The sequence below is a fragment of the Bacillus sp. B1-WWTP-T-0.5-Post-4 genome, from assembly GCF_009183795.1.
GTDB lineage: Bacteria > Bacillota > Bacilli > Bacillales > Bacillaceae_G > Bacillus_A > Bacillus_A cereus.
The window spans coordinates 575,539-633,209 of record NZ_WEIJ01000001.1; the positions used below are offsets into that span (position 1 = coordinate 575,539).

Here is a 57,671-nt window from a genome sequence, read left to right on the forward strand (position 1 = left end):
CAAAAAAACAACAAGCAATCGAAGAAGATTACGCGATGCTTGTTCGAATTATGGATCGTGCTCGAAAACTTGTTTCAGTCGAAGAGCAAGAAGAGCAAATTGCCCCAATTTTCAAAACCGATCAAAATGGGAATTTAGATATTATTTATTCTGCAGAGAATTAAAAACAGGGATGTCACTTTTTTAACCGAGTGACATCCCTGTTTGTTTTCGGTGAACCATATATAGATATCGGTAAATGAAATTATATTAACGGTTTTTCGAATATATCTATCACAACTTGCAATATATCAACGATTTTTCAAATTTATCTATCACAACTTGCAATATATCAACGATTTTTCAAATTTATCTATCACAACTTGCAATATATCAACGATTCAATAAAGGATATCGATTTAACGACAAAGATTGACAATAACATTCCTCCTTGTCATACAAGGAAACTCCTACAACAGATTAGATATTTTTTACTAAAATGTTATTATAAACATATACCTTTAAAGGGAGATGGTTGCTATTTCATTAATAATCTTCAAAATAACTCTTGGCCTTCTCGTCCTAACTTTAGCTCTTTTCACCATTAACAGTCTAAAAAAGACATCCGCCTATAAATCAGATAAATATGATTATTGCTTACTAACCTTACTTACATTTGAACTAGTATTAAAGAAATATTCATATTTCTTTAATACATATAAAAAAAGCATATATCCAAAATGGATATATGCTTTTCTTTTATTCTTGCCCTACACGTTTCACTTCTACGTTTTTAATGCGTTCACGTACAACGTGACTTGCCATAATTAAGCCTGCCACAGATGGTACGAATGCATTTGATGAAGGCGGTAGTTTCGCCTTACGAATTTTTGCATTCTCGTCTGGTACAATTTCTTTACGTACTTCTTCACGAATTACGATTGGGTTTTCGTCAGAGAAGACAACTTTTACACCTTTTTTAATACCCTCTTTACGAAGCTTCGTACGAATGACTTTCGCAATTGGATCTGTATGTGTTTTAGAGATGTCCGCAATACGGAAACGAGTTGGGTCCATTTTATTTGCTGCACCCATACTTGAGATAATTTTAATTTTACGACGTAAACATTGTTTAATTAAATGAATTTTGAACGTAATCGTATCAGATGCATCCACTACGAAGTCTAAACCGTACTTAAAGAACTCTTCATATGTTTCATCTGTATAAAACATTTCTAGTCCAATTACTTCACACTCTGGGTTAATGTCCGCGATACGCTCTTTCATTAATTCTACTTTTGAACGTCCTACAGTAGATACTAAAGCGTGAATTTGACGGTTTACGTTTGTAATATCTACAACGTCTTTATCAACTAATACGAGACGTCCTACGCCAGAACGTGCTAACGCTTCAGCTGCAAAAGAACCTACGCCGCCAATTCCTAAAATACCGACTGTACTATTTTTTAATATTTCAAGTCCTTCTTTACCAAAGGCTAATTCATTACGTGAAAATTGATGTAACATTCAGCTCTACACTCCTATTACAAAAATGGTCTACCATGTATTCTAGCGTTTTTCCGACTATTTGTATAGAAAAAGTTATAGAATTCCTAAAAATACATATTTCGAGAATGAAAACATAGACCAGAATTTTATTTCTTCCTAAATACACGTTTAAAAAGGAGGATTTAGAGAACCGAGCAGATTGAGGCGCTGAAGCCAGGAGGAGCGCAGTTTAGAAATACTACTCGAGCACCGGACTGGCGAAGCAACGATGAGATGCGACAGTTATCTAAACCGGACTTTTTAAACAACCTCCCAAAAAAAGTCTAGACGGTTATAGTATAACCATCTAGACCCTATTCTTACTTCTCTTCTTTCAAGCTTAATTTTAAGTTCAGTTCTTCAAGCTGCGCTTCTGCAACTGGGCTTGGAGCTTCTGTTAATAAGCAGCTTGCGCTTGCTGTTTTCGGGAATGCAATTGTATCACGAAGGTTCGTACGGCCTGCAAGTAACATAACAAGACGATCTAAACCTAATGCGATTCCGCCGTGTGGTGGTGTACCGTATTCGAATGCTTCTAATAAGAATCCGAATTGCTCTTGCGCTTCTTCTTGTGAGAATCCAAGTGCTTTGAACATTTTTTCTTGTACGTCACGCTCGTAAATACGAAGTGATCCACCACCAAGCTCATAACCGTTTAATACAAGGTCATATGCTTGTGCACGTGCTTTTTCTGGTGCTGTTTCTAGTAACTCAACGTCTTCACGGAATGGCATTGTGAATGGGTGGTGAGCTGCGAAGTAACGATCTGCATCTTCATCGTACTCAAGAAGTGGCCAATCAGTTACCCATAGGAAGTTAAATTTACTTTCATCAATTAACTCAAGCTCTTTACCTAGACGTAAACGAAGTGCGCCTAAGCTATCTGCAACAACGCTCTTCTTATCTGCTACGAATAGTAATAAGTCGCCAGCAGTAGCTTCTAATGTGCTCATTAACACATTTGCATCTTCTTCACCGAAGAATTTCGCAATCGGTCCTTTTAGTCCGTCTTCTTCAACTTTAAGCCAAGCTAGACCTTTTGCACCGTATACTTTCACGAATTCAGTTAATGCATCGATGTCTTTACGAGAATATTTACTTGCAGCACCTTTTGCATTAATTGCTTTTACTTGTCCGCCGCTTTCTACAGCACTTGTAAATACTTTAAAGCCACAACCTGCAGCAAACTCAGATAAGTCTGTTAGTTCCATTTCAAAGCGTGTATCTGGCTTATCAGAACCGTAGCGAGCCATTGCATCAGCATATTTCATACGAGGGAATGGTGCACTCACTTCTACACCTTTTGCATCCTTCATAACTTTCGTCATCATACGCTCCATCATATCTAAAATTTCATCTTGTGTTAAGAATGAAGCTTCGATATCGATTTGCGTGAATTCTGGTTGACGATCCGCACGTAAATCTTCATCACGGAAACAACGTGCTACTTGATAGTAACGCTCAAATCCGCCGACCATAAGAAGCTGTTTAAATAACTGTGGTGACTGTGGTAATGCATAGAATTCACCATCATGTACACGACTTGGCACTAAATAGTCACGAGCTCCTTCTGGCGTGCTTTTCGTTAAAATTGGTGTTTCTACTTCTAAGAACTCTTCTGTATCTAAGAAGTTACGAATTGTTTTTGTTACGTCGTGACGCATTTTGAATGTGTTGAACATTACAGGACGACGTAAGTCTAAATAACGATATTTTAAACGCACATCTTCTGATGCATCTGTATCATCAGCAATGATAATTGGCGTTGTTTTCGCTGCATTTAGTACATTTACTTTTGTTGCTTGTACTTCAATACGACCAGTTGCCATATTGTCATTAATTGCGCCTTCACCACGTTCAACAACTGTACCTTCTACGTGTAATACGTATTCGCTACGAATTGTTTCTGCTACTTCTAACGCTTCTTTTGATGTTTCTGGGTTAAATACAACTTGTACGATACCTGTACGGTCACGTAAATCGATAAAGATTAATCCACCTAAGTCACGGCGTTTTTGTACCCAACCTTTTAATTGAACTGTTTGTCCAACAGCTTCTACTGTTACTTTTCCACATGCATGTGTTCTTTCAGCCACTGTAAGTTCCCCCTATATTAATTTCTCTGCTACGTATGAAGCAAATACATCTAACGCTACTTCTTCTTGTTCACCTGTTGCCATATCTTTTAAGTTAATGATGCCTTTATCTAGCTCATCTTCTCCTAATACAGCTACAAATTTCGCCTTTAGACGATCTGCTGATTTAAATTGTGCTTTCATTTTGCGATCTAAATAATCTTTTTCAACTGACAATCCAGCTTTACGAAGATCGAACGCAACTTTTGCAGCATGGTCTTTCGCTTTTTCGCCAAGCGCTACAACGTAACAATCAATGCTATGTTCAAGTGGTAATTCAATGTTTTCAGCTTTTAGCGCCATAATTAAACGTTCAATACTCATTGCAAAACCGATACCTGGCATTTCTGGTCCACCGATTTCTTGTACAAGTCCGTTATAACGGCCACCACCGCTTAATGTAGTGATCGCACCGAAACCTTCTGCCTCACTCATAATTTCAAAAACAGTGTGTTGATAGTAGTCTAAACCACGCACTAAGTTCGGATCTTTTTCAAATGGAACATCCATCATCGTTAATAGTTCTTGAACTTTGTCATAGTATACTGCTGAATCTTCGTTTAAGTATTCTGTAATAGATGGTGCTGTTCCCATTAATTCATGGTTACGGTCCTTCTTACAGTCTAAAATTCGAAGTGGGTTCTTTTCTAAGCGAGATTGACAGTCAGAACAGAATTCGCCGATACGTGGCTCAAAGTGTGCGATTAATGCATCACGGTGTGCTTGACGGCTCGCTGCGTCACCTAAACTGTTTAATACAACTTTAATATTTTTTAAGCCCATGCCGCGGTAAAATTCAACAGCAAGTGCAATTACTTCTGCATCAATTGCAGGGTCATTACTGCCGATTGCTTCGATACCGAATTGTACGAATTGACGATAGCGACCTGCTTGTGGTCTTTCATAACGGAACATTTGACCGATATAGTATAATTTCGTTGGTTGTGTCGCATCACCAAACATTTTATTTTCAACGTAAGAACGTACAACAGGTGCAGTACCTTCTGGACGTAATGTTAAGCTACGCTCTCCACGATCTTGGAATGAGTACATTTCTTTTTGTACGATATCTGTCGTATCACCAACACCGCGTAAAAATAGCTCAGTGTGTTCAAAGATTGGTGTACGAATTTCTTTATAATTGTAACGACGGCAAATTTCGCGTGCTTGCCCTTCGATATACTGCCATAACTCAACAGTGCCTGGAAGAATATCTTGCGTTCCGCGTGGGATTTGAATAGACATATTCAGTTCCTCCTCAAATTGTTTTAATCTTAATAAAAATAAAAAAACTCCCGCCTCTACTGTTTAAACAGTAGGGACGAGAGTATTATACCCGTGGTGCCACCCTAATTGAAGCACGTATGCTTCCACTTTTTTAATAACGCTTAAATATGCGTTCATCCCTACTAAGCATATATGCCGTTCAAGTTGAAACCTCTAGAGTGTCATTCAATCAGTCATCATGCAGAAATGTTTTCAGCCTAAGACATTCCTTCTCTTTCCATGTGTGTCTCATTTACTCTTCTCTATCAACGGTTATATTCATATGTAAATATAAAATTACTATACGTTTGTTAAGTAGGATTGTCAAGTGCTCTAAGAACGTTCAATCTGCTTCTTTAAACGCTTTACATCTTGAAGAGAAATCCCAAACTCCGAAGCAAGCTCCATTGAAGTATTGTTTTGCTCTTTTGAAATAAAATCATGAAAATTCACGTTAAACAGTTGATTTGCACCATTTGTAACAGAATGCCCTTTTTCATTCATACGCATACGTATATCCCTCACATTCAATATGGATGTTTTACTTTTTATTGTTCCATATTGATGAGAGAGTTATACATAACCGAAACTGCTATTGATTCCAAATAAATGAACAAAACATACAACAATGTATAAAAAAGAGAGGATTATATAACCCTCTCTTTTTTATGAACACTATTTACTTTCTACAATTAAGGTCACCGGACCATCATTGATTAAAGAAACGTCCATCATTGCTCCAAACTTCCCTGTTTCCACATGTAATCCTTGTTTACGAACTTCTTCATTAAAGAAATCGTATAAACGCTCTGCATAATCAGGTTTCGCAGCATCCATAAAGTTTGGACGTCTGCCCTTGCGGCAATCTCCGTATAATGTGAATTGCGAAATAGATAGAACTTGTCCTTCTACATCAAGTACAGAATGATTCATCTTTCCGCTCTCATCTTCAAAAATACGTAAGTTTGCAATTTTTTCCGCAATGTAAGTTGCATCTTTTTCTGTATCTTCGTGCGTAATGCCAACTAGTAATGTTAAACCGAACGGAATTTGTCCTACGATCTCACCGTCTACTGTGACAGACGCTTTCTTTGATCGTTGTAAAACAACTCTCATCTTTCTACACTCCCTATTAATGCATCATGCGTCGTACTGCATAAATTTCTGGAACGCGTTTAATGCGTTCTACTACTTTTTTCAAGTGTTGTAAGTTACGAATCGAGATTGACATATTAATTGTTGCCATCTTATTACGGTCACTTCTACCAGAAACAGCTGAAATGTATGTTTTCGTCTCTGTAACAGCTTGCAGTACTTCATTTAATAAACCGCGGCGATCGTAACCTGAAATTTCAATATCAACGTTATACTCAATTTCTTTTTCAGGGCTACCTTCCCACTCTACCTCTAATAATCGTTCTACAGCTTCTTCTGTATGAACATTTACACAATCACGGCGGTGAATTGATACACCTCGGCCTTTCGTAATATACCCAACGATATCATCGCCCGGAACTGGGTTACAGCATTTCGATAAACGGATTAATAAATTATCAGCACCGCTTACCTTTACACCAGAATCCCATTTTCGAATTTTCATCGGTTTACGGACTTCTTTAACTTCAACAATTTCTTCTTCTTCGCGTTGTTTGCGGAACTTGTCCGTTAGTCGCGTAACAATTTGCGAAGCTGTAATTCCGCTATATCCAACTGCTGCAAACATATCTTCTTCATTTGCAAAGTTAAATTTCTCAGCGACGCGTTTTAAGTTATCCGGCGCCAATACTTCTTTCATCTCATACTCTAGACCACGTACTTCCTTTTCAACAAGTTCACGGCCTTTTTCAATATTTTCGTCTCTACGTTGTTTCTTAAAGAATTGACGAATTTTATTTTTCGCATGAGATGTTTGAGCAAGTTTTACCCAATCCTGGCTTGGGCCATATGAATGTTTCGACGTTAAAATTTCAATGATGTCGCCTGTTTTTAATTTATAATCCAGCGTCACCATTTTCCCATTTACTTTTGCACCAATTGTTTTATTCCCAATTTCCGAATGGACACGATACGCGAAATCAATTGGAACAGATCCAAGTGGTAATTCCATTACATCGCCTTTCGGTGTAAAGACGAATACCATGTCAGAGAATAAATCAATTTTTAATGACTCCATAAATTCTTCTGCATTAGAAGCTTCATTTTGCCATTCTAATATTTGACGGAACCATGTGAGTTTCTTCTCTAATGTACCTGTTGTTTCTGCTGTTTTTCCTTCTTTGTATGCCCAGTGTGCCGCGATCCCAAATTCTGCAATTTCATGCATTTCTTTCGTACGAATTTGCACTTCAAGTGGATCACCTTTCGGTCCAATTACAGTCGTATGAAGAGATTGATATAGATTTGCTTTTGGCATTGCAATATAATCTTTAAAACGACCTGGCATCGGCTTCCAGCACGTATGAATAATTCCAAGCACCGCATAACAATCTTTAATACTATTTACAACGACACGTACAGCTAATAAATCGTAAATTTCATTGAACTGCTTATTTTGCAGTGCCATTTTACGATAAATACTGTAAATATGTTTCGGTCTTCCAGAAATCTCAGGTTGAATTGCAACTTCTTTTAATTTCTCACGAATACCAGTCATTACTTCGTCTAAATATTCTTCACGTTCTGCACGTTTACGCTTCATTAAATTTACAATACGATAATATTGTTGTGGATTTAAATAGCGAAGTGACGTATCCTCTAGCTCCCATTTAATAGTACTAATTCCGAGTCTATGTGCCAAAGGTGCAAAGATTTCTAACGTTTCATTCGCTATGCGACGCTGCTTCTCTTGAGGCAAATGTTTCAATGTACGCATATTATGAAGACGATCAGCTAGTTTAATTAAAATAACTCGAATATCTTGAGCCATTGCAATAAACATTTTGCGATGGTTTTCTGCTTGTTGTTGTTCGTGAGATTTATATTTAATCTTCCCAAGCTTTGTAACGCCATCAACAAGCATAGCAATTTCTTTGTTAAATTCCCGTTCAATATCTTCTAACGTAATCTCTGTATCTTCCACTACATCATGTAAGAAACCTGCTGATACCGTAGCTGGATCCATGTGTAAATCAACTAAAATACCTGCAACTTGAATCGGATGAATAATATACGGTTCACCCGATTTTCTATATTGTTCGCTATGCGCATCACGTGCATATTCATAGGCACGTGCCACTAGCTCAATATCTTCATCCGCTAAATATTGACTTGCTTTCTCGAGTACCTGTTCAGCTGTTAGTACCTGCTCATTTGCCATCGAATCACCTTTTATTGAAAATTGACTTTATCTTTATTTAATAGAATAAATTATATTCTATCATTATAACCCAATGATTGTGAATTGTGAAAAGGAAAAGATTTTACTGACATTTCACCATAATTTTTTGTTCAATTATACAAAAGTACCCGCTCCTCTCCAAGAGATTCACGGGTACTTTTTATCACCGTAGTTTTACCTATATAGTGATTAGTATTTTTCTAATACTAATACATCGTAACCATCTAACATTTTACGACCATCTAAGTAAGTAAGTTCTACTAAGAATGCAATTCCTGCTACAACTCCGCCTAGCTCTTCAACTAACTTAATTGTCGCTTCGATTGTTCCACCTGTAGCTAATAGATCATCTGTAATTAATACGCGCTGACCTGGCTTAATTGCATCTTTATGGATTGTTAAAACATCTTTACCATATTCTTTACCGTAGTCAACAGTAATTACTTCACGTGGTAATTTTCCTAATTTACGAACTGGTGCAAATCCTACTTCTAACGCATAAGAAACTGGGCAACCGATAATGAAACCACGAGCTTCTGGTCCTACTACAACATCGATATCTCTTTCTTTTGCGTATTCAACGATTGCATCTGTTGCTGCTTTGTATGCTTTACCGTCATTCATTAAAGGTGTAATGTCTTTAAACACAATACCTTCTTTCGGATAATCCGGTACAATTGCGATATGTTGCTTGAAATCCATATTTCTGAATCCTCCTCAGATCTAAAAGGTTTGTAAATACAAATCCTTTACCCTAACTGTTCTACTTCTTTATGATTACGAATCGTTTCAAACCATGTATATAGTTGCTGATATGTGCTATAAACCAATTCTTTTTCTAATTGTAAGTGGTTCATTTTCTCACGATATGTGTTCGATTCAATTAAATCACGCTTTTGTTTTTTGTCTGCCATAAAAATGACGCCATCTTTTATTGTAACAAATTCTAACTCAAAAAACACCTGTGTCATGAAATTTACTGTATCTTTTGACCAACCTTTATGACGACATAGTTGTTCTCCATATTGTCTTAAAGAAAATGGTGTTTTTTGGCTTAAGAAAGAATAGTACCATTTAAAGTGTTCTCTCGTCGGAACTGTACTAAATAAGTGGTTATTCTCTTGATAAAATAGCGTATAAATTCGCGCTGGGAATCCTACCTTAAATAGCTCACGTAATTCATCTGTTCCTTTTGGTAAATCAAGTAACACGATATATTGATCATCTAAATGCGTTACTTCTGAAGCATGCATGAGCTTTTCTTTATAGCTCTCTAAAGAAAATTTATTCAATACCTCTTCAGAAAAATACACCATTGTTATTTTTTCTTTCGGAAGTTCTGCTAAATTTGCTTCTGCATTACGCATACTACGCCAATCAAATAATTGCCACGCCTCTACAGCAATATCTTGTACCATTAGTTGTGGCTTCTTAAAGTTATTCCATTCATTGATGGATGCTTCTCCTATTACAGATACTTTTGCAACTGGAGAGATTTCTTTCGCATATGCACCAAAACCAAATCCAATTGTATCCAGTGTTGCTTGTCCATCACGAAGAGCCATTTTTAAATGAGAGCCATCTGATCCGATCGCGCGAATACTTTCTAACTCTGCATCTTTCACTGCAATACGTGGTTTCGGATTTCCAACACCAAACGGGGCTAGTTTTTGCATATCTTCAATTGCCGCTAGTGTTACATCCTCTACTTTACAAAAAACATCAACTGCTGTAATTGGAATAAAATCTTCTTCTGTTAAAATTGCATCTGCTTGTTCATTTAAGCGGCGACGTAATTCATCTACATCATTCATATGTAGCGTCATTCCCGCTGCCATCGGATGCCCTCCGAAGTGTGGTAATAACTCTCTACAATCTGATAAATTTGCAAACAAATCAAATCCTGCAATACTACGTGCTGAGCCTTTTGCTGTTTCTTTTATAGGATCAATACTTAATACAATCGTCGGACGATAAAAACGTTCAACTAATTTCGAAGCAACAATTCCAATTACCCCTGGGTTCCAGCCTTCTTTCGCAAGTACTAATACTTTATTTTCTTCTGGTGGGAAGTTATTTTCCACTTCAGCGATAGCCTCTTCTGTAATTTGCTTTACAATATCTTTTCGCAGTTTGTTCAGCTCATCAATTTCTTCGGCCAACTCTTTCGCTTCCTCAGGATCATCTGATAATAAAAGGTGTACAGCCGGCGTTGCATCTTCTAAACGCCCGACCGCATTAATACGCGGTGCAATTGAGAAGCCAATACTCTCTTCTGTAATTTCACTTTGCGAAACGTTAGCAACTTTAAACAATGCCTTTAAACCAATATTTTTCGTCATACGCATATGTTTTAAACCGCGTTTCACTAGCAACCTATTTTCACCATGAAGTGACACTAAATCAGCTACTGTACCGATTACTGCAATCTCTAATAAATGTTCTGGTACACGGCCTAATAGTGCATGCGCAACTTTAAACGCAACACCTACACCAGCTAAATAGTGAAACGGATATACACCGCCATCTAATTTCGGATGTATAATCGCAAGTGCTTCTGGCAATTCTGGCGGTGGCTCATGGTGATCTGTAATAATTAGATCTATTCCAAGCTCTTTCGCTACATTCGCTTCATGTACTGCTGCGATGCCAGTGTCGACAGTAATAATCAGTGAGAACCCTGCGCTATGCGCCCAACGAAACGCTTCTTCGTTCGGCCCATACCCTTCTGTAAAACGATTTGGAATATAAAATTCTACTTCTGCACCTAATTCTTGAAGAGCAAGATATAACACAGTTGTACTACTTACTCCGTCTGCATCGTAATCACCAAATATTAATATTTGTTCTCCATTTTGAATCGCCTTATTTACACGTTCTACCGTTCTATCCATTCCTTCTAATAAAAATGGATCATGAAATTCTTGATTTTCTGTATTTAAAAAATCTAAAATCTTATCTTCTGTATCTAGTCCTCTACCGAGGAATAATGAAACGACAAGTGGCGATAACTGTAATTTACTTGCTAATTCACTCACTCGTTCGTCATTATATTCTTTTTCTTTCCAACGCGTCTTCGGTTGTAACACGAAATCACCCCTTAACCTGTTCATTATACAAGACAGATTAAGGGGTGACAATATAATGCAAACTACGATGCAATATCTATATACTAAAATGTTAATGATGTTTAATTTGGAGAATACGGATTTATATGTACGAATACATTTTGTACATTATCTTGTTTCATAAGTATTTCTTTCACATGTTTTCCAATACGGTGTCCTTCTTCTACAGTAATGTATGGATCTACAGACACTTTAATATCGACAATAACATAATGACCATGCTCCCGTGCATATAAAGAACCAATTTTTTTCACACCATCTACTTGAAGGACTGCTTCTCTAAGCGGAATAACATCCTCCTCATGAAGAACATGGTCAAGCGTTGCATGAATTGCTTCCGCTCCAATGCTCCATGCCATTTTTACAACAAGAAGCGAAACAACTAATCCTGCAATCGGATCAGCATATACAAGCCAGTCTATACCAAGCTTACCACCGAGTATAGCTGCACAAATACCGATTAAAGCTGCAATTGAAGAAAATACATCCGAACGGTGCTCATATGCATTTGCAATAATTGCATCACTATTTACCCTTTTCCCTAATCGGAATTTATATTGAAACATTCCTTCTTTCACGACGATTGAAAGAACAACAGCAAAAATCGTAATTCCTTTCGGCGGTTCTAGTTCTTGCGAAAAAGCTTTTATAGATGAAATCGCGATTTCAAGTCCCACAATAAATAATAATACCGCAACAATAATCGCTGAAATCGATTCCGCTTTACCATGACCATACGGATGATCTTCATCAGGTGGCTGCTTTGCCGCTCGCAATCCAAAAAGTACAGCTAGCGAACCAATTACATCTGATGCAGAATGCACCGCATCTGCTAGCAGTGCTTTACTGTTCCCAATATAACCAATTACCGCCTTTACAATTGCTAATATAATATTACCAACGATCCCGACAATAGCACCAAACTCGGCCTGTTTAAAACGTTCATCTTTTTCCATAATTAAAATCCCTTCTTTTCTTAACCTATCTTTTTATTTTAACAAAAACAGCAATAACACCACCACTTTCTTCCATCTTCTTCCCATCAAAAAGTTGCTATCTTATTGTATCCACAAACGAAAAAAGAGATGCCTCATAATAAGGCATCATCTTTTCTATACTTGCGGTTCAGATTCTACTTTCTCAACCTTCTTCTTGTTTTTCCCCTTTTTCAAACGACGGTTTTCAAGCATTAACCAAATTTGAGAGGCAACGAAAACAGAAGAGTACGTACCTACTATTAATCCAACAAGTAACGCAAACGAGAAGTTACGTAGTGACTCACTACCGAAGATAAGCAGTGCAATTACTGGGAATAACACTGTTAATACGGTGTTAATCGAGCGACCAAGCGTTTGGCGAATACTTGCATTTACGATTTCTTCTAGATCTTTTATATCGCGCACTCGTTTTTTCTGTTTGTATAATTCACGGTTTCTATCAAATGTAACAATCGAGTCATTAATAGAATAACCGATGATTGTTAGTACTGCAGCGATAAACGTTAAGTCTACCTCTAATTGGAAAATACTAAACATAACAATCATAACGAATGCGTCATGTAATAATGCAAGTACTGCAGATAGCGCATACGTAAATCGGAAACGAATACTTACGTATAAAATGATAACCGCAGAAGCAATCAGTACAGCGATAAATGCATTTCGTGCAATTTCTTTACCGATTGTCGGTGAAACTGTACTTACGTTTGGATCTGTACCATATTTATCGTGGAAGAATGTTTTTGTTTTCGCAATTTCATCTTTTGATAAAACACCTAATGTACGAACTGCGAAACCTTTATTGTCATCTCCAGTCGGTACAATATTTTCTTCCTTCACATCAATGTTCAATTCTTTAAAATCTTTATGAACATCAGACACAGTAACGGCTTGTTTTGATTGCAAGTCGATACGTGTACCACTCGCAAAGTCAATACCAAGATTCAATTTGAAAATTGGTAAGATAATTGCACCCGCAATTACAACTACAATCGAGAAGATAAGGAATTTATGACCGATATTTACGAAATTAATACGATCAAATCTCGTTGGCGGATGTACTACACCTTTTGTTAATGGAATAATATCCTTTTGTTTCACACCAAAATATCCTGGTTTTTTATCAAAGTAACGGCTCTTTACAAGTAGACCTAGTAAGAAACGAGTACCGAATACGTTCGTAATAAAACCAACCAAAATACTTACGATTAAACTTGTTGCGAATCCTTTTACAGAGCTATTACCATAAACGAATAACACACCAGCAGCTGCAAGGGTCGTAACGTTCGCATCTAAAATTGTTGCTAATGAACGATGGTTACCAGCACGGAATGCCGACATCATGGACTTACCGATTTTCAGCTCTTCTTTCAGTCTCTCGTACGTAATAATATTCGCATCAACTGCTATACCTACTCCGAGCACTAACGCTGCAATACCTGGTAATGTCAGAACTGCATGCATCCAGTTAAAGACAAGTAATGTAACGAAAATGTATAAACCTAACATAATAACCGCTACAAGTCCTGGTAAACGGTAGAATACAAGCATAAATAAGAAAATAAGAGCGATACCAATCGCACTAGCGAAAATCGTTTGCTCTAACGCTTGCTGACCAAATTTCGCTCCAACAGATGTTGAATACATTTCTTTTAAATCAACAGGAAGTGCACCTGCATTTAATAAAGATGAAAGTTGTTTCGCACTTTCAACTGTAAAGTTTCCACCTACGATAGATACTTCAGCTTGGTTAAATACTTGACTTACTGTTGCCGCTGATAAGAACTTCGGATTCGGTTTTGCAGATTCTGCTTTATACGAATCTTTTCCTTCTTCAAAGTCAAGCCAAATTACCATTAAATTCGTTGGTGGTGGCATTTTTGAAATCTTTTCAGTTACTGCACGGAATTTTTCAGCGCTTTTTAGTGTAAGACCTACGCTCGCACGGCCTTGGTCATCAAATGTTTGTTTCGCTCCGCCGCCTTTTAAATCCGTTCCATCCATAAGAAGGTTATCATCCACATCACGGAATGTTAATTTCGCTTGTGTTGATAACATTTCACGTGCTTTTTGCTGGTCTTGTACACCAGCAAGCTGTACACGAATTCGATCTTGCCCTTCGATTTGAATGTTCGGCTCACTTACACCGAGAACATTGACACGATTTTCAAGAGCACCTACTGTACTTACAAGTACGTCTCGATCGATTTTATCACCTTTTTTGGCTGGTTTTACTTCATACAGAATTTCAAAACCACCGCGAAGGTCTAGTCCTAGACTAATTCCTTTTGCTATGTCTTTTCCTGCCGCACCAATTACTCCACCGATTAATAAGACGATGAGGAAAAAGGCGGCAATTCTTGTACCACGCTTTGCCATATGTACCCTCTTTCTGCTACTAACACTTTCAATAAATCTTTTACGATTCACTGCTATACGTGTGCATACGCCTAGTTAGTAGACTTCCTTTCTATAATTTTTGCTAGTTCATCACTAGCTGTATAGGTAAGCTTTTACACTACCTACACTTTCATCATTTATTTTCCTCTTCACTACCTCCTTTATATATAATCTTAGACATAATTATTTCCTCTTTATCAATACATATCATTATACTGCAAAAGGAAGAACAAACCAATTGCAGTCGGTTATTTATTTTCGTACTCATCAAATGACCAAAGCGGTGCTTGGTACGCTTCAACAGTTAAATATGTCATATATTCATTAGTACTTACTGTTAATACGTCATTAACTAATTCATACAATCTAACATCGCTGTCTATCTTCTTCCACTTTTTCACTTTGAGAAACTTCCAAATGTCATCATCTGTCACTCGGTCGTAACCGAACATTTGAAACTCTTCTACTTTACTTTCTAAAACGACTTGTAACTGTCCGCGGTATGATTCTACCAAAGCCTCTCTATCTAACATTTATAACATCTCCTTCTTATTTCAGCACGAAAAAGTCGCTTTAATCCCGCTCTAATGGACAGCAATAACTACTTTCAAGAGCACTATCATACTTCACTCTCTTAAATGCTTGTCATTCTTGTCTCGTACGTGCATATAAATTATTGTAAATCATTCCATTGATTTTGAGAAGGTAGGAGAAGAACATGACGAGACAAAGCTTTTTAAAAGGCGCATTTATTTTAATGATAGCCGGCTTTATTACAAAAATACTTGGCTTTATCAACCGCATAGTAATGGCACGTATTTTAGGAGAAGAAGGCGTTGGTCTTTATATGATGGCCGTTCCTACATTCATTTTAGCAATTACATTGACACAAATTGGTCTTCCTGTCGCAATCGCAAAGTTTGTAGCAGAAGCGGAAGCTGTAAACGATAAACAAAGAGTTAAAAAAATATTAACCGTATCACTAGCTGTTACATCCGTTATTAGTATCATTTTAACAATCGGAATTATGTTCCTCACGCCTATTTTAGCAAAAACATTATTAACCGACGAAAGAACGTACTATCCATTAATGGCCATTTTGCCCGTTGTCCCGGTTATTGCTGTTTCTTCTGTTTTGCGTGGTTACTTTCAAGGGAAACAAAACATGAAACCTAGCGCTTATGCGCAAGTTCTAGAACAAGTCGTCCGCATTACCATTATCGCTATATGCATCCAGTTATTTTTACCTTACGGCATAGAATACGCTGCAGCCGGCGCTATGTTATCAGCTGTTCTCGGTGAAGTTGCATCCTTATTATTTTTACTCACGTTATTTCAGCGAGAAAAACATTTATCAATACGCTCTGGATTTTTCACTACTGTAAAGGAAAGCAAAGGGACATTTTATTCTCTGATGGATATTGCCCTTCCAACTACAGGAAGTCGTTTAATCGGCTCCGTTTCATATTTTTTTGAACCTATTGTCGTTATGCAAAGCTTAGCAATCGCTGGTGTCGCTGCTTCTGTTGCAACCCAGCAATACGGTATATTAAACGGTTATGCATTCCCGCTCCTATCACTACCCGCCTTTATTACATACGCTCTCTCTACAGCGCTCGTCCCTTCTATTAGTGAAGCAATGGCAAAAAGACAACATAAATTAGTGGAGCACCGTTTACAACAAGCACTTCGAATTTCATTAATTACCGGCGGATGGTCTGTCGTTATATTATACGTATTCGCTTCTCCTGTTTTAACTCTTATGTATGGATCAGACAGCGCAACAGCATTCATTCAACTTCTTGCGCCTTGCTTTTTATTTCATTATTTCCAAAGTCCACTTACCTCTGTTTTGCAAGCTTTAAACTTAGCAAGAGCTGCAATGATGAATACATTTATTGGTGCCATCGTGAAATTAATCGTTATTTTTGTACTAGCATCAAGGCCAGAATTTCAAATGATGGGGGTTGCTCTCGCTATTGCTGCAAATATTGTAACAGTAACATTTCTTCACTACGCTACTGTTTTAAAAAAGATTACATTTACCATTTACGCAAAAGACTATATTTTCGGTGGACTCGCCATCGGTATCGCGGGCGCCTTCGGTTTTTATCTTCATAAATATATTATTTTCTCTCATGCCCTTGGCATACAAACATTATGGGAAATCACTTTGACAACAATTGTTTATATCGTACTTCTCTTCACTTTCAAACTCATTCGAAAAGAAGAGTTAAGTCGTCTCCCTATCATTCGTAAACTTTCATTTTTGAAATAAGTTGAAACTTTAATCAGTGGGGTAATCTCCACTGATTATTAGTTAAACTAATCATTCTTACTCTTTCAAAGGATAAATCTCTAATCTTCTTTTACATCAACAAAAAATTTTCCGTTTTGAAAACTACAGTATAAAATTTGTGTTACATCGTTATAACCTAAGTTTTTTAATTTCTCAATAAGCCATGCATCTGTATGTTCAATCATTTGTAAATGACTAGATTGAATTTCTCCATCAATAATAAGAGGAAGCGTAAACTGCAATGTATCTTGTTTATTTTTTTGTTTTTGAAAGACAGATAACTTCCCAGACGGTTCCAAAATAGCATATTCTACATCCCGAATATCTCCAACTCCTTGTTCCCTTAATTGCATCATTAAATCATCTATATTATAACGTTGCTTTCTCATCTTCTTTTCATCAATCTTTCCCGCGTTTACAAGAATAGCCGGCTCACCTTCTATTAAATGCCGAAAGCGTTGATACTTTAGGGAAATGACTGACAAAATAATTTGGATGCACATAAGAAAAGTCATCGGAACTAATTGATGCCAAAGTGATTTATCGGTATTTTCAATTGCCACTACAGCCATTTCTCCAAGCATAATAAATACGACTAAATCTAATACACTTAGCTCTCCTATCTCACGTTTACCCATAAGACGAAAAATAATTAAGATGATGATATACAAAAGCATTGTCCGTCCAATTATTGATATCCATTCCATTTCTACATCTCCTTTTTTACGTATAGACTCCCCTATAAAAAAGAAACTAGTCTAACTTAGACAAAAGGAAAATATGCTTGTATTAAAAAGGGGGAATGCATAAATGGATGGAACGAAAAAATTATCAACTGCAATTGGCTTCGGTATTGTTACACTACTAATTCTCGCATCTATTACTAGCATGATTATGGCTCTTTTATTAAAGTTTACGAATATAAACGAAGGGACATTAACCGTTACTATTTTTATACTCGCTCTTTTATCTATGCTTATGTCTGGATTTACTGCCGGCAAAAAGGCTCAAGGAAAAGGTTGGCTAGTAGGTCTCACAACAGGTCTCACGTTCACTATACTCGTTTTTTTAGTTAACTATTTAGGCTTTTCTCAAACTTTATCGAACTCACAATTACTTTATCAATTAGCATTAATGGGGGCGAGTACACTCGGTGGTATTTTCGGTGTAAATATGTCAAAGCAAAGTAACTAAAAAAGGCCCTGCACATTTCATGCAGGGCCTTCCACATTAGTTTTTCACAACTTCACGAATCGCATTGCGATCGAAAGTTAAGTGTGAACCACCAGATTTAATAACAATTTTTGTCTCATCTACTGATTCGATTGTACCGTGTAAACCACCGATTGTTACGATAGCATCACCTTTTGCTAACTCACTTTGCATTTGAGCAACTGCTTTTTGACGTTTTTGTTGCGGGCGAATTAATAAGAAATAGAAAATCGCAAACATCGCAACGATCATAACGATATTCATCATACCTGCATTCATCTTTTGTTCCTCCTTTTAAATTATGTATTAGAAGTTTTTAGCATTCGGTTTATTAAAGCCATACTGTTCAAAGAACTCTTCGCGGAAATCGCCAAGACGGTCTTCACGAATAGCTTGTCTCACCTGCTCCATTAAGTTTAACAGAAAATGAAGGTTGTGATAAGACGTTAAACGAATTCCGAACGTTTCATCACATTTCATTAAGTGACGAATGTACGCACGTGAGTAGTTTTTACATGTGTAGCAATCACAGTTTGGATCAAGCGGACCGAAGTCTCTTGCGAATTTCGCATTTTTTACAACAAGGCGACCTTCACTTGTCATACATGTACCATTTCGAGCGATACGAGTTGGAAGTACACAGTCAAACATATCAATACCACGAATTGCGCCATCGATTAACGAGTCAGGAGAACCTACACCCATTAAGTAACGAGGCTTATTATCTGGAAGAAGTGGTGTTGTAAACTCAAGAACACGGTTCATAATATCTTTCGGTTCACCAACAGATAAACCACCTACAGCGTAACCAGGGAAGTCCATTGAAACAAGATCTTTCGCACTTTGACGACGAAGTTCTTCGTACTCCCCGCCCTGTACAATACCGAATAAACCTTGATCTTGCGGACGTTCATGCGCTTTTAAGCAACGTTCTGCCCAGCGGCTCGTACGCTCTACAGATTTCTTCATATATTCAAAAGTAGCCGGGAATGGTGGACACTCATCAAATGCCATCATAATATCTGAACCTAATGCATTTTGGATTTCCATCGCTTTTTCTGGTGATAAGAATAATTTATCTCCATTTAAGTGATTACGGAAGTGAACGCCTTCCTCTTCAATACGACGGAAGTCACTTAAACTGAATACTTGGAAACCACCAGAGTCTGTTAAGATTGCACGATCCCAGTTCATAAATTTATGCAAGCCGCCTGCTTCACGAATAATTTCATGACCTGGACGTAGCCATAAATGATACGTATTACTTAAAATAATGCCAGAATCCATTGCTTTTAATTCTTCTGGTGACATTGTCTTAACTGTTGCAAGTGTACCAACTGGCATAAATGTTGGTGTATCAAATGAACCGTGCGGCGTATGCACACGACCTAAACGGGCACCCGTTTGTTTACATGTCTTAATAAATTCATAACGAATTGCTGTCATAACTTACTCCTTTTATTTGTTTCTCATTTTAGCGTGAGATGCAACGAACATTGCATCACCGAAGCTAAAGAAACGATATTTTTCTTTTACTGCTTCATTATAAGCATGAAGTACATTATCTCTATTTGCAAATGCACTTACAAGCATAATTAATGTTGATTTCGGTAAATGGAAGTTTGTAATTAAACCATCAATTGCTTTAAATTCATATCCGGGATACATGAAAATATCTGTCCATCCAGAAGCGGCGCAAAGCTTACCTTCATGATCTGTTGCAATTGTTTCTAACGTACGAGTTGATGTCGTACCTACAGTAATAATACGTCCACCATTCTCTTTCACACGATTTAATAATGCCGCTGTCTCTTCAGACATATGATAATATTCTGCGTGCATATGGTGTTCTTCAATCGTGTCTGCAGAAACTGGTCTAAATGTTCCAAGTCCTACGTGAAGTGTAATGAATGCTAACTGAACGCCTTTTTGCTTTAACTTCTCAAGTAACTCTTCTGTAAAGTGAAGTCCCGCAGTCGGCGCTGCTGCTGAACCGATTTCTTTCGCATATACTGTTTGATAGCGATCGCGATCTTCTAGCGTCTCTTTAATATATGGAGGAAGTGGCATTTCCCCAAGTTCATCTAAAATTTCATAGAAGATGCCGTCATATGAAAATTCAAGCTGACGTCCACCTTGATCTGCAGTTCCTGTGCAAGTTGCTTTTAATTTCCCTTCGCCAAAAGAGATAACAGTTCCTTCTTTTACACGTTTCGCTGGCTTTACAAGCGTTTCCCACTTATCACCTTCTTCTTGTTTTAAAAGAAGTACTTCAATGTGCGCGCCTGTATCTTCTTTCACACCGTGCAAACGAGCAGGCATAACTTTCGTTTCATTTAAAACTAAGCAATCCCCCTCATGTAAGTAAGAAAGAATATCCGTAAAATGTTTATGCTCAATATCACCTGTTTCACGGTCTAACACCATTAATCTTGATGTTTCACGCTCTTCTAACGGGACTTGTGCAATAAGTTCTTCTGGTAAATGAAAATCAAACAGATTTATATCCATAGCTATATCCACCTATTTCTTATTTAAATCGATTTATTATATACATAATAAAAGATAATACAATACTTAACACAATACATGTAATGATAGGAAAATAAAAGGTAACGTTTCCTTTTTTCACAAAAATATCGCCTGGAAGCCTTCCAATGAACTTCCAAGCTAATCCAACAACGATGAGTAAGATCCCGGCTGTAATAAGCAGCTTTGGCATCTCCGTCATACTTTTGGTATCTCCATTCCGAAATGTTCATACGCAAGCGGCGTTACAATTCGGCCCCTTGGCGTTCGTTGTAAAAAGCCAATTTGTAATAAATACGGCTCATACACATCTTCAATCGTATGAGATTCTTCTCCAATTGTTGCTGAAACCGTTTCTAATCCAACTGGACCGCCACGGAATTTCTCAATAATACCAAGCAGTAATTTATGATCAATATGATCTAGACCTAATTTATCTACTTGCAGTAGCTCTAATGCCATTTGTGTAATTTCCATCGTAACCGTTCCGTTACCACGAACTTGCGCGAAATCACGTACACGTCTTAAAAGACGATTCGCAATACGAGGTGTACCACGAGCACGTCTTGCAATTTCTAATGCAGCTAACGAATCGATTTCAACTTCAAATACTTCTGCTGTACGTTCAACAATCGCAGAAAGCTGATCTACTGTGTAGTACTCTAACCTTGAAAGTACACCGAAGCGGTCACGAAGCGGTGCCGATAATGCTCCAGCACGTGTTGTTGCTCCAACTAATGTAAATGGCGGTAAATCTAGGCGTACAGAACGTGCTGAAGGCCCTTTTCCAATTACAATATCAAGGCAAAAGTCTTCCATCGCAGGATACAATACTTCTTCAATTGATCTATGCAAACGATGAATTTCATCAATAAATAATACATCCCCTGGCTGAAGCGCTGTTAATACAGCAGCTAAATCTCCTGGTCTTTCAATTGCGGGACCTGAAGTTGTTCTAACATTAACGCCCATCTCATTGGCAATAATATTCGCAAGCGTCGTTTTACCAAGACCTGGTGGTCCATATAAAAGCACGTGATCTAACGTTTCTTCACGCATTTTCGCCGCTTCAATAAATACTTCTAAATTATGTTTTGCTTTATCTTGGCCAATATACTGACGGAGCGTCTGTGGCCGTAATGAATATTCTAAATCCGCATCTTCATATGCAGATTCCCCTGAAAGGAGACGTTCGTCCATTATACTCACCTCTTACCATTTAGTAAAAGACTAAGTGCCTTTTTAATATACTGATCCGTCGTTAATGATTCTTTTAATAACTCTGGTACAACACGAGAAACTTCGCGTTCTGCGTATCCAAGTGCGCGGAGAGCTTCCAGTGCCTCATCAAGCTCAGCTGATGAACCTTTCTTCTCATCAAAACGTTCTGTGTCTGAGAATAAATCAACAAATGCATCTGGTACGACATCTGCTAGTTTTCCTTTTAAATCTAAAATCATTTGGCGTGCTGTTTTCTTTCCGACGCCTGGGAATTTCACTAAAAACTTCTCATCTTCATGCTCAATCGCTTGAACGACCTGTCCTGTTTGACCAGAAGCTAAAATTGCAAGAGCTCCTTTTGGCCCAATGCCAGACACGCCTAACAACTTTGTAAATAATAAACGCTCTTCACGTGTTTTAAACCCGTAAAGTGCCATAATATCTTCTCTCACATAATGATATGTATAGACACGGATTTCTTGCTTACTTCTTTGAAATACATACGGATTTGGTGTGAAAATTTGATAACCAATTCCATTATGATCAATTACGACATATTCCGGCCCTACATACTCCACGTAACCTGTAACATATTCAAACAAAATACGATCTCTCCCTCTTAAATCATGTATTCCATTTTAACATATTTAATGATAGAAAAGCGAGACTGCCCCAACAAATGTTCTCCACTTGAAACTTCTGTTATTTTCCATTGACAGAAAGGTTAAAGCACCTTAATATACAGAAGTCGATAATGATTATCAATACTAATTAAAGGGGTTACATCAGGATGAAACGTAAGCTATTTATTTTATTTACTATTATGCTCGTTGTTCTTTCTATCGTTGGCTGTTCTTCTCAAAAAGAAGAATCGAAGGCAAAAGAACAACCGAAAACAAAAGTTGTAAAACATGCTAAAGGTGAAGCTACAATTCCAGTAAATCCAAAGAGAATTGTTGACTTATCTGGATCAACAGAAGAACTATTACTTCTTGGACACAAACCTGTTGGTACAGCAAATACATATAAAGATAAAATCCAAAATCACTTAACAGACAAGTTAGATGGAGTAAAAGCAGTAGGTTGGTACTGGGCACCTAAAGTTGATTTAGAAGCTGTTACTGCTTTAAAACCAGACTTAATTATTTTAAACAACCGTCAATTAAAAATTTATGATCAACTAGAAAAGGTTGCACCTACAGTTGTTCTAGAAACAAACTTAGAAGACTGGCGTGGTAAGTTTAAAGAAGTAGGTAAGCTATTTGACGAAGAGAAGAAAGCAGACAAATGGATTGCAGACTACGATAAGAAAGCAGACTCTTTATCTAAAAAAATTAAAGAGAAAACAAAAGATGAGAACTTTATGTTCGTTGCAGTTACACCACAAAACTTCCGTGTATACGGTAGCTTCGGATACGGTGACATCATCTTTAATGACTTAAAACTTCCAGCAACAAAAGGTACGGATTTAAAACAAACGATGGCGCAAGTATCACTAGAAGGTCTAGTTGCATTCCAGCCTGACCAAATGTTTATTGTAAACTTCGGCGGCGAAGCTGATAAAGTTTACGAAGACTACAAAAACAGTGCCGTTTGGAAAGACAATAAAGCAGTTAAAAATAATCACGTATATGAAGTATCAAATGAAGTCTTCAATACGAAAGCATTCAATCCAATCGGAAAAGATATGCTAATTGATGAAATCGCAAAAGAAATTTTAGCTAAAAACAAATAAGAAAAAAAGCAGCTCACCATGAGCTGCTTTTTTTCTTACTTTGAACTGCGTATTGCTTCATTTTTTCAATCGTCTTCACAAAACCTTCTTTTGATTTAATACGAATGCCACGTTTCAATTTCGCACGTTCATAGCTCTCAAGCTTTTTCATATCAATTTGAAAGAAAGAATGGATCGCATTATCACTTTTCGGTACACCTTTGAAAATTTGTAATATCCCTTCCTCTGAAACACCAAAATACCCGCTCGTTTTCAATAACGGAGAAATATCATCAACTTTCTTTTGCAATACAATTTGTACATCATCACGATCAACGAGCTGCCATTCTTTATACTGCTGTAAAAACTTTTCTAAATCCGTCACTTTTTCTGTAAGTATTTCTTCGCTTACTTCGCCATCAACATACATACGCTCTAATAAAATTGTAACCTCAGGTTCTTTTTTCGTTACTTCTGGTACTGGCCCTTCCGCCTTCACATTCGTTCCATAAACGAAACAAAACATCATAACGAAAGCTTGCATCGCAATCAGTATCCATTTCATTTCCGTTCACCTCTTTTAGGCAAGATCATACTTTCATTAGTAGTTTTTCCGGAAATGGGGGTTTTATCCATATTACATTTCTTTCGAAAAATAAAAAATGCAGACAAGGGTTTACCTCATCTGCATGTATCATTTACTTTTATATAAAATGAAAGACGCCTGCAAAGCAGGCGTCTTGATGCGTTTACGGCGAGAGACCAGGCGACCACATTCGCGTGTTTAGCACTTAAGCATATCTCTCGTCTTACGTAAATTAGCTCATCGCTTTGCTAATATAACATTAATAAAGTATAAGTGCAACATGTTTATAAAAATATTTTATTTCCTCTTTCATCCAAATTATTTTATGTAAATTATAAATTGATAATTGCAATATATATGTTACAATTAATGTGACAGCGAAATCATAATAAGCAGGGGATGAATATTATGAAAAAAATAAAGGATGAACGCCTCATTCTTCAAATGTTAAAAAACATACGTATTGTCTTTCTTTTTCAATACATTGGCGTAGTTGGAATTTTAGGCTATATCGGATTCACTGAAGGCATTGATCAAATTACGAAATCTCCATTGTGGCTATTATTTATGTTTACAAGTATTTTACTTGCTTATTTACAGTTAAGTGTTTCAATCGATGTAGAAGAAGGCGAAAAGGAAATACAGTTAACTCCTTATTACAAACTTGTCTTCCGCTCCCTTATTGTAGGAATCGTTATGGCTATTATTTATATTATTTTCAGTCCAGAAAGACCACTGTTTGAAGCTATTTTAACAGGTAGTATTCTTTTCATATGCTTTTTAGTTTCTTACTCCGTTAGTTATTTTATTAAAAAACGTCGTTTACAAGACAACGATGAATAAAGAGGAAGGGCTCACCCTTCCTCTTTTGTTTTGTTATCGCACTGTACCAGTTAAACCGTAACGAATGTCTCGGAACATATTCACTATGTCACGATTAAAATCGTTTGTAACTGTACCGTTACGTAGACGCGTACTCATTGCATCGACACGAGTAAACATATCATTTCTTACAGAAACATATACGTTTCTGTTTCCAACTTCATTTGCAACAGCTTGACGAATTTCGTTAGCCATCGCCGTTTCATTTGTCACTGTGTTACGTGGTTTTACCGCAATCGCTACATCGTTTCCATATACAACTGTAGACACACGGTCTACGTTATTCATACGTTTCACACGATTTGTTATTCTTTCAGCTGTTTTACCATCATTGTTAATGTATGAATTGTTCATTGTAATATTACGAGTTGGATGCGGATTAGCAATTTGTCCATTGTAATTTACATCTCGATAATAATTGTATCCTGTATCGTTACGACCATTTCTATATGTTACATAATCTGTATAACGATCATTACGCGTCACATTATCACGATACTGGTGTGTATCATTATAAGATGTACGCTCGTAATTGTAGTTACGTCCATCCATTGCATTGTTTTTTGGTGTACCACATGCAGCTAATGCACTAGTAACTAACAAAGAAGCAGCAATCACTTTTACTTTCGTATTCAATACAAAAACCCCCTCTGTTAGAATGAGCTTCTCTACTGAAAAGCTCCCTCTTATGATGAGTAACAGAGAAGGTTTTTACACTGTTAATATTTCACTAGGAATTTTCTAGCACTTCATAAAAAAACTTCATTTTCTTAATTAACAGGAATGTAAAAAAGGCGGGAATACTCCCGCCTTTTTAAACTTCTTCTTCGTCCTCTTCTTCTGAAACGGGCTCTCCAAATACATTTGGTGGATCTGGTTGATAATACATCGTTCCTGGCTGTGGTGCATATGCAGACTGAGTTGGTTGATAATATAAAGGATTCGCATATTGCGGACCGCCTGGTTGTGGACTATATAGTCTACTTTCTCCTCCGCATCCACAATCTTCCTCACCCTGCACAAGCGGCGGCATATTATTATTATCCATTGGCATCATATTCGGATTTGGCATAGACGTATATTGCGGTCCAAACGGCGCTCCTTGCTGATATGGCATTTGATATGGATTTTGTTGTTGATAATACGGATTCGGCGGCATCATGGGCTGTTGATACGGCATTTGATACGGCATCATATTGGGTGGTTGATTGTTATCCATAATTGGCATCATATTCGGCATTTGATTGTTATCCATAATTGGCATTATATTCGGCATTTGGTTGTTATCCATAATTGGCATTATATTCGGCGGTTGGTTGTTATCCATAATCGGCATCATATTCGGCATTTGATTATTATCCATAATTGGCATCATATTCGGCATTTGATTGTTATCCATAATTGGCATCATATTCGGCATTTGATTGTTATCCATAATTGGCATTATATTCGGCATTTGATTGTTATCCATAATTGGCATTATATTCGGCATTTGATTGTTATCCATGATTGGCATTATATTCGGTGGCTGGTTGTTATCCATGATTGGCATTTGAATATTTGGCATTTGAATATTTGGCGGTATGACTTGTGGAATAACTACATTTTCTTTCGATACATTTGGCGATACTATATTCCCTACGTTTTCTTTCTTCACTTGTGGTGACACTATATTCCCTACATTTTCTTTTTTCACTTGCGGTGACACTATATTCCCTACATTTTCTTTTTTCACTTGCGGTGACACTATATTCCCTACATTTTCTTTTTTCACTTGCGGTGACACTATATTTCCTACATTTTCTTTCTTCACTTGTGGCGATATTATATTCCCTACATTTTCTTTCTTCACTTGCGGCGACACTATATTCCCTACATTTTCTTTCTTCACTTGCGGCGATACTATATTGTTTTTTTTCGTTTGCGGAGAAATGATATTGTTAGGTTTCATTTTACTAATTTGAGGAGCAATTAACTCGCTTCCTTTTTTTATTACATCTGAAATTTTATATTCTTTTTTCGGTTTTATTGGTGGTTGTGGCGGCTGCGGTAATACATTTACCGAAAACTTCGTGTTTTCTTTTTCCGCCGGTTTTTGTTTTTCTATCACAGGTGGTTTTTGAATAACAGACGGTTTTTCAACTGGTTTTTCTTTTTGAATTGGCTGTTCTTTTTGCACCTCTTTTTGCGGTTTCACCTGTACTTCTTTTTGTGGCTTTACCTGCATCTCCTTCTGTGGTTTCACCTGTACTTCTTTTTGCGGCTTTACCTGCATCTCCTTCTGCGGTTTTACTTGCACTTCTTTTTGTGTTTGTTGCATAGCTGGCTGCTGTGTAATTGGTGCTGATTGATACGTAACTTCTTCTTCATCTTCTATTCCAAGCGGAGTTGGTGTTGCTGCAAATTCTTTTTGCTGCACTTCTTTTACGTATTGCTTTGGAGGCGCTGAACCTGCTCCAGCCTGTTGTTTCATGTGAACACTCTTGGATGGCACTTTAATTTTCATACCTGGCATAATTAAATCTGGATTACTAAGTTGTGTATTTGTTTTTTTCAACGTGTCAAAATCCACTCCGTACTTTTTCGCAATTTTCCAAAGGGTATCCCCTTTTTGCACGATATGAATTTTCAAATTTTCCCCCTCCTGTATAACTTATCTATAAGTAACAAATCTCATGAAGTAACTCTTTCTAAATAACATTAACTTCTTTTCACTTTTATCACTTCTTCGATTTTCAATATCATTCGAAGCGGAATAAGCATAAAGAACCACAATGATTTCTTCAAAACAATGTATGCCCATTTCGTTCCCGTTATGATTATATGTATGAAAAAAAGCAACGAGAATACCGTTGCTTTACACACGCTCTAACATACGATTTAATGCAAAAACCGCTTCTGTCGTTACTTGTTTATCTACGCTAATAACGTTAATTTCTTCTCCTCTTTCTATCGTTTCAAGTGCCCATAATAAGTGAGGCAGATCAATTCGGTTCATCGTTAAGCACGGACACATAAATGGATTAAGTGAAACAATTTCTTTATCTGGATGTTGCTGAATAATTCGGTTCACTAAATTCATTTCTGTACCAATCGCCCATTTGCTACCAGATGGCGCTGATTCAATCATATCAATAATATATTTCGTTGAGCCTGCATAATCTGAAGCAGCTACAACTTCATAGCAACATTCTGGATGTACAATAATATTCATATCAGGATGATTTTTTCGTACGCTCTCAATGTTCTTCACTGTAAAATTTTGATGAACAGAACAATGCCCTTTCCATAAAATCACTTGAATTTCTTCTATATCCCCATCGTACTCTAATGAATCTGTGTGTGGGTCCCATACTGCCATTTTATCTAACGGGATACCTAAATCGTACGCTGTATTTCTCCCTAAATGTTGGTCTGGTAAAAAGACAAGACGTTCTTTTTGAGTAAACGCCCAAGATACCATTTGCTTTGCATTAGAAGATGTTACTGTTGCTCCTCCGTTACGACCACAAAACGCTTTAATTGCAGCTGTAGAGTTCACATATGTTAACGGAATCATCGTATCTCCAAATAATTTCGTGAGCTCTTTCCATGCTCTTTCTGTTTGTTCAATATCTGCCATATCCGCCATCGAACAACCTGCACGCATATCTGGTAAGATGACAACTTGATCATCTGTCGTTAACATATCTGCTGTTTCCGCCATAAAGTGCACCCCGCAAAACACAATATATTTTGCGTCTTTATTGCTCGCTGCAACTTGCGCAAGCTGAAGTGAATCCCCTGCTGCATCTGAAAATTGTACCACTTCATCTTTTTGATAATGATGCCCTGGAATGAATAACATTTTCCCCATTTTCTCTTTAATTTCACGAACACGCTTTTCCATATCTTCCGTTGACATCGTGTAATAACGCTCTGGTAACATCGTTTCAATTGGCTGTACTTGTTCTAAAATACTCATATACGTTTCTCCCCTCTAAGCCACTTTCCTTATCCTTCAATATTGAAACTAATATCAAGTGCTTTCACTGAATGTGTTAACGCTCCAAGTGAAATATAATCTACCCCTGTTTTTCCGTATTTCGGTAAATCTTCAATTGTGATGCCCCCTGAAGCTTCTGTAACGATAGCGCTTGGTACAATTTTTGAAAACTCCCGGATTTCATCTGGCGTACGATTATCGAACATAATAATATCAGCACCAGCAGCAACAGCCTCTCTCACCTGTTCCTCAGTTTCTGTTTCTACTTCTACTTTCACCATATGTCCTAACTTCTCTTTCACTGATGTAACAGCTTTTGTAATAGAACCAGCAAACGCAATATGATTGTCTTTAATCATGACACCATCATATAAACCGAAGCGATGATTAAATCCACCGCCGCACACGACTGCATGCTTATCAAACATACGTAGTCCTGGCATCGTTTTTCGCGTATCACAAATGCGAGTATGACTGCTATCTAAAGCAAGAACCGCTTTACGCGTCATCGTCGCTATTCCGCTCATACGCTGAATAACATTTAATATAACGCGCTCTGCTGTTAATAACGATGCAATTGGACCTTGCACAGTTGCAATGATTTCGCCTTTTTCTACAAGGTCCCCATCTTTTTTATGAAGCTCTACTTCAATTCTCTCATCAATTAATTTAAATCCTGATTCAATTACTAAACGTCCTGCAAAGACCCCTGTATCCTTCGCAAGAAACGTTCCTTTCGAAAGCAAGTTATCTGGAAAAATAAGCTGAGATGTTACATCTCTTTCCCCTATATCTTCTAAAAAAAATCGATTTAATGCTTCTTTAACTTTTATCGTGTTCATAAAGCCCCTCTTCCCCTCATCACACAAGTTGTCGTTTTCTCTTTACTCGAACAATCTCTTTCTTTCCTATATTTCTATCTGGATAATCACTCCGGTAATGCCCGCCAATACTTTCTTCTCTTTGCAAGGCTGACACAACTATAAGCTCACAAACCGTTAACATATTAATAAGCGTTATCTCTTCATTCGTAAGAACATCATGTTGTAATATCATATTTCGAACACCATACTTACTAAGCCATCTCTTCGCATAAGATAAACTTTGCTCTGTTCGCACAATCCCAACATATTTCATCATGCATTTTTGTATTTCTTCTTTCGTCGGTAAATGATTCAGAACGATAAACTTTGCTTCCTTTTCGGCTAGCATGTTCACCTTTTCTTTTGTCTCTCTAGATAAAATGTGTCGTCCGATTCTTTTTCCAAACACAAGACCTTCTAATAATGAATTACTCGCTAATCTATTTGCACCATGAACCCCGTTACAAGCTACTTCACCGACTGCGTATAAGTTCGGAATAGACGTCTCTCCATCACAGTTCGTTTTCACGCCGCCCATGTGAAAATGAGTACCAGGCACGACTGGAATACGTTTTTTATTTATATCGACTCCATTTGTTTTACATATCGATGACACGGTCGGAAAGCGTTGTTCAAAGTTTTGAATCATTTCGATGTTTAAGTACACTTTTTCACCCGCAAGTAGCTGTTCATGAATAGCCCTTGCGACTACATCACGAGGCGCTAAATCCTGTTCGGAATGTATATCCATCATAAAACGCTGCCCTTTTCCATTTATAAGGACAGCTCCTTCTCCGCGAACAGCTTCGGACACAAGACCAGAACAACGCCCACCCGCGTATAACATCGTCGGATGAAATTGTATAAACTCTAAATCTACAAGCTCTCCGCCTGCACGGTACACCATTGCAAGTCCATCGCCTGTAATCGTCTCATCATTAGAAGTAAAGGCGTATAAACCGCCAATACCGCCTGAAGCTAACACCGTATAATCTGCATTGTAACGTTTCAATTCTCCTTTATTGTTGCGAGTTAAAGCCCCAACACATTTATCTTTTTCTATAATAAAATCGAGCACCATTTCCTGTTCCACTACCGTAACGTATGGAGCTACTTCTTGAATAAGATGCTCTAATAAATTCTTTCCTGTTGCATCGCCACCTGCATGTAAAATACGACGTTTTCGATGCGCTCCTTCTTTTCCAAGATGAGGACCTGTTTCATCTCCATCAAATTTCATTCCATTTTCAATAAGGTTATTAATTTCTTTCGGTCCTTCCTCGACTAAATAACGGACCACTTCTTCATTGTTATAATGACACCCTGCTACTAGCGTATCTTCAAAATGATCATTAGGATTGTCGTATGTAGCTACCGCTGCGGCAATTCCACCTTGAGCTAAATGTGTATTATTATTACGTTTCGTCTCCTTTGTGATAATAATCACATTCTTTTCGTGACAAATCTCTTTTGCAACACGAAGTGCCGCAACGCCACTTCCAATAATTAAGACATCTGCGCTTGGCATAATTGTTGCCTCCTACTTTACACTTTTCAACTGTCTTGACACCTATATTTACATAGTTTTAAAATAATGACAAGAGTTTTTTTATAATTCTTATTTTCACTACCATTTAAAAAGTAAAAGAAATGTAACTCTTACTAGAGAGAGGAACTTACATGATGATATATCTTGACTATGCAGCTACTACACCTATGAGCGAGGAAGCGTTACAAACATATATGAAAGCAGCATCGCAATACTTCGGAAATGAACAAAGTTTACATGATATTGGAGGAACGGCTTCTTCTTTATTACAAGTTTGCCGAAAAACATTTGCGGAAATGATTGGAGGAAAAGAACAAGGAATATTTTTCACAAGTGGTGGATCGGAATCGAACTATCTTGCAATCCAATCACTTCTAAATGCCCGAAATAAGAAGCATATTATTACGACACCTATGGAACATGCATCCATTCGAAGTTATTTTCAATCCCTAAAATCAAAAGGCTATACGATCACTGAAATTCCTGTTGATAAAAATGGACTCATTTGTTTAGTAGATTTAGAGGCAGCTATTACGGAAGATACTGTGCTAGCAAGTATACAGCATGGAAACTCTGAAATCGGAACCGTTCAAGACATTACAGAAATCGGGGCACTTTTAAAAAAATATAATGTTTTATTTCATACGGATTGTGTGCAAACGTTTGGTAAACTGCCTATCCATGTTTTTGAGATGGGGATTGATAGTCTTTCTGTTTCAGCACATAAAATATACGGACCAAAAGGTGTCGGCGCTTGCTACATAAATCCGCAAACTCGCTGGGAACAAGTATTTCCAGGAACTTCTCACGAAAAAGGATTTCGCCCAGGTACAGTGAACGTTCCCGGCATCGCATCTTTTTTAACAGCTGCTGAAAATATATTAAAAACTCAATGGGAAGAAAGTTTACGTTTTAAAGAGTTACGATCCTACTTTTTAGAGCAAATACAAACACTTCCGCTAGAAATTGAAGTAGAAGGTCATTCTACTTCTTGTTTACCACATATTGTTGGGGTTACAATAAAAGGAATAGAAGGTCAATATACTATGCTAGAATGTAATCGCCATGGTATCGCCATTTCCACCGGAAGTGCTTGCCAAGTCGGTAAACAAGAACCTTCGAAAACTATGCTTGCAATTGGAAAAACGTATGAAGAGGCAAAACAATATGTCCGCTTCTCTTTCGGACAACAAACAACGAAAGATCAAATTGATACTACTATTCATGCACTACACACAATTGGAAATCAATTTTATAGAGGTGTTAAATCATAATGAAACAAAATGAACAAAAAAAGATTTTAGGTGAAGAAAGACGACAGCTTATCCTCCAGTGGCTTCTTGCTGCAAATGAACCGTTATCGGGGAATGAACTATCGAAAAAGACGAACGTAAGTAGACAAGTTATCGTGCAAGATATTTCCTTGCTTAAAGCACGAAACGAACCAATTATTGCAACTGCTCAAGGCTATTTATATTTAAAGCCACAAGAGAAACAACAAACTTTTGAACGCGTAATCGTATGCCAGCACAAACCAGCAGAAGTACGTCAAGAACTTACAATGCTTGTTGACCACGGCGTTACGATTAAAGACGTAAAAGTTGAGCATCCTGTATACGGTGACTTAACAGCATCCATTATGGTAAGCAATCGCTTTGATGTAGAGCAATATTTACAAAAAATCGAAAACACAAACGCTTCCTATCTATCGCAACTAACAGATGGTATTCACTTACATACAATTGAAGCAGATTCTAAAGAGAAGTTAGATGCTGCTTGCGAAGCTTTAGATAAAGCAGGATTTCTCGTTTATTAATGTAAAGCACAGAGTTTTTATCATTCTCTGTGCTTTTTTAATGCTATAATATTGTAATCAATCGTAAAGGAGATCAAATATGGGAATTGAACTCGTTCACTTTAGCATTGGGAAACCGAAACAAATGAAATATAGCGAAGATAAAGAAATGATTACCGGTATATGTAAAGAACTTACCGAAGAAGCTTTCCTATCAAAAGATGGCTTCCTTGGTGATGATGTAGCAGATTTAAAACACCACGGTGGACCTGATCGCGCAGTTTGTGTGTACTCACACGAGCATTACGCACTATGGGAAAAAGAATTTCAAACAACACTTCCAGCTTCCGCATTTGGCGAAAACATTACCGTAACAAATATGTTAGAGCATGATGTTTGCATCGGAGATACATACAAATTAGGTGAAGCGATTATTCAAGTGACACAAGCGCGCGTACCTTGTAGCACAATTTCAAAACGCCTTGGCATCCCTGGCATACTGCCGCGTATTGTAGCAACTGGATTTACTGGCTACCTATGCCGCGTTCTTCAAGAAGGTACTGTACGTAAAGATTCAAAAATTACATTACTAGAACGTCCATCAAGCAATGTTTCTGTTTTATTCTCTAACGAAATTTATTTTCATAATAGAAAAGATAAAGATGGCATCGAGAAGATTCTTGCTGTTCCAGAACTAGCTGATATTTGGCGTGGTCAATTAGAAGATCGTCTTGCGAAGTTGAAATAAAGTGAAACTTTAATCAGTGGGGGTTTTGTTCATTCCCCACTGATTATCAGCCCGATCCCCTCATAACTTCTTCACTTTCGCTGAATTTTGAGGTGGGGCTCTTACTGCCCGGCAAATAGCGGGATAAAGAATCCCACCTTCTGCAGGTGGGATTTTATTAATCTATTAAAAAATATATTAGGCAATGAAATGATATTGACGATTAAACAAATACCAACATTCCATCTACATCTTACAACCAATAAGAAGAATAACTCCCCAGCACAGTAACAGAAAAACCGAGTGCTTCAAGTTCCATCGTTACGCCTGGCAATAATACGTCATCGTATGCTTTATCGACATCGATTAAGAAAAAGTAATTTCCAAGACCTGTTTTCATCGGACGCGATTCGATTTTTGATAAGTTTAATTTTCTCCATGCGAAAGCTGATAACACTTGATATAGGGCACCTGCATAATCTGCAGGTAACGTTATCATAAGCGTCGTTTTCTCTCCGCGGTTCTCTCCATTATTCGGGAGTACTGCTTTCTTTTTCTTATGGAGTACTAAGAAACGTGTGTGATTATTTTTATGCGTATGAATACTACGTCTCACAATTGTTAATCCGTATTTTTCTGCAGCCGCTTCATTTGCAATAGCGGCAATTTTCTCTTCAGGATGTTCTTTCACATATTGTGCAGCAGCACTTGTAGATGTCATATCTCGAACAGTTACTCCTTTTAATTCTTCATTTAAAAATTTATGGCACTGTGCAATGGCATGCGGATGAGAATGCACTGCATATACTTCATCCCACACTTCTGCATACTGCGGATGTACAAGTAAATGCTGCTGAATTGGTACTGTAATTTCTCCTACAATGGAAAGCGGCTGCTCATGTACAAGGTAATCAACCGTTATATTCACTGAACCTTCTATTGCATTTTCTAACGGTACAACTGCGAAGTCTACATTTTCATTTGCAGCTGCATCTATACAATCTGGAATCGTTCGATACGGTACATGCTCTGCTTCCGGAAAAAAACGACTCACCGCCATATTTGTAAATGTTGCTTCTGGTCCTAAATATCCTACTCGAATCATCGTCTTTTCCCCTCTTTTTCGTTTTCTTACTGTTATACCATACTTTTTTATATTCTTCTATGTAAATTTCGAATATTTAAAAAAGACTAGCATTCGCTAGTCTAAATGTTTCTTATACTCTCTTTGAGCGAAGAAGAAATAAATGATACATGCTGCGATATAAAACAGAATGAACAAACCTACTTTTCTTAATGATCCATCCATAAAAAGCGTATTATGAAACGTATATAATGCAACTGCACTATGCATACTCCCTACTATAATTGGCGCAAAAAATAGCATACATAATTGCCAACGAGAAATTTTCCATACTTCTTCCTTCGTCATTCCAAGTTTAGAGAGTGCACCATACTGCTTTCGGTCCGATGCAATATTATGGAACCATTTAAAATACACGATACTACATGAAGTGAGAAAGAATAATATACTAATAAATGAGCCTACAAATAGAGTAATATCGCCGCCTTCTTTCATATTTACATACAACTCCATATTGCTTCGAAATGCATTATTATTATCTTGTTTTATATGTCTCCGTAAATCTTCATTTAATTTCTTCGTATTTTCTATATTTGATAATGTGTAGCCTCTATATATCATTTTTTCAGAATCAGGAACCTGATTTGCTATACTGTCAAAATCTTCATCATTCATAACGAAGAACAGACCATTAATGTACGAAGGGTGATGGTTAAATTGAACCCCTTCTTTCTGACCGTTAAATACGAATTGATATGGTTGATTCATTACTTGCAATTGAATCTCTTTTTGATTATACACATTCGAATTATTGTATTTATTATAATAAACGAGTGTCACTGTACCTTTTTTAGGACGATACGTTTTCTGTTTTTGTTTCCTTGCTTCTTGGTTATATTCACTTTCTTTTATAAGCGGTACTATTGTTGTTTCTCCCTTATTAGACTGAAAGGATGCATAAACTCCAACAAAACTCATATATTGAAAATCATCATACTCATATTGATGCAGTAATTTTTCAACCGCACCTTCCTCAAAGACTTCATAAGTAGAAATACCTTTTTCTATGTACGAAAACGAGTGTACCCCTCCAGTTCGCCACATATCTTGCATGCTAGAAAAATATAAGAACACCGTACCTGTTGCTGTAACTACAAACGTCGTTGCCATAGACATCAGAAAGAAAAAGCGACCATTTTCCTTCATTCGATGTGACAATTGATTCACTATAAATAAATACGGATATGTATACATAATCTTTTTATTTCGCTTTATCATTTCTAACACTTGGGTAGCTCCATGTGTAAAAGAAAAGTACGTTCCAAAAAAGACAAGTATAGACACAGGGAAAAAGTATATTGCTATCGTAGTCATCGTCACTTGTAGCGCCAACGCATACCCGCCCACTAAACAAGCAAAACCGAATAAACAAAGCCACTTTGATGTTTTCTTCTCTTTTTTATCTGTTCGAAATTCTTTCAATAACCGAATGATTTTTATATTCCATATACGTAAAGCACTTATAAAAGATAACAAAATAAAAACAACCATATATGTAATAAATGTTACACCAATCGCCCTTACGTCAAATATGACAGAGAGTTCTTTCGGAAGCCCCAGTAACATACTAAATACCATAAAAAAGAGTTTTAAAAATATCATACCGAGCACAATACCGAAAATATTCGCGAAGACCCCGATTAAAATTTGTTCGGTCATAATCATTCCTATTACGTTAGATTTCGTTGCTCCCATTAACATATATAACCCTAATTCTTTCTTACGTGCTTCTATGAAAATAGAAGTAGAGTACAAAATAAATATGACGAAAAAAGAAATGATTATAACATTACATATGATAAGTCCCCAACGTACGTTTTGATACCACACCGTCTCTTGCATATACGGATGCACAATGACAGACATATATGCGTAAGAAGCAAATATTGCAAAACAACTACTTAAGAAAAACACTTTATAATTACGCCAATTCCCTTTTATATTTTGCAGCGCTAGTTGCCAAATGTTCATCTATCGTCCTCCTGTAACTTACTACATAGGCAAAAAGCTAGAGGTTCCCCTAGCTTTTTACGTGTTTTAAATATCCTCTTTGCGCGATCATAAAGTAAATGGCAGAAGCTAAAATGTATGCTCCAATTACAAGCGCACCTGATTTCCATAAATCAATATAAAGCATTTTCCCTAACGTATGAAGAGCAACTCCACTATGAATGGAACCGATTAAAATTGGGATAAAGAAGATAACTCCCATTTGTCGAATCGCAATTTTGCGAATTTCTTTATCTGTCATACCGATTCTCTTTAACGATTTAAATTGAATACGATCTTGTTCTTTATCGTTAAACCATTTAAAGTATGTCATACTACAAGCGAAGAAGAAGAACAGTACCGCTACGAAGAAACCGATGAACATTGTAATTGCTCCACCTTCTCTTATATCCTTATACGCAAACACTGAATTTCTCAATTCTCCTTGCTTTTCTGGTGCAATTTCATTTTTCAAATCTAATACAAGATTTTCTGTATTTTTCCAATCCTCGATATAATAACCGTAATATTTCGTCTTTTCTTCATCTGGTACGAGTTTTTCATATTTCTCAAAATCTTGATCATTTACAATAAGATATTCACTATCATTAAAAACAGAATACTGCGTTGGATTATTTAATTGAACAGACTGCTTTTGCCCGTTAATTGTAAATTCATACGGTTTCGTACGATCTATCTTCATCAGTTCATTTGACATATCAACCATAACCATCGTTGCACTACCTGGTGCATTATGAACTTCTGTAGGTTGCTCTCCCTTTTGTTTGCGCACTTCTGCATTATATTCTTTTTCTGAAATAATCGTCATCGGTACTTCATGTTCACTATTAAACAACGTTATTTTCTGTGTTGCCGGTAGTTTAACGTAGGTTACTTTTCGCGCATCTTCAAACCCGTGTCTCTTCACAAGCTCCTGTACCTTTTCTTCATTAATAAGATTATGCGTATTTAACCCCTTTTCCTCATATGAAATAGCATGTGGTGTAAGTTCTACCGTTTTCGCACTCATATTTTCAAAATATACGTACAGTGTACCTACTGCTGAAGATACTACCGCCGTAATAATAGAAATTACAAATAGAAAACGAGCATTATCTTTCATTTTATAAATAAGATTGCTAAGAACAAACATATTTGGATACGTATAGAAAGATTGCTTTCTTTTTTGTAATGCTTTTAATACAACTGTACTACCTTGTGTAAATAATAAATACGTTCCGCCAATTGTCAGTCCTACCACCGGTAAAAAGAGGATGAGGAAATTCAGAAACGTTACTTGGAAGCTAAGTACATATGCAGCAATAATACATCCTATACCAACTACACATAACCATGTAAATGCAAACGGCTCTACTTTTTGCTTTCTAGCTTCTCTTAATAAATCAATAATTTGCAAGCGTCCTACTGTCCAAACACTAAACAATGATAGGATTAAAAATAGGATAAAGTATACGCCAGCTGTAATAAGAACTGCTTTACTATTCCAAACAAGTGGAAGTGTCTTATCTATTTTCAATAATACGCTTAACGCTTGGAAAAATAATTTTGAACAAAGCATTCCAATCCCAACACCAATTACAATTGCAATACTACCTAACATCAGTTGCTCTAATATAATCATTCGGCCGAGCTGCGATTTCGTTCCGCCTATTAATGTTAGTAGACCAAACTCTTTTTTTCTTGCTCGTAAAAACGTTGAATTTGCATATAAAATAAAGAGTGCCGAGAAGATGACCACAATATAATTCATCGATTCTAATCCTTTTGTGATCATCTTTCTCATACTAATATTACCGCTTACGACATCTGGATGATAAATAAAAGAAGCATACATGAAAAATACGACAATCGATAAACAACTGCTAATAAGAAACGCTTTATAGTTACGCCAATTTCCTTTTACGTTATTAAACGCGAGCTGGCGAAAGTTCATGATATTCTCCTCCTAGCATCGCAAGTACGTCCAGAATTTCTTGGAAAAAGGCTTGTTTCGTTCTACCTTTATGTATTTCCGAGAAAATTTCCCCATCGCGTATGAAAAGGATACGTTCACAATAACTAGCCGCTACTGGATCGTGCGTAACCATTGCAATCGTTACTTTCTTTTGCTCGTGTAAATCTTGCAGAGCGCCCATTAGCGATTTCGCTGACTTCGAGTCTAAGTTTCCAGTTGGCTCATCTGCTAAAATTAACGTCGGTTCATGAATGATTGCTCTCGCTGCTGCTGCACGTTGTTGTTGTCCCCCAGATACTTCGTATACTTTTTTATTTAAAATTTCTTCGATGTTTAAAAACTTCGCAATTTCCAGTACTTTCGCATCGATTTCATTTACAGATTTCTTCGCCATTACAAGTGGTAAAATAATATTTTCTTTAATGGATAACGTATCAAGTAAATTAAAATCTTGAAAGATGAACCCTAAATGTGTACGGCGAAACTCCGCTAATTTTGCAGCACGCATTTGATTAATTTCTTCACCATTTACAAGCACATGACCTGAAGTTTGCTTATCAATTGTTGCTAATAAATTTAAAAGCGTCGTTTTCCCGCTTCCTGAAGGACCCATAATCCCTACAAATTCGCCTTCTTCTATTTTAAAATTTATATCGTTTAAAGCAGTCGTCGCTACTGAACCTTTTGATTGGTACACCTTCGTTAATCCTTTTACTTCAAGAACACTCATTTCTAATCCCCCTACGTGTTTTCTTCTTACATTTACTATAAGAAAAATAAGAAAAAGAAACGAGTGATTTCCCTTACAAAACGTTTTGTTATCTTACAGTTTTGTCATTTTTCTCATCAATGTATGATATTCTTCATCTTTTGCAAATTGGAACGTGAATGTTGTCCCTTCTCCTTCAGCCGATTGGACATACATTCCATGATGTAAATTATCGCAAATTTCCTTCGTAATATATAAACCCATTCCAGTCGCTTCTCTCGTTTTACGGCCATTTACCCCCGTAAAGAATGGATCAAATATGCGCTTTACATCTTGCTCTGGAATACCGATTCCATTGTCCTTAATATGTAATAACACCTTTTGGTCTTTCTCTTCAATTTGAAATTGAATTTCTTTTTTCTCTGCCGCTGAAATTTTTGTATACTTAATTGCGTTTACAACAATTTGACCTATAGCAATACTTAGCCATTTTCTATCAGAGGCAACCATACAAGTATCTTCTTCAAACATCACTTTCGGAAATACAGACGATTGAATGAAGGATTTCCGATTTTCATTAATAATACCTCGCACGACATCTATAACATTTACTACTTCTACCTTATAATCTTTCGCAAACTGCTCTAGTCTTGCCATATGTAACGCTAAATCTAAACCATTTAGTATACGGTTATTTTCTTCACGAATACTTTCAACTGTTGCTCTTGCCTCACGATGCTCTTTGCCAAACTTTTGCAGCAATAATTCAATAACAGATACTGGTGTTTTCATTTGGTGAATCCATTGGTTCATAAATATCATTTGCTGTTGCTCTTTCGCATGCTGTTTATGAACTTCATTCATATATTGCTGTCTTAATAACGTAAAAGATTCAACGACCATTTCTTGCTCTGATGTATAAGATTCATCAATAAGTAAAGAGTCATGTAATGTATTTCCACCAGTAACATACTTTTCGATCCTCTTTAAAAACACACTCCGTTTTCGGTAATCGTAAATGAGGTATACAGTAAACACAACTGTTCCTAATAAAAGTCCATATAACCACGTACTCCAATCAATGGATTTCTTTTCTAAAAGACTTTGCAACTGCAAAACAAATCCAAATAAACAAAGGCTAACAATATAAGAAAGTATTAAAGAAAAGCGGTCCATGAGGTAATTTTTAACCTTCATGCCCTTCGCCCCACTCTGTAAGAAGCGCATAACCATATCCACGTTTCGTTACAATTGCATTTTTAATGCCTAGCTCTTCTAGTTTCTTCCTTACACGTTTTACATTTACGGTTAATGTATTATCATCCACAAATGCTACTTCATCCCATAGAGCTTCTAACAGTTCTTCACGCGTTACATATTGATTCACCTGTTTCATTAAACACTCTAATAAGTAAAACTCATTTTTTGTCAGTTCAGTTTGTTGTCCCTGCCACTCAACGATATGCTGGGACGGGAATAACAACAGTCCATTTACACCTAAACAATCACTCTCAGCAGCAGAGGCATACTCTCCATAGCCACGGCGAAGCGCACTCTTCACCTTTGCCATTACGATATCTAAATGGAATGGCTTCGTAATATAATCATCGCCGCCATTTTCAATCGCCATTACTTGATCCATTTCCCCTGTTCTTGCAGAAACAAAAATAATCGGCGCATTCGATACAGTACGAATTTGACGACACCAATAAAAACCATCAAAGTACGGTAAATTAATATCAAGTAACACAAGATGAGGATTTATTTTTACAAACTCATCTTTTATATGACGTAAATCACTTGCTCTAAATGATTGATAGCCATACCTTTCTAAATGCTCCTCTAATATTCCCGCAATTTTCTCATCGTCTTCTACAATTAATATTTTATACATGTTCTTTTTCTCCCCATAAAAGAATTCTTCTACATTTACTCCTTTTTCCATTATAAATTGAAAATTTAATTAGTGGGGATTTTTTCCTATATAAATCCGATTTTTACGATATAAAAAAAGACTGCCGTATTTCGGCAGTCTTAATCGATAAATTCAAATTCATATTCAAGAATTTTTACAATATCTCCGTCTTTTGCACCACGTGCACGAAGCGCTTCATCAATACCCATTCCGCGCATTTGACGAGCGAAACGACGTATAGATTCATCACGTGAGAAGTCTGTCATCTTGAATGTTTTCTCGATATCGTAACCAGAGATAACAAACGTGCCATCACTTTCACGTGTAATTTCAAATTTAACACCTTCAGTATCAAATTTGTACATTACACTTGTATCAGACTCATCCGCAACTTCATGTATTGGGAATTCTGGTGTTGTTTCTATTAAGTTTGCTACTTCAAACAGTAAGTCACGAACACCTTGTCTTGTTACAGCTGAGATTGGGAAGATTTTTACTTCGTCTCCCACTTTCTCTTTAAATGCTTGTAAGTTTTCTTCTGCATCTGGCATATCCATTTTGTTTGCAACAACAACTTGTGGACGCTCAGTTAAGCGAAGATTGTATTCTTTCAATTCATTATTAATCGTTACGTAATCTTCATATGGATCACGGCCTTCTAAACCAGACATATCAATAACATGCACGATTACACGTGTACGCTCAATATGACGTAAGAATTGGTGTCCAAGTCCAACGCCAGCATGTGCGCCTTCAATTAGTCCTGGAAGGTCAGCCATAACGAAGCTGCGGTTATCACCAGTTTCAACAACACCAAGATTCGGAACGATTGTTGTGAAGTGATACTCTGCAATTTTCGGACGCGCTGATGATACAACAGATAATAATGTAGATTTACCTACACTTGGGAATCCAACAAGTCCAACGTCTGCTAGTACTTTAAGTTCTAGAATGACATCACGCTCTTGACCTGGTTCCCCGTTCTCAGCGATTTCTGGCGCTGGGTTCGTAGCTGTTGCGAAACGTGAGTTACCACGGCCACCACGGCCACCTTTTGCAATTACAGCAGTTTGTCCATGCGTTACTAAATCGGCAAGAATTTGACCAGTTTTTTCATCTTTTACTACTGTTCCTGGCGGAACCTTTACAAGTAAATCTTCAGATTTACGTCCGTGCTGACCTTTACTCATTCCGTGCTGACCGCGATCAGCTTTGAAATGACGTTGGTAGCGGAAGTCCATTAATGTACGTAAGCCTTCCTCAACTACGAAAACAACATCTGCACCTTTACCGCCGTCGCCACCTGCTGGGCCACCTTTAGGAACATACTTCTCACGACGATACGCAACCATACCGTTACCACCGTCGCCGCCTTTTACATATATCTTGACCTGATCTACAAACATTATTTCACCACACTTTTTTCAATTGGTTGTAATATAACTGAGACTTCTTCGTCTCGCACTGTATAAGAAATGGAATACCATTTATTGTTTTGGGTCGCAAGCCAATTCTGTAGTTCTTCTACACTCGTTAGCTTACCACGAAAATCAAAAAAGAAACGAGCATTCTCCGCGTCACATTCAATTGTGATACAAACATAATTTTCAACATATACGTCTAAACTATGCTGAAGCATTGAGAAAAATTGATTCGTCCATGTACATACAGTCTCATCCAAGTGAGATAAGTTATGTAATTTCCCTAATACTTCGTACTCCAATAAGCACGGCTGCTGTTTCCAATTATATGTTAAAATCCACTCTGAAAATAAAGGCATTGATAGCCCCATCAGATTGGATTCTTGTCTCGCTTCTTGGACAAAACGATCGATGAGACTATGAATTTCTTCCACTTTTCCAAGTGAAAGGTTTCCTTTCACCATCTGCATACGATTGAGCCAATCATGTCTTGAATGGCGCAATGCATCTATAATTGTCCATTTTTCATTCATTTAGATACCCCTTAATATAGAAAAACTCTAACCTGCACTCAGGTTAGAGTTTTCCGTGAGTTCTTATGCTTCTTGAGCAACAGGATATACGCTCACTTGTTTGCGGTCACGGCCAAGACGCTCAAAGCGTACTACGCCGTCAACTTTCGCGTATAAAGTGTCATCGCCACCACGACCAACGTTAACACCTGGATAAATTTTTGTACCGCGTTGACGGTAAAGAATTGAACCACCTGAAACCGTTTGACCATCTGCGCGTTTAGCACCAAGACGTTTTGACTGAGAGTCACGACCGTTCTTTGTACTACCTACACCTTTCTTAGATGCGAAAAACTGAAGATCTAATCTTAACATACGTTACACCTCCTGCACTTTTTCTATTAAACGGATATACTTTCCGTAATCAAGTTCGATCGTCTTAAGCGAAACAACTAATCCTTCTAAAAGGGTTTGTGCTTTTTCTGCTGCATGAACGTCTAAATCATTAGGCAATTCATACGTTAAGAATCCGCCATCACTTCCGAGTTCAATAGTTGCTTGCACATTACAAAGTTCTTCCACTGCATTTATAGAACCAAACACAACCGCTGTAGTTCCAGCACAGACAAGGTCTTGTCCATGTGGCGCATAATCGGCATGTCCAGTCATTTTAAATGATTGGATACTTCCTAATTTCGTGCGACTTATCGTAATTTTAATCATGTTAACCAGAATTAAGCGTTGATAGCTTCAACAACTAGCTTAGTGTAAGGTTGACGATGACCTTGTTTCTTACGATTGTTCTTTTTCGCTTTGTATTTGAAAACGATAATTTTCTTAGCGCGACCTTGTTTTTCAACTTTCGCAGTAACTGTTGCACCTTCTACAACTGGGCTACCAACTTTAACGTTTTCGCCACCAACGAAAAGAACTTTGTCAAAAGTAACAGTTTCACCAGCTTCAACATCTAATTTTTCAATGTAGATTGCTTGACCAGCTTCAACTTTAATTTGTTTTCCACCTGTTTCGATAATTGCGTACATACTTGCACCTCCTCTTAATTACTAAGACTCGCCAAAAACGAGGTAGACATAAATGCCTTTAGGGAACCTGTCTTGTGCGGTTGTAGCATATAGCCGTTTAGGTGCTATAAACTATAACATAAAGATGTTACCATAATTCATTGAGTATTGTCAATGAATCTTCTACTAACTATTTTTTCCGTTCTACAATTTCTTTTTTACTTCCAAAACGGATAATAGCGTACTTTTCGATAATATCATCTTTGAAATAAATTTCAAATGGAATATTTTTTTGTAATTCTTTTTGCAAAAATTGTTTTTGCAGTTCTTTAGGCGCAGCGATTAATACCGCTTCATCTTCTATATTGCCATATGTGATTAGTTCTCTCTCTAACTCATACGCAATTGTTTCATGCGACATCACATAACCCGTCGCTTTGCAAGGTACACACTCTTTTAATAATACGTCCCGTAAAGAATGCTTTTTACGTTTACGTGTCATTTCCAAAATCCCTAGCTCCGTAAAACCGAGCACCCTTGTATATGTTCGGTCATCTTGCATAGCAGCTATGAGACATTCTCTTACCTTTTCTTTATCTTCTCTTTTTTTCATATTAATAAAATCAATTAATATCATACCACCAATATCACGAAGTCTTAATTGGCGTGCAATTTCTTCAGCGGCTAGCTCATTTGTGCGAAGTACTGTATCTTGTAAATTTTGTTTTCCCGTAAACTTGCCCGTATTCACATCAATTACAGTCATCGTCTCCATTTGTTCTACAATTAAATAAGCACCATTTGGAAGCCAAACAATTTTTTGGAGTGCTTTCTCAATCTCACGCTCTATTCCAAAATGGTTAAACATCGAAGACTTTTCATTATAAAAAGATACTTTTTCTTTTCCAACTTTGTCTTCTAATTCCTTTACTATACTTCTTGTATCTACAACTACTTTTTCAATTGTTTCAATTGGGTTCTCTTGAAATACACGATCTAAAAAGGTCGCCGGTCGATGAAGTAATAACGGCACCTTTCCTTGACCCTCTTTTCTTTTTAACTCTTCATACAACTGTTGTAATCCTTGCATTTCAGCTTGTATTTCTTCAATTGCTCCTTTTTCAGAAGCAGAACGGAAAATGTACCCCCCCGTTCTCTCTATTTCAATTTGGAGTAACTGTTGTCTTCTTTTATTATTTTTTATTTTTCGAGAAACAGCGCGCATCTCATCAAACGGCATATAAACGACATATTTCCCGGTAAATTCTATATTCGCTGTCAATTTAGGCCCTTTCGTATCAATTGCCTCTTTCACAACTTGTACGAGTATCGCTTGCCCTTCATGTATACGATAAGAAGATGGTACATCATCGTATGAAAGGTAAGCATGTTTTTCTAAACCGATGTTTACAAAAGCTGCATTCATTCCAGCAATTGTTCTTACGACACGTCCAACATAAATATGCCCAACAATCTCTTGCTCTTCATTACGTTTCCATAAAAACTCAACAATCTTTTTCTTCTCTTCAATTGCAACGCGCTTTTCCGAACCAGCGTAATTCACATATAACGTTTTCAAAATTATTTCCTCACTTTATAATCTTCTTTGCTTTTACAATAATAAAAGGTTAGTGCTATCGTCAACACTAACCGATTAATTCTTCAACTGATGAAGTTGTTCGTTTTTCAGTAAAATATGCATAGAGCAATTCATTTTCATCCAATGTGTAATGCTCTTTATATTTTCCACGGACGATAATAGAATGCTTATATCCTCTACGAAATTTTGTGAAGATCGTATATAAACGATCTTCCGTTTGCACTTCAATAGGTGCAATCTTTTCGATTCCTCTTTTGTTTCCATAATAACGTTCTAATAAAAAACGCATAAATGCATACCGTCTTTGTTTCCACTCTTGATATAATGACACTGCTAAAAATATGAGTAGTACCCACATCATAATATTGTTACTATTCCAAAGTAACTGCCATCCTAATATTACACTAAAAAAAACACATGACAATTGCATCATCTTTTCATGTGCTTGTAAATAAGGGAAACGATATGATAATACATTAAACAATACTTTCCCGCCATCTAACGGCCAAATAGGAAGTAAATTGAATGCTAAAATAATTATATTATTCCACATAAAGAAATAATATAAATCTGCATTCAGCCAACCAGCTTTGAACAACATATAACCTACCAGCATCATCCAAACATGTTGAATCGGTCCTGCAATTACGACAACAAGTTCCTCTTTCAATGACTTATTACCATGTTCCTCAAGCTCGGCAACGCCACCAAACGGCAAAAGCTGAATTCTTTTTATACGCCAATTATAGTGTGCTGCTGCAAAAGCATGCCCAAGTTCATGAATAAGAACAATACAAAATAACAGTAGTAACTCTTTAAAACGCGCAGTAAAAATACCAATGACAATAATAACCCAAAATAATGGATGCACGGAAATTTTCGTTAAAACGTCCCTATATTTAATCAAATGATATCACCTGGATCGGATCAATAAATTTCTCATTCTTTTTTATCGCGAAATAAAACTTTCCATTTTTATCATTTGTATCATTACTCACCGTTCCAATTTTTTGTTTCTTTGAAACGTAATCATATAATTTCACTGACATATCGTTTAAGTTTGCATACCATGACTCCGTACCATCTGCATGTTGAATTTGAACTGTATTTCCAAGTTCCTCTTTCTTGCCTGCAAAAACAACTAACCCTTCATTTACTGACTCCACTTTTGCATTTGTAGCTGTTTGGACAAATACACCTTGGCCATTTTTTTGAAACCCTTGCATTACTTTTCCAGAAGCAGGAATTGCATAATCTTTTTGCTGAATACTTCCTTCTTTTTTCTCGTTCGGCGAATAGAATACAAGCGGTTTTCCAAATTGCTTTTCGTACCATTTCGCTACAGTAGCAAACTGAAATTCCTCTTTCATCACTTTTTCTGTAACAGCTTTAGCTCCATTGAATGAAGAAGGAGCATTCTTATATAAAATAGCAACCGAAAGAACTAATATTGCTGATAATAAAACTTTGAAGAAAAAGACTTCCTTTCGAAATAAGGGATGCATTTCCTTTTCTCCATCTTCAATAAATACTGCTTCACTATCAAAATTCCCTCCGTTAAAATACTGCTCTTCCTCCATCCTTTCTTGCTCGGCCTTCCTTTTTGCAATCCGCTTTTTAATTTCTTCTACGCGTCTATTCTTCATACTGTCTCCTTTCTTTCGTTAAGCTAATTTCATTTAGAAACAGTTGTATACAGTTTGTACATATGTATGAGCTAAGAAAGAAAGATATTCGTGTGAAGAAAAAAGAAAGCACCTCGCATATGTGCGAAGTGCTCTTAACGGATTCCAAAGAAGTTTTTCACCTTTGCAAATACCGATACCTTTTCTTGTTCAAATGCTTGTAATGGTACATTCTCACCTAACAAGCGTCTTGCAATATTACGATAAGCCAACGCTGCTTTTCCGCTTGGTTGCAACGCCACAGGTTCACCTGTATTTGTAGCTCGAATAACTTCATCGTCATCTTCGACAACACCAAGAAGCTCGATTGACAATGTACGTACAATTTCATCAACATCTAACATATCCTGTTCATGAAGCATATGACTACGTACACGGTTAATAACAAGTTTGGGTGGTTCAATATCCTCTTTTTCTAAAAGCCCAATAATACGATCCGCATCGCGCATTGAGGATACTTCTGGAGTCGTAACAACGATTGCTTTATCCGCACCAGCTACCGCATTTTTAAATCCCTGCTCAATCCCCGCAGGACAATCGATTAATATGTAATCATAATCTTGACGTAATACTTGTATTAATTCATCCATTTGTTCAGGTGTTACCGCTGATTTATCACTCGTTTGTGCTGCAGGTAATAAATAAAGATCATCAAAACGTTTGTCTTTAATAAGAGCCTGAGGTAAACGGCAACGCCCTTCAACGACATCAACAAGATCAAATACAATACGATTTTCCAGCCCCATTACTACGTCTAAATTTCGAAGACCGATATCTGTGTCAATTAAGCACACTTTCTTTCCAGATAACGCTAGGGCCGTACCAATGTTCGCAGATGTAGTAGTTTTACCTACTCCGCCTTTTCCAGATGTAATTACTATTGCCTCTCCCACAGCTATACAATTCCCCTTTCTAACTTTGTTAAATTAGGTCTAAGATGAGTGAGAAGTTGCAGGCGATCGACAACAATGTGATTGTTCTCATTAATATACGCACATTCTGCCGCCTCCGCTCCGTCTTCTTTCTCTTCCGGAGCCCGCATTGCCACATCACTAATTCGAAGTTGCATCGGGTTCATAACAGATGCAGCGATTACAGCATCCGAATCCCCATAATACCCAGCATGTGCAATTCCTCTTAATGATCCTACGACAAAAATATTCCCCCCAGCGATAACCGTTCCGCCTGGATTAACATCTCCAATTAACAACAAATTTCCTTTTACATGTAAAACTTGTCCAGAGCGAACAATTTTGGAAATAGGGACAATTTCTGTTTCTTCTTTCCAAGCTATTGCTTCTGCTTTAGTGATAACATCACTTTCAATTGAATCCACAACAAGATTCTTTTTATTACGAATTAACGTACGAATCTCTTCTTGTTGGACTTCTGTTAAATAACGATTTCCTACTTTCACATGCACTTCAATTAAAGAGCGCCCATCACCATCGTAGTAATGTGTAGAAAGTTTTTCGTCTAATTCCATCAATAATTCTGAGAATGAACAACAATCATCTAAATGAAGCGTTATCCCATCTTTTGTCCCTTTTATCGTTACATTTTGTTGCTTTTTTTCTTCCACTAAAGTTCACCCCACCGATTCAATTCGACATAAAATTAGAAAATCCTTTTTTCTTTTTCTTCCATCGCTTTTGAAAGACGCACTATATATCGTCTCAGTGGGAAACAAACTATCAATAAGAAAATAGCATTTAACAATAAAGTAGAAAGGAGACGATCTGTGAAAAAGACATACGCTGGCATATGAGTACGTCCTAATAAAGTTAAGAATCCATACACATAATACTCTAGTGCTACAACGCTAGCTAATATGATAGAAACAACAATAAATAAATTCAATTGTAGTACTTTCATCACACTATATACTAAATAAGCTAAAATCGGATAAGCAAAAATATATATCCCGACAAGTTCTGTGTATACGGTATCAAATAAGAAGCCAAATAATAGTCCGTAATAAATCCCTTGGACCGGACTATAATACACTGTAATAAAACATAAGACGATTATAAAGAAATGCGGTGCTGCTATGCTGTCTTTCCAAAACACATCCGTTGGAACAACAGTAGCAAACATATTTTCAAATAGAAACACAAAAAGGAGCAAAAGAGGAAGAGCTGCTCTTTTTAATATCTTCATCATCTCTTCTTCTCCTCCTATTCTAATGGCGCTGAAGGTGTTGCACGTTTAGCAACCGTAATATGCTCTACGTCATTTAAATCAGCGGCAGGTTTTACATAAGCTGTTTTTGTTAAGCCATATGCATCCGGCTGAACTTCAACGATTTTTCCAATTACAAGACCTTTCGGGAAAATATCACCCAGTCCAGATGTTACAACTAGTTGATCTTTCTCTACCGGTGCATCAGAGCCAATCTTTGTGAAAAGAAGTAATTGCTTTTCTTTGTCATAACCTTCAATCAATCCAAAGATTTTCTCTTGCCCTTGTACAATAGCAGAAACGCGATTTGTTCGGCTCATAGAACTTAGTAATTCTACTGATGATGTAAACTGAGATACACTTTTCACTCTTCCAACTAACCCTTGTGAAGTTACTACAGCCATATCTTTTTTAATTCCTTGCTGTGCCCCTTTATCAATTCCAATTAAATCGTACCATTTATCTGGATTACGAGAAACAACAGTAGCTGGAATTTCAGTATACCCGCTATTTAACTCTTTTTTACCAGTTAGCTCTTGTAACTTCTTGTTATCATCTTCTAATTGTTTTACTTTCCCTGATAGACCTGCATAATTATCTAATTTTGCTTTTAATTCTTTATTCTCTTCATACGTGCGCTTTACATCCTCTACATTTTCGAAGAATCCAGCTACGTATTTCGCTGGCTTTTGGAATACACGTTCTACAACACCGACAGTATCTTTAACAAACTGCTCTGGCCATGTTAAACTGTTCCGTTCTTTCAATGAGATTCCAATCAATGCCACGAGAAGAATAATACTAACCAACAAAACAATTAATCTTTTGTTTAAGAAAAACTGTGGCACGTTCACACCCTCTTAATTTCACTGATTTTTATTTTGCAATATTATCGAGCAGCAGTTTTGAAAAGATCGATATTGTCTAATGCTTTACCTGTTCCAATTGCTACGCAATCTAATGGATCTTCTGCAACAAGAACTGGCATTTTCGTTTCTTCACTAATTACTTTATCTAAATTACGTAGTAATGCCCCGCCACCTGTTAATACGATACCGCGGTCCATAATATCAGCCGCTAATTCAGGTGGAGTTTTTTCTAACGTATTTTTAACTGATTCTACAATCGCATCTACTGTATCTTTTAATGCATCTGCAATTTCTTCTGGCTGAATTAGTACTGTTTTTGGTAAACCACTTACTAAATCACGACCGCGAATTTCCATAGGCTCGATACCTTCTGGCTCGCCTGCAGAACCAATTTCTAATTTTAATGCTTCAGCTGTTCTTTCACCGATCATTAAGTTATAGCTTTTCTTAATGTACTGAATGATTGAATCGTCCATATCATCACCAGCAACACGGACTGACTGGCTTGTTACAATACCACCTAGAGAAATAATTGCAACTTCTGTTGTACCGCCACCGATATCAACAACCATACTACCAGTTGGTTCCCAAACAGGTAAGTTTGCACCAATTGCTGCTGCAAATGGCTCTTCGATAGGATAAGCATCACGAGCACCCGCTTGACGAGTCGCATCGATTACTGCACGTCTTTCTACAGCTGTAATACCAGATGGTACACATACCATTACATACGGCTTACGTGAGAAGAAACCGTTTGATTTTTGAGCTTGTTGAATGTAATATTTCATCATTGTTGCAGTTGTTTCATAATCAGCAATTACACCGTCTTTCATCGGGCGAAGTGCCACAACGTTCCCTGGTGTACGACCAATCATTTGTTTTGCATCGCTACCTACAGCAACGATTTGTTTCGTATCAGTTTGTAACGCAACTACTGAAGGTTCACGTAAAACTACACCTTTTCCTTTTACATATACAAGCGTGTTCGCAGTTCCTAAGTCTATTCCAAGATCGCGAGTAAATCCACCAAATCCAAACATATTATTTATCTTCCTTTCTTGTTTTCACGGACTCATTTTTTCTTACTTTATATTATAAAAACAGTACGTTTTTTATATCTTTATCCTTTTTGTAGATAAATTTCTACAAAAAACTCATAAATCACATTATAAAACAAAATAAGTAAAAAGCATAGTCTTAAATATGACCTTTTTCCTTTAAACTCACGAATTTATGGTCACCTATTATAATATGATCAAGCACTTCAATTCCGATAATCTGGCCGCATTCTACTAAGCGTTTTGTTACTGCAATATCTTCACGGCTCGGCGTGGGATCTCCTGAGGGATGGTTATGAAGACATATGATAGAGGCTGCTGCACGACGGAAGGCTTCTTTAAAAACTTCCCTCGGGTGTACAATTGACGTGTTTAAACTTCCAATAAAGATCGTTTGCCTATGTATAACTTGATTTTTTGTATTTAAATATAAACAAACAAAATGCTCTTGTTGTAAAAAACGCATTTCTTCCATCATGTATTTCGCACAATCTTCTGGACTTCGAATACTATATCTATTTTGATATTCTAAACGTACCATTCTTCTGCCTAGTTCAAAGGCTGCCATAAGTTGCGATGCCTTTGAAATCCCAATACCATGTATACTAATTAGCTCTTCTAATGTTGCATCTTTCAACATACGTAAGCCATCAAATTGATGTAAAATTTTATCTGACAACTTTAAAACTGTTTCTTCTTTAGAACCTGTTCTGAGTAACACTGCGAGAAGCTCTCGATTTGATAAACTTCCAGCACCTTCTAACAATAAACGCTCCCGTGGCTGTTCTTCTCTTACAACATCACGAATACCGTTCATCTCTCCACCCCTTTATTTGTTCTCTCAAAGAAAACCCCATGCAATTTTACGCATGGGTTACATCAATATCAAATTGTTTTAATTCCCGAACGAGACGTGCAATTGGTAAGCCAACTACACTATAGTAGTCCCCTTGAATATTTTGAACGAAAATAGATCCTTTACCTTGAATCCCATAACTACCGGCTTTATCAAGAGGTTCTTTCGACGCGACGTATGTATCAATTTCCTCTCCTGTTAACTCCCAAAATGTAACTTCTGTACGCTCATAAAAAGTAACCGTTTTTTCTTTTGCTATAATTGCAACACCTGTATACACTTCATGTGTTTTCCCTGATAGTAATTGCAACATCTCTTTCGCCTCATCCTCATTAGAAGGCTTACCAAGAATACGCGACTCATATGTAACAATTGTATCTGCACCTAACACAATGTGATCACTATTATTTTCTGCCACCGCTGATGCTTTTTGCAAGGCAAGCGACATTACAATATCAGAAGGCGATGAATATGCACCAATTGTTTCCTCTACTTCACTTACAACGATTTCAAATGGCACACTAGCTAACTCAAGCAATTCCTTCCTCCGAGGTGACCCTGAAGCTAAAATTATTTTTCTCATATTTTCTCCTTCCTTTCTCACATGAAGCAGAACAATTTATATTAATCGTATCAAAGGAATAGTTTGTCCACAAATGAAAGAAATATTAATTTCTCTAACTAAAATAACACTTCTTTATTGCATACGATTATATTCCTGTCATAGAGAAAGCACTTTGCTCTAAATTCAAAAGAAAAGAAAGAAGTACATGTACTTCTTTCTTACTCATTTTATTATCCTATCATTTCACTTTCTACGAAACAATTTTTTCATACGAGAGTAAACCATCAATAATAACTTGATTTAATTTCGCCAAAGATTCCTTATCCATCTTCCCATCTTTTACTGTTTGTACAGCTACCGACGTATACATATACAGTTTCTTTGCTTCTTCTTGTTTCATACTTTTCCCTTCTTTTTCAACCTTTTTCCATTCTTTTCCAATTACTTCTATATCTTTTGCGCTGCTTTTTCCACCAACTTGTACGCTAGAAGCATATTTTGCTAAATGAGTGTATAATGGCTGCACTTTTGTTAAAAATGTTCCTACTTCTTTATCATCTTTCAGCAATGCTTTATCTGTTATATCCCAGTTCTTTTTTAAAACGGAGACACCATCATTTTTATACTTAGTCATTAATTGATTTATAGACTGTTCATCGCTAGCAATACCAACAACTATTGCATACTTATCACCGCTCGGTCTTAAAGCACCAATGCCCCCATTGCCTTTCCATTCTTCAAGAGCTGCCTGTCCCTTTTCTTCAGAAGAATAAAGCCCCCCTTGAACAAAAAATAATTTCATTGGATCCAATGACGTTCCTGCTTGTGCTTTTTGTTTTTCTTCTTTCGGTGCTGGTGTTTGTTCTGCCGTTCCACTCACCTTTGATTCTCCATTTCCAGTCGGCCTTGAAGCTGTCACTTCACTTCCTCCTGTCGTTCCTTGTCCAGTAAGTAAATGAAGCATCCCCATTCCAAACGCCGTACCGATAATGATTGCAGTTGCAACGATTACAATTAATGTATTACTCCACTTCTTTCGGTATTTTTCCACAGACATTGATTTCGCTTTTTGAAACGGAACAACATTTTTCGGTCGTTCACTTTCTACTACCATCCATTCAAATTCATCTTTCTTTTTTTCCTCATACTTCGCTTCTGTTCCATTCACTTTCACTGAGATCGTTCGTGATTGCTTGTCCATACACTCACACCTCACCTCTTATCGTTGTCCGCATCATATCATATTCATTTCATAAAAAAACGAGATATTTGTCAGAGGAATTCGCCAAATAACCCTATATATTTATCTTATATGTATGCATTTGACTTCATTTGTAGAACAAAAAAACTAGATAGCAAAGACTATCTAGTTTTTCTCGCAAATATATTTTCGTACTTCAGAAATGAAATAAAGAGAACCTGTTATGATAAAAACATCATTTTCTGCTATCATTTCAACTTTTGTATCAATTGCCTCTTTCCAATTTTCAAAAACTAATTTTGATTCTTTCTGTGAATATGATGCAAGCTTATCAGCAGAAATAGCACGATCAAAGGCGAATGTTGTAAAAATAATTTCATCTGCAATGGTTTCTAATTGGCCTACCATGTTATGTAATTGTTTATCACCAAGGGCAGTAAATAACACTATTACATTTTTATCTTTGTAATGCGCTTCTACTGTTTTCACAAGGCTTTCGATACCTTCTGGATTATGAGCACCATCTATAATAATATCTGGATTACTTTGCAGTTTTTCAAAGCGCCCCACCCAATACGCTTCCTGTAATCCAGTTCTTATTTCTTCTTCCTCAATTAAAAATGATAAGTATGTTTTTACATACATGACTGCCATAAGCGCAAGTGCTGCGTTTCCTACTTGGTGGCTGCCTTTCATTGTGATTCGCACATCTTCAAAAGAGGCGAAAGGACAAGTGAAATCGAACTCTTCTCCATCTTCACTAGACTGTTTATGTAATGCTGTAAAATGGTTGCCCATCTCGTATAAGTTTGCATGATTTTCCTTTGCAACATTTTGAATAACTTGCAAAGCTTCTTCATCTTGCACACCAGTAATTACCGGCACGCCAGACTTAATAATCCCCGCCTTTTCATATGCAATTTCTCCTAGTGTATTTCCTAAAATATGCATATGATCGTGACCGATATTCGTAATAATCGTGAGAACAGGGTGTATAACATTGGTAGAATCAAAACGTCCACCAAGCCCTGTTTCAAATAAAACAACATCACAGAAATTGAATTTACCGAAATAGCAAATCGCCATAACAGTAATAATTTCAAACTCTGTCGCTTCCCCTAAATCCGTTTCATCTAGTTTTTCCACGACTGGTTTTACCAGCTTTACAAGTTCAGTAATCTCTTCGTCTGCAATTGGTGTTCCATTCACACTAATGCGTTCATTAAATGATTCGATGTAAGGAGAGGTAAACGTTCCTACCTTATATTTCGCGCCTTCTAACATGTAACGCATATATGTTAACGTTGAACCTTTTCCATTTGTACCAGCAAGATGAACACATTTGATATGACGCTCTGGATTTCCAAGTTCTTCTAACATCCATCTCATTCTTTCTAATCCTGGCTTAATTCCAAATTTCAATCGGCTATGGATCCACCCTATCGCTTCTTCGTATGTATGTATCACGTATAATTTTCCCCTTTCAAAAGACAACTTTCATAGTTCTATTATACGCAAAGAAAAGAGACTCACCAATATAGTGAGTCTCTAAAAACATTTTTACTTTTCAAGATCTGCTAGACGTTGACGAACTGCTTCGCGTTTTTCTAGGTAATCTTGCTCTTTCGCACGCTCTCCTTCAATAACCGCTGCAGGAGCTTTCGCTACGAAACCTTGGTTAGAAAGTTTCTTCTGTACACGTTCTACTTCTTTATCGAACTTCTCAAGTTCTTTCTCAAGACGAGCTCTCTCTTCATCAAGATTGATAAGATCAGCTAACGGTAAGAATAACTCTGCACCTGATACGATTGCAGTCATTGCCTTTTCTGGCGCTTGTAAGTCTGTTTGAATTGTTAATTCGCTTGGGTTACAGAAACGCTCAATGTAAGAGCTGTTTTTCGTAAGTTGAGCAAGTACAGCCTCATCTTTTGCTTTAATTTGCATCTGAACTTTTTTGCTCATTGGCGTATTTACTTCTGCACGGATGTTACGAACAGAGCGAATGATATCAACTAGAAGGTGCATTTCTGCCGCAGCCTCCGTATCTTGTAAATCTTCGCGAACTGTTGGCCACGCAGCTACTGTAATAGACTCGCCTTCATGCGGTAAATGTTGCCAAATTTTCTCTGTTACGAATGGCATGAATGGGTGTAATAGACGCATTGTTTGATCTAATACGTAAGCTAAAATAGAACGAGTTGTTTTCTTAGCTGCTTCATCTTCACCGTATAGTGGAAGTTTCGCCATTTCAATATACCAATCACAGAAATCGTCCCAAATGAAGTTGTATAATGAACGACCAGCTTCACCGAACTCATATTTATCCATGTTACGTGTTACGCTTTCGATTGTTTCGTTTAAGCGAGTTAAGATCCACTTATCCGCAACTGATTTTTCACCAGTTAAATCGATTTCTTCATACTTCATATCATCCATGTTCATTAATACGAAACGTGATGCGTTCCAAATTTTATTAATGAAGTTCCAAGTAGATTCTACTTTTTCCATGCTGAAACGTAAATCTTGACCTGGTGCACTTCCTGTTGATAAGAAGAAACGCATTGCATCTGCACCGTACTTCTCGATAACATCCATTGGGTCAATACCGTTACCAAGAGATTTACTCATTTTACGACCTTGCTCGTCACGAACTAAACCGTGAATTAATACATCTTTAAATGGACGCTCGCCTGTAAACTCTAAACCTTGGAAAATCATACGAGATACCCAGAAGAAGATGATATCATAACCCGTTACTAGTGCATCTGTTGAATAGTAACGTTTGAAGTCTGCTGAATCTTCATTTGGCCAACCAA

The 57,671-nt window shown here is 37.0% G+C and carries 55 protein-coding genes, 1 pseudogene and 2 other annotated features (2 of these 58 only partly in view); of the genes and pseudogenes, 8 read left to right on the top strand and 48 right to left on the bottom strand.

Annotation, left to right across the window (positions count from 1 at the left end; genetic code table 11):
- Positions 1-164, top strand: partial view of an RsfA family transcriptional regulator gene (locus tag GBN91_RS03175; protein WP_000857710.1) — the 3' portion only. It extends 478 nt beyond the left edge of the window; only the last 164 of its 642 coding nucleotides appear in the window; its start codon lies beyond the left edge, outside the window; it ends in the stop codon at positions 162-164.
- Between the two features lie 574 nt (positions 165-738).
- Here the strand turns inward: GBN91_RS03175 and GBN91_RS03185 are convergent.
- From GBN91_RS03185 to GBN91_RS03230, 11 genes are all read right to left on the bottom strand, one after another.
- Positions 739-1,506 (bottom strand): tRNA threonylcarbamoyladenosine dehydratase, encoded by a 768-nt coding sequence (locus GBN91_RS03185; protein ID WP_000903179.1) that lies wholly within the window; start codon positions 1,504-1,506, stop codon positions 739-741.
- Positions 1,507-1,847: 341 nt separating this feature from the next.
- Positions 1,848-3,623 (bottom strand): aspartate--tRNA ligase, encoded by a 1,776-nt coding sequence (aspS, locus tag GBN91_RS03190; RefSeq protein WP_000840898.1) that lies wholly within the window; start codon positions 3,621-3,623, stop codon positions 1,848-1,850.
- A gap of 12 nt (positions 3,624-3,635) precedes the next feature.
- Positions 3,636-4,907 (bottom strand): histidine--tRNA ligase, encoded by a 1,272-nt coding sequence (hisS, locus tag GBN91_RS03195; RefSeq protein WP_000027084.1) that lies wholly within the window; start codon positions 4,905-4,907, stop codon positions 3,636-3,638.
- 69 nt (positions 4,908-4,976) lie between these two features.
- Positions 4,977-5,207, bottom strand: a binding site (T-box leader).
- A gap of 54 nt (positions 5,208-5,261) precedes the next feature.
- The gene (locus GBN91_RS28720; protein ID WP_001242605.1) at positions 5,262-5,438 is read right to left on the bottom strand and encodes a hypothetical protein; all 177 of its coding nucleotides are present in this window, start codon (positions 5,436-5,438) and stop codon (positions 5,262-5,264) included.
- Positions 5,439-5,603: 165 nt separating this feature from the next.
- Positions 5,604-6,044: a D-tyrosyl-tRNA(Tyr) deacylase gene (locus GBN91_RS03200; protein WP_001266965.1), complete on the bottom strand. Its 441-nt coding sequence runs from the start codon at positions 6,042-6,044 to the stop codon at positions 5,604-5,606.
- 16 nt (positions 6,045-6,060) lie between these two features.
- Positions 6,061-8,244: a GTP diphosphokinase gene (gene relA / locus GBN91_RS03205; RefSeq protein ID WP_001262795.1), complete on the bottom strand. Its 2,184-nt coding sequence runs from the start codon at positions 8,242-8,244 to the stop codon at positions 6,061-6,063.
- Between the two features lie 210 nt (positions 8,245-8,454).
- Positions 8,455-8,967, bottom strand: a complete 513-nt coding sequence (locus GBN91_RS03210; RefSeq protein ID WP_000346215.1) for an adenine phosphoribosyltransferase — start codon at positions 8,965-8,967, stop codon at positions 8,455-8,457.
- Between the two features lie 47 nt (positions 8,968-9,014).
- A complete protein-coding gene (recJ, locus tag GBN91_RS03215; protein WP_152121249.1) occupies positions 9,015-11,354 on the bottom strand; it encodes a single-stranded-DNA-specific exonuclease RecJ in 2,340 nt (779 codons plus the stop codon).
- A 101-nt stretch (positions 11,355-11,455) separates the two neighbouring features.
- Positions 11,456-12,349, bottom strand: a complete 894-nt coding sequence (locus GBN91_RS03220) for a cation diffusion facilitator family transporter (protein ID WP_000409746.1) — start codon at positions 12,347-12,349, stop codon at positions 11,456-11,458.
- A gap of 156 nt (positions 12,350-12,505) precedes the next feature.
- Positions 12,506-14,770: a protein translocase subunit SecDF gene (secDF, locus tag GBN91_RS03225; protein ID WP_006926733.1), complete on the bottom strand. Its 2,265-nt coding sequence runs from the start codon at positions 14,768-14,770 to the stop codon at positions 12,506-12,508.
- 269 nt (positions 14,771-15,039) lie between these two features.
- On the bottom strand, positions 15,040-15,324 hold the full coding sequence (locus GBN91_RS03230; protein ID WP_000886979.1) for a post-transcriptional regulator: 285 nt from the start codon (positions 15,322-15,324) through the stop codon (positions 15,040-15,042).
- A gap of 185 nt (positions 15,325-15,509) precedes the next feature.
- On the opposite strand from GBN91_RS03230, the gene spoVB reads away from it, so the two are divergent.
- Complete coding sequence (gene spoVB, locus GBN91_RS03235; protein WP_000198300.1) at positions 15,510-17,069, top strand: stage V sporulation protein B; 1,560 nt, start codon at positions 15,510-15,512, stop codon at positions 17,067-17,069.
- An 80-nt stretch (positions 17,070-17,149) separates the two neighbouring features.
- Here the strand turns inward: spoVB and GBN91_RS03240 are convergent, their stop codons facing one another.
- The gene (locus GBN91_RS03240) at positions 17,150-17,797 is read right to left on the bottom strand and encodes a DUF421 domain-containing protein (RefSeq protein WP_000454817.1); all 648 of its coding nucleotides are present in this window, start codon (positions 17,795-17,797) and stop codon (positions 17,150-17,152) included.
- Between the two features lie 103 nt (positions 17,798-17,900).
- Between GBN91_RS03240 and GBN91_RS03245 the strand changes: the two genes are divergently transcribed.
- A complete protein-coding gene (locus GBN91_RS03245; protein ID WP_000349150.1) occupies positions 17,901-18,284 on the top strand; it encodes a TIGR04086 family membrane protein in 384 nt (127 codons plus the stop codon).
- Positions 18,285-18,320: 36 nt separating this feature from the next.
- On the opposite strand, the gene yajC is transcribed toward GBN91_RS03245, so the two are convergent.
- The 6 genes from yajC to ruvA are packed head-to-tail and all read right to left on the bottom strand — an operon-like array spanning position 18,321 to position 22,654.
- Positions 18,321-18,581: a preprotein translocase subunit YajC gene (gene yajC / locus GBN91_RS03250; RefSeq protein WP_000991115.1), complete on the bottom strand. Its 261-nt coding sequence runs from the start codon at positions 18,579-18,581 to the stop codon at positions 18,321-18,323.
- A gap of 27 nt (positions 18,582-18,608) precedes the next feature.
- Positions 18,609-19,748 (bottom strand): tRNA guanosine(34) transglycosylase Tgt, encoded by a 1,140-nt coding sequence (gene tgt, locus GBN91_RS03255; protein ID WP_000125365.1) that lies wholly within the window; start codon positions 19,746-19,748, stop codon positions 18,609-18,611.
- A gap of 12 nt (positions 19,749-19,760) precedes the next feature.
- Complete coding sequence (gene queA, locus GBN91_RS03260) at positions 19,761-20,813, bottom strand: tRNA preQ1(34) S-adenosylmethionine ribosyltransferase-isomerase QueA (protein WP_000354034.1); 1,053 nt, start codon at positions 20,811-20,813, stop codon at positions 19,761-19,763.
- A 19-nt stretch (positions 20,814-20,832) separates the two neighbouring features.
- On the bottom strand, positions 20,833-21,033 hold the full coding sequence (locus tag GBN91_RS03265; RefSeq protein ID WP_000138162.1) for a DUF2905 domain-containing protein: 201 nt from the start codon (positions 21,031-21,033) through the stop codon (positions 20,833-20,835).
- The gene (ruvB, locus tag GBN91_RS03270) at positions 21,030-22,031 is read right to left on the bottom strand and encodes a Holliday junction branch migration DNA helicase RuvB (protein WP_000344449.1); all 1,002 of its coding nucleotides are present in this window, start codon (positions 22,029-22,031) and stop codon (positions 21,030-21,032) included. Before ruvB ends, GBN91_RS03265 begins: the two co-directional genes overlap by 4 nt.
- Before the next feature lie 5 nt (positions 22,032-22,036).
- A complete protein-coding gene (ruvA, locus tag GBN91_RS03275; protein ID WP_000464511.1) occupies positions 22,037-22,654 on the bottom strand; it encodes a Holliday junction DNA helicase RuvA in 618 nt (205 codons plus the stop codon).
- A gap of 188 nt (positions 22,655-22,842) precedes the next feature.
- Here ruvA and GBN91_RS03280 point away from each other — a divergent pair, with 188 nt between their 5' ends.
- A complete protein-coding gene (locus GBN91_RS03280) occupies positions 22,843-23,787 on the top strand; it encodes an iron-hydroxamate ABC transporter substrate-binding protein (protein WP_000823606.1) in 945 nt (314 codons plus the stop codon).
- A 13-nt stretch (positions 23,788-23,800) separates the two neighbouring features.
- Here GBN91_RS03280 and GBN91_RS03285 read toward each other — a convergent pair whose 3' ends face one another.
- Entirely contained in the window at positions 23,801-24,331 is a 531-nt protein-coding gene (locus GBN91_RS03285) for a BofC C-terminal domain-containing protein (protein WP_000871192.1), read from the bottom strand.
- A gap of 429 nt (positions 24,332-24,760) precedes the next feature.
- Here GBN91_RS03285 and GBN91_RS03290 point away from each other — a divergent pair, with 429 nt between their 5' ends.
- On the top strand, positions 24,761-25,195 hold the full coding sequence (locus tag GBN91_RS03290) for a hypothetical protein (RefSeq protein WP_006926728.1): 435 nt from the start codon (positions 24,761-24,763) through the stop codon (positions 25,193-25,195).
- Positions 25,196-25,228: 33 nt separating this feature from the next.
- Here GBN91_RS03290 and GBN91_RS03295 read toward each other — a convergent pair whose 3' ends face one another.
- The 5 genes and pseudogenes from GBN91_RS03295 to nadB form a co-directional block, all read right to left on the bottom strand.
- A complete protein-coding gene (locus GBN91_RS03295) occupies positions 25,229-25,870 on the bottom strand; it encodes a YhcN/YlaJ family sporulation lipoprotein (protein ID WP_001093542.1) in 642 nt (213 codons plus the stop codon).
- Positions 25,871-27,709: 1,839 nt separating this feature from the next.
- Positions 27,710-27,866 (bottom strand): annotated as a pseudogene (safA, locus tag GBN91_RS29650) (SafA/ExsA family spore coat assembly protein); the annotation flags it as partial.
- Between the two features lie 225 nt (positions 27,867-28,091).
- On the bottom strand, positions 28,092-29,198 hold the full coding sequence (gene nadA / locus GBN91_RS03305) for a quinolinate synthase NadA (RefSeq protein ID WP_006927543.1): 1,107 nt from the start codon (positions 29,196-29,198) through the stop codon (positions 28,092-28,094).
- Positions 29,199-29,227: 29 nt separating this feature from the next.
- Positions 29,228-30,061 (bottom strand): carboxylating nicotinate-nucleotide diphosphorylase, encoded by an 834-nt coding sequence (nadC, locus tag GBN91_RS03310; RefSeq protein WP_001092227.1) that lies wholly within the window; start codon positions 30,059-30,061, stop codon positions 29,228-29,230.
- 19 nt (positions 30,062-30,080) lie between these two features.
- On the bottom strand, positions 30,081-31,610 hold the full coding sequence (nadB, locus tag GBN91_RS03315; RefSeq protein ID WP_001138532.1) for an L-aspartate oxidase: 1,530 nt from the start codon (positions 31,608-31,610) through the stop codon (positions 30,081-30,083).
- 152 nt (positions 31,611-31,762) lie between these two features.
- Here nadB and GBN91_RS03320 point away from each other — a divergent pair, with 152 nt between their 5' ends.
- The 3 genes from GBN91_RS03320 to GBN91_RS03330 all read left to right on the top strand — a co-directional run bounded on the left by GBN91_RS03320 (position 31,763) and on the right by GBN91_RS03330 (position 34,174).
- Entirely contained in the window at positions 31,763-32,905 is a 1,143-nt protein-coding gene (locus GBN91_RS03320; protein WP_152121251.1) for an IscS subfamily cysteine desulfurase, read from the top strand.
- Complete coding sequence (locus GBN91_RS03325; protein WP_000812275.1) at positions 32,905-33,447, top strand: transcription repressor NadR; 543 nt, start codon at positions 32,905-32,907, stop codon at positions 33,445-33,447. The genes GBN91_RS03320 and GBN91_RS03325 overlap by 1 nt, the downstream gene beginning before the upstream one ends.
- A 79-nt stretch (positions 33,448-33,526) precedes the next feature.
- Positions 33,527-34,174 carry an MOSC domain-containing protein gene (locus GBN91_RS03330; RefSeq protein ID WP_000510698.1) on the top strand — a complete coding sequence of 216 codons (648 nt, stop codon included), beginning with the start codon at positions 33,527-33,529 and terminating at the stop codon, positions 34,172-34,174.
- 232 nt (positions 34,175-34,406) lie between these two features.
- Here the strand turns inward: GBN91_RS03330 and pheA are convergent, their stop codons facing one another.
- From pheA to GBN91_RS03450, 24 genes are all read right to left on the bottom strand, one after another.
- The gene (gene pheA / locus GBN91_RS03335; protein ID WP_000621701.1) at positions 34,407-35,258 is read right to left on the bottom strand and encodes a prephenate dehydratase; all 852 of its coding nucleotides are present in this window, start codon (positions 35,256-35,258) and stop codon (positions 34,407-34,409) included.
- Between the two features lie 96 nt (positions 35,259-35,354).
- A complete protein-coding gene (locus tag GBN91_RS03340; RefSeq protein WP_149215098.1) occupies positions 35,355-37,268 on the bottom strand; it encodes an ABC transporter permease in 1,914 nt (637 codons plus the stop codon).
- Between the two features lie 49 nt (positions 37,269-37,317).
- Positions 37,318-39,240, bottom strand: a complete 1,923-nt coding sequence (locus GBN91_RS03345) for an ABC transporter permease (RefSeq protein WP_152121252.1) — start codon at positions 39,238-39,240, stop codon at positions 37,318-37,320.
- The gene (locus tag GBN91_RS03350; RefSeq protein ID WP_088024440.1) at positions 39,215-39,991 is read right to left on the bottom strand and encodes an ABC transporter ATP-binding protein; all 777 of its coding nucleotides are present in this window, start codon (positions 39,989-39,991) and stop codon (positions 39,215-39,217) included. The genes GBN91_RS03345 and GBN91_RS03350 overlap by 26 nt, the downstream gene beginning before the upstream one ends.
- A 93-nt stretch (positions 39,992-40,084) precedes the next feature.
- On the bottom strand, positions 40,085-41,167 hold the full coding sequence (locus tag GBN91_RS03355) for a HAMP domain-containing histidine kinase (protein WP_152121253.1): 1,083 nt from the start codon (positions 41,165-41,167) through the stop codon (positions 40,085-40,087).
- Positions 41,157-41,864, bottom strand: coding sequence for a response regulator transcription factor (locus tag GBN91_RS03360; protein WP_002082113.1), 708 nt, complete (start codon positions 41,862-41,864; stop codon positions 41,157-41,159). The genes GBN91_RS03355 and GBN91_RS03360 overlap by 11 nt, the downstream gene beginning before the upstream one ends.
- Positions 41,865-42,004: 140 nt before the next feature.
- Complete coding sequence (gene obgE / locus GBN91_RS03365; RefSeq protein WP_000497127.1) at positions 42,005-43,291, bottom strand: GTPase ObgE; 1,287 nt, start codon at positions 43,289-43,291, stop codon at positions 42,005-42,007.
- Entirely contained in the window at positions 43,291-43,839 is a 549-nt protein-coding gene (locus tag GBN91_RS03370; protein ID WP_001003587.1) for a sporulation initiation phosphotransferase B, read from the bottom strand. Before GBN91_RS03370 ends, obgE begins: the two co-directional genes overlap by 1 nt.
- Positions 43,840-43,902: 63 nt before the next feature.
- Positions 43,903-44,193: a 50S ribosomal protein L27 gene (gene rpmA, locus GBN91_RS03375; RefSeq protein WP_000944957.1), complete on the bottom strand. Its 291-nt coding sequence runs from the start codon at positions 44,191-44,193 to the stop codon at positions 43,903-43,905.
- 3 nt (positions 44,194-44,196) lie between these two features.
- Positions 44,197-44,541: a ribosomal-processing cysteine protease Prp gene (locus GBN91_RS03380; protein WP_001973720.1), complete on the bottom strand. Its 345-nt coding sequence runs from the start codon at positions 44,539-44,541 to the stop codon at positions 44,197-44,199.
- An 11-nt stretch (positions 44,542-44,552) separates the two neighbouring features.
- Positions 44,553-44,861, bottom strand: coding sequence for a 50S ribosomal protein L21 (rplU, locus tag GBN91_RS03385; protein ID WP_000270907.1), 309 nt, complete (start codon positions 44,859-44,861; stop codon positions 44,553-44,555).
- Between the two features lie 14 nt (positions 44,862-44,875).
- Positions 44,876-44,953: a sequence feature (ribosomal protein L21 leader region), on the bottom strand.
- Positions 44,954-45,030: 77 nt separating this feature from the next.
- Positions 45,031-46,419, bottom strand: a complete 1,389-nt coding sequence (locus GBN91_RS03390; protein WP_152121254.1) for an Rne/Rng family ribonuclease — start codon at positions 46,417-46,419, stop codon at positions 45,031-45,033.
- A 67-nt stretch (positions 46,420-46,486) separates the two neighbouring features.
- Positions 46,487-47,347: a stage IV sporulation intramembrane metalloprotease SpoIVFB gene (gene spoIVFB / locus GBN91_RS03395; RefSeq protein ID WP_000599058.1), complete on the bottom strand. Its 861-nt coding sequence runs from the start codon at positions 47,345-47,347 to the stop codon at positions 46,487-46,489.
- Positions 47,340-48,086 carry a stage IV sporulation protein SpoIVFA gene (gene spoIVFA, locus GBN91_RS03400; protein WP_000797471.1) on the bottom strand — a complete coding sequence of 249 codons (747 nt, stop codon included), beginning with the start codon at positions 48,084-48,086 and terminating at the stop codon, positions 47,340-47,342. The genes spoIVFB and spoIVFA overlap by 8 nt, the downstream gene beginning before the upstream one ends.
- A 134-nt stretch (positions 48,087-48,220) precedes the next feature.
- Positions 48,221-49,018 (bottom strand): septum site-determining protein MinD, encoded by a 798-nt coding sequence (gene minD, locus GBN91_RS03405; protein ID WP_000503309.1) that lies wholly within the window; start codon positions 49,016-49,018, stop codon positions 48,221-48,223.
- Between the two features lie 2 nt (positions 49,019-49,020).
- Positions 49,021-49,707 carry a septum site-determining protein MinC gene (gene minC, locus GBN91_RS03410; RefSeq protein ID WP_000391521.1) on the bottom strand — a complete coding sequence of 229 codons (687 nt, stop codon included), beginning with the start codon at positions 49,705-49,707 and terminating at the stop codon, positions 49,021-49,023.
- Positions 49,708-49,742: 35 nt separating this feature from the next.
- Positions 49,743-50,288 (bottom strand): rod shape-determining protein MreD, encoded by a 546-nt coding sequence (gene mreD, locus GBN91_RS03415; protein WP_000975766.1) that lies wholly within the window; start codon positions 50,286-50,288, stop codon positions 49,743-49,745.
- A 14-nt stretch (positions 50,289-50,302) separates the two neighbouring features.
- Complete coding sequence (mreC, locus tag GBN91_RS03420; RefSeq protein ID WP_001135488.1) at positions 50,303-51,154, bottom strand: rod shape-determining protein MreC; 852 nt, start codon at positions 51,152-51,154, stop codon at positions 50,303-50,305.
- 41 nt (positions 51,155-51,195) lie between these two features.
- Positions 51,196-52,215: a cell shape-determining protein MreB gene (gene mreB, locus GBN91_RS03425; RefSeq protein WP_000466736.1), complete on the bottom strand. Its 1,020-nt coding sequence runs from the start codon at positions 52,213-52,215 to the stop codon at positions 51,196-51,198.
- Between the two features lie 157 nt (positions 52,216-52,372).
- A complete protein-coding gene (radC, locus tag GBN91_RS03430) occupies positions 52,373-53,050 on the bottom strand; it encodes a RadC family protein (RefSeq protein WP_001013390.1) in 678 nt (225 codons plus the stop codon).
- A gap of 46 nt (positions 53,051-53,096) precedes the next feature.
- Positions 53,097-53,672: a Maf family protein gene (locus tag GBN91_RS03435; protein ID WP_001226292.1), complete on the bottom strand. Its 576-nt coding sequence runs from the start codon at positions 53,670-53,672 to the stop codon at positions 53,097-53,099.
- Between the two features lie 232 nt (positions 53,673-53,904).
- Complete coding sequence (locus GBN91_RS03440; RefSeq protein WP_152121255.1) at positions 53,905-54,855, bottom strand: stage II sporulation protein B; 951 nt, start codon at positions 54,853-54,855, stop codon at positions 53,905-53,907.
- A 165-nt stretch (positions 54,856-55,020) separates the two neighbouring features.
- Complete coding sequence (locus GBN91_RS03445) at positions 55,021-56,322, bottom strand: bifunctional folylpolyglutamate synthase/dihydrofolate synthase (RefSeq protein ID WP_048656462.1); 1,302 nt, start codon at positions 56,320-56,322, stop codon at positions 55,021-55,023.
- A 93-nt stretch (positions 56,323-56,415) separates the two neighbouring features.
- Positions 56,416-57,671, bottom strand: partial view of a valine--tRNA ligase gene (locus GBN91_RS03450; protein WP_000072250.1) — the 3' portion only. 1,390 nt of this gene lie beyond the right edge of the window; only the last 1,256 of its 2,646 coding nucleotides appear in the window; its start codon lies beyond the right edge, outside the window — the gene reads right to left on this strand; it ends in the stop codon at positions 56,416-56,418.

Coding starts and splice junctions, on each gene's coding strand:
- rpmA (WP_000944957.1), bottom strand. CDS start 44,193: ATGTTAAGATTAGATCTTCAGTTTTTCGCATCTAAGAAAGGTGTAGGT.
- GBN91_RS03360 (WP_002082113.1), bottom strand. CDS start 41,864: ATGTATAAAATATTAATTGTAGAAGACGATGAGAAAATTGCGGGAATA.
- mreB (WP_000466736.1), bottom strand. CDS start 52,215: ATGTTTGGATTTGGTGGATTTACTCGCGATCTTGGAATAGACTTAGGA.
- queA (WP_000354034.1), bottom strand. CDS start 20,813: ATGGATATAAATCTGTTTGATTTTCATTTACCAGAAGAACTTATTGCA.
- GBN91_RS03380 (WP_001973720.1), bottom strand. CDS start 44,541: ATGATTAAAATTACGATAAGTCGCACGAAATTAGGAAGTATCCAATCA.
- nadC (WP_001092227.1), bottom strand. CDS start 30,061: ATGAACACGATAAAAGTTAAAGAAGCATTAAATCGATTTTTTTTAGAA.
- GBN91_RS03265 (WP_000138162.1), bottom strand. CDS start 21,033: ATGACGGAGATGCCAAAGCTGCTTATTACAGCCGGGATCTTACTCATC.
- spoIVFA (WP_000797471.1), bottom strand. CDS start 48,086: ATGAAGAATAGACGCGTAGAAGAAATTAAAAAGCGGATTGCAAAAAGG.
- GBN91_RS03440 (WP_152121255.1), bottom strand. CDS start 54,855: ATGGACAAGCAATCACGAACGATCTCAGTGAAAGTGAATGGAACAGAA.
- GBN91_RS03210 (WP_000346215.1), bottom strand. CDS start 8,967: ATGGATTTCAAGCAACATATCGCAATTGTACCGGATTATCCGAAAGAA.
- GBN91_RS03370 (WP_001003587.1), bottom strand. CDS start 43,839: ATGAATGAAAAATGGACAATTATAGATGCATTGCGCCATTCAAGACAT.
- secDF (WP_006926733.1), bottom strand. CDS start 14,770: ATGGCAAAGCGTGGTACAAGAATTGCCGCCTTTTTCCTCATCGTCTTA.
- obgE (WP_000497127.1), bottom strand. CDS start 43,291: ATGTTTGTAGATCAGGTCAAGATATATGTAAAAGGCGGCGACGGTGGT.
- GBN91_RS03245 (WP_000349150.1), top strand. CDS start 17,901: ATGGATGGAACGAAAAAATTATCAACTGCAATTGGCTTCGGTATTGTT.
- GBN91_RS03350 (WP_088024440.1), bottom strand. CDS start 39,991: ATGAGTGTTCTTGAAGTAAAAGGATTAACGAAGGTGTACCAATCAAAA.
- GBN91_RS03355 (WP_152121253.1), bottom strand. CDS start 41,167: ATGAAGGTTAAAAATTACCTCATGGACCGCTTTTCTTTAATACTTTCT.
- yajC (WP_000991115.1), bottom strand. CDS start 18,581: ATGAATGCAGGTATGATGAATATCGTTATGATCGTTGCGATGTTTGCG.
- GBN91_RS03280 (WP_000823606.1), top strand. CDS start 22,843: ATGAAACGTAAGCTATTTATTTTATTTACTATTATGCTCGTTGTTCTT.
- GBN91_RS03345 (WP_152121252.1), bottom strand. CDS start 39,240: ATGAACTTTCGCCAGCTCGCGTTTAATAACGTAAAAGGAAATTGGCGT.
- nadB (WP_001138532.1), bottom strand. CDS start 31,610: ATGCCAAGCGCAGATGTCTTAATTATTGGAAGTGGCGTTGCGGCACTT.
- GBN91_RS03185 (WP_000903179.1), bottom strand. CDS start 1,506: ATGTTACATCAATTTTCACGTAATGAATTAGCCTTTGGTAAAGAAGGA.
- GBN91_RS03200 (WP_001266965.1), bottom strand. CDS start 6,044: ATGAGAGTTGTTTTACAACGATCAAAGAAAGCGTCTGTCACAGTAGAC.
- GBN91_RS03290 (WP_006926728.1), top strand. CDS start 24,761: ATGAAAAAAATAAAGGATGAACGCCTCATTCTTCAAATGTTAAAAAAC.
- GBN91_RS03320 (WP_152121251.1), top strand. CDS start 31,763: ATGATGATATATCTTGACTATGCAGCTACTACACCTATGAGCGAGGAA.
- GBN91_RS03220 (WP_000409746.1), bottom strand. CDS start 12,349: ATGGAAAAAGATGAACGTTTTAAACAGGCCGAGTTTGGTGCTATTGTC.
- radC (WP_001013390.1), bottom strand. CDS start 53,050: ATGAACGGTATTCGTGATGTTGTAAGAGAAGAACAGCCACGGGAGCGT.
- GBN91_RS03330 (WP_000510698.1), top strand. CDS start 33,527: ATGGGAATTGAACTCGTTCACTTTAGCATTGGGAAACCGAAACAAATG.
- mreD (WP_000975766.1), bottom strand. CDS start 50,288: ATGATGAAGATATTAAAAAGAGCAGCTCTTCCTCTTTTGCTCCTTTTT.
- spoVB (WP_000198300.1), top strand. CDS start 15,510: ATGACGAGACAAAGCTTTTTAAAAGGCGCATTTATTTTAATGATAGCC.
- GBN91_RS03240 (WP_000454817.1), bottom strand. CDS start 17,797: ATGGAATGGATATCAATAATTGGACGGACAATGCTTTTGTATATCATC.
- hisS (WP_000027084.1), bottom strand. CDS start 4,907: ATGTCTATTCAAATCCCACGCGGAACGCAAGATATTCTTCCAGGCACT.
- ruvB (WP_000344449.1), bottom strand. CDS start 22,031: ATGGACGAACGTCTCCTTTCAGGGGAATCTGCATATGAAGATGCGGAT.
- GBN91_RS03340 (WP_149215098.1), bottom strand. CDS start 37,268: ATGAACATTTGGCAACTAGCGCTGCAAAATATAAAAGGGAATTGGCGT.
- GBN91_RS28720 (WP_001242605.1), bottom strand. CDS start 5,438: ATGCGTATGAATGAAAAAGGGCATTCTGTTACAAATGGTGCAAATCAA.
- pheA (WP_000621701.1), bottom strand. CDS start 35,258: ATGATTCGAGTAGGATATTTAGGACCAGAAGCAACATTTACAAATATG.
- rplU (WP_000270907.1), bottom strand. CDS start 44,861: ATGTACGCAATTATCGAAACAGGTGGAAAACAAATTAAAGTTGAAGCT.
- GBN91_RS03285 (WP_000871192.1), bottom strand. CDS start 24,331: ATGAAATGGATACTGATTGCGATGCAAGCTTTCGTTATGATGTTTTGT.
- tgt (WP_000125365.1), bottom strand. CDS start 19,748: ATGACAGCAATTCGTTATGAATTTATTAAGACATGTAAACAAACGGGT.
- GBN91_RS03435 (WP_001226292.1), bottom strand. CDS start 53,672: ATGAGAAAAATAATTTTAGCTTCAGGGTCACCTCGGAGGAAGGAATTG.
- nadA (WP_006927543.1), bottom strand. CDS start 29,198: ATGAGTATTTTAGAACAAGTACAGCCAATTGAAACGATGTTACCAGAG.
- GBN91_RS03230 (WP_000886979.1), bottom strand. CDS start 15,324: ATGTTAGATAGAGAGGCTTTGGTAGAATCATACCGCGGACAGTTACAA.
- relA (WP_001262795.1), bottom strand. CDS start 8,244: ATGGCAAATGAGCAGGTACTAACAGCTGAACAGGTACTCGAGAAAGCA.
- GBN91_RS03325 (WP_000812275.1), top strand. CDS start 32,905: ATGAAACAAAATGAACAAAAAAAGATTTTAGGTGAAGAAAGACGACAG.